Genomic DNA, 49,488 nt, shown 5'->3' with positions numbered 1-49,488 from the left:
CGTGAGTTACCCGGCCGCTCGCCAGAGCTTCACGGAACACAAAACCCCGCGTCCCTGCTTGGACGCTCCCGACGCCGACCCGATGTTCATCTCGGATGCGTTGATTTCCCCGGCGTAATGGCCCGCGCTCGCCAGCGGGCGTTTCCGCGTGCGCTAACTGCACGCACAACCCCGTCATCCCAGCGAAGGCTGGGACCGCTGGTCGTGTAAAGCCCAACCCTCAGCAGGGCCTCCTTACGATAATTGGCCGTAACAGGCCAGCGGTCCCAGCCTTCGCTGGGATGACGGGGTTGGGGATGACGGGCTTTGTTTGCAAATTCCTCCCCGAGCTTGTCCCGGGAAGGAATTTACGCGTCCTACTTCCCGCCGCGATTGCGGCAGGCATCGGTCACCGTCTTGCTGCAGACCGGATAGGTCTTGTCCATCGCGGTCGCAGGCGGCGGGGTCAGTGCGCCCTTGTACGGGCCGCCCTGATAGGTCTCATCCGCCGGCATCGCCGGGCGCGCGGCCTGGTTCGCGGCTTGAGGATCGGGGACGCCTTCGGTCGGCACGCCCGGTCCCGGAGGGTTGGCCTGCCCCGGAGGCGTCGCAGGCGTCTCGCCCTTGAGCTGCTGCAGCACCGAATTCCAGGCCATCTGCCGCTGTTCGGGTGTCATCTTGTAGATCTGGCCGCGCTGGTCGGCCGTCAGCGCCCAATAGCCCTTTTGCTGATCCATGCTCAGCGTCCAGTAGTAGACCTTGTAATCGTTCGGCCAGCTTTCGTAATCGGACTTCTGCGCCGGGGTCCAGCTGTCGTACGTGGCCTGCTGCTCGGGCGTGAGCGTCGGCGCAGACGCGCTGGAGGCGGCCGGAGGCTGCATGGCCGGAGCCGGAGCAGATGGCGGCGCGGCGGGCATTTCGGAAGTGGCGGGGGCGGCAGGGTCGCTCTGGGCATGGATGGCGGCGGGGACCACCAACAGGCTGAGGGCAGCAGAGCCGGCGAGCAGAACTTTACGCATTTCTCACTCTCCGTTTATGTCATCGTTGTGATCGAACGACGAAGCGCACCGGCAATTGTTCCTCCGCTGCGACGAAGCGGGCTTGCACCGGGCCATGCCGTTCCCTAGTTGTTCACGGTGAACAATCTGCAAGCTCCCTCCTCTGATCCGCTGATCGACGGCCTCAACGATCCCCAGCGCGAGGCCGTGCTGACGACCGAAGGCCCGGTGCTGATGCTGGCGGGCGCGGGCACCGGCAAGACGGCGGCGCTGACCCGCCGCCTCGCCCATCTCGTACACAGCCGCCTTGCATGGCCGAGCGAGATCCTGTGCGTCACCTTCACCAACAAGGCCGCGCGCGAGATGCGCGAGCGGGTCGGCCACCTGATCGGCCCGGCGGTGGAGGGCATGCCCTGGCTCGGCACCTTCCACGCCGTCGCCGCCAAGATGCTGCGCCGCCATGCCGAGCTGGTGGGCCTGCAGAGCAACTTCACGATCATCGACACCGACGATCAGCTGCGCCTGCTCAAGCAGCTGATCCAGGCCGAGGGGCTGGACGAAAAGCGCTGGCCCGCGCGCCAGCTGGCGGGCTGCATCGACCGCTGGAAGAACCGCGGCCTGAACCCGCAGGACCTCGACGCCGGAGAGAACGAAAGCTACGCCAACGGCAAGGGCCAGAAGTTCTACAAGCTCTATCAGGACCGGCTGAAGGCGGTGAACGCCTGCGATTTCGGCGACCTGCTGCTGCACATGCTCAACATCCTGCGCACCCACCGCGACGTGCTGGAGCAGTACCAGAACCGTTTCAAGTACGTCATGGTGGACGAATATCAGGACACCAACCAGGTCCAGTACTTGTGGCTGCGCCTGATCGCGCAGGGCCGCCAGAACATCTGCGTGGTGGGCGACGACGACCAGTCGATCTACTCCTGGCGCGGCGCCGAAGTGGCCAACATCCTGCGCTTCGAGAAGGACTTCCCCGGCGCCAAGGTCATCAAGCTGGAGCAGAACTACCGCTCCACGCCGCAGATCCTCGCCGCCGCATCGGGCCTGATCGACGAGAACACCCAGCGCCTAGGCAAAACCCTGTGGACCGAGCGCCACGCGGGCGACAAGGTGCAGGTCGTCGGCGTCTGGGACGGGCCGGAGGAAGCCCGCCGCGTCGGTGACGAGATCGAGCGGCTGGAGCGTCAGGGCGCCCCGCTCGACCAGATCGCCATCCTCGTGCGCGCGCAGTACCAGACGCGCGAATTCGAGGACCGATTCATCTCCATCGGCATGAAGTATCGCATCGTCGGCGGCTTCCGCTTCTACGAACGCGCGGAGATCCGCGACGCGCTGGCATACTTGCGCGTCATCGCCCAGCCCGCCGACGACCTCGCGTTCGAGCGCATCTACAACGCCCCCAAGCGCGGCCTCGGCGCCAAGGCACTGGAGGCGCTGCACCGGCTGGCGCGAAATCGCGGCATCCCGCTGTCGAACGCCGCGATCGAGATCGCCGACACCGACGAACTTCCCGCCCGCGCGCGCAACACCTTCCTCGCGCTGATGCGCGACTTCGCGCGCTGGCGCGACTTGTCCGCCACCGAAGGCCCCGCCGACCTCTTGCGCACCGTGCTCGACGAATGCGGCTACACCGACGCGCTGCAGGCGGAGAAGACCGCCGAGGCCAACGGGCGGCTTGAGAACCTCGTCGAACTGGCGCGCGCGATGGAGGAATACGACAGCCTCGGCGACTTCCTCGAACACGTCAGCCTCGTCATGGACAACGAGAACGCGGCCGAGGAGGAGAAGGTCACGATCATGACCATGCACGGCGCCAAGGGGCTGGAATTCGACAACGTGTTCCTGCCCGGCTGGGAGGAAGGCGTGTTCCCCTCGCAGCGCTCGCTCGACGAAGGCGGCCTCGCCAGCCTGGAAGAGGAGCGCCGCCTTGCCTATGTCGCGATCACGCGGGCGAAGAAGAAGTGCACGATCCTGCATGCGGCGAACCGGCGCATCTATGGCCAGTGGACCAGCTCGATCCCCTCGCGCTTCATCGCCGAACTGCCCGAGGAGCACGTCGATTCCGAGACGACGCTGTCGGGCGGCGCCTCGCTGTGGCGGGCGCAGTGGTCGGAGCACGCCGATCCCTTCGCCGACGTGGCGCGGATGCAACCCTCGCGGATCGTCACGCGCGGCCCCGGCTGGCAGCGCGCTGCCGCCAAGGAATACGACGCCAGCCCCAAGCGCGTGGTCGAAAGCACCCGCTCCGCCGCCAGCTTCGCCGCCAAGCCGCGCTCCGACATCGCCGTGGGCGCGCGCGTCTTCCATGAGAAGTTCGGCTATGGCGCAGTGGTTGCGCAGGAAGGCAACAAGCTGGAGATCGAGTTCGAGCAGGCAGGCAACAAGCGCGTGCTCGACAGCTTCGTGAAGCCGGCGTGACGGATGCGATAGCCAAACACGCCTCGTCATTGCGAGCGTAGCGAAGCAATCCAGGGCCGCGAAACCCGCTCTGGATTGCTTCGCTACGCTCGCAATGACGAAATGATGGGTTGAAATTTTTCCGGCCTCGCTCCCCTCATTCGGGCCCAATTACCGCGCCCGCGATTACCGTCGCGCGGGTGGTGATTGCCTCCCGCTCCTCACGCTATACACTGGTTCAATACGAACGAGAGTAACAGCGAGAGGTATTGGGAAGTGCTCAAATCAGCAGACGGCGGCCTGCGGCCGGTGCCGTTCCCGATCGACGATCCCGAACGCATCCCGGTCAAGCGCTACTACGACCCCGAATTCTACCAGGCCGAGCTGGACCACTTGTGGCCCAACGTCTGGCAGATGGCCTGCCGCGAGGAGCAGATTCCCGAGGTCGGCGACTGGATCGAGTACGAGAACGTCGGCAGATCGGTCATCGTCGTGCGTACGGCCGGCGGCGTGAAGGCCTTCAACAATGCGTGCCGCCACCGCGGCGTGCCCTTCGCGGGCGGATCGCCACTGGGCTCCTCGCACGCGACGGCGCATGGCAACTGCGCGAAATCGGGCTTCGTCTGTCCCTTCCACGGCTGGCGCTGGAACATGGATGGCGAGAACACCATGGTCTACGGCAAGCACCTGTTCTCCGAGCGCCAGCTGGACGAGGACGACATCAACCTCATCCCCTGCCGCGCCGAAGTCTTCGGCGGCTGCGTATGGATCAACCATGATGACGACGCGCCCTCCGTGCGCGAGAGCCTCGGCCCGGTGGCGGAGCGGCTGGAGGCGCACAACCTCCACAAGCTGCGCGCGGAGTGGTGCTACGGCACCGTGCTCCCGGCGAACTGGAAGATCGCGATGGAAGCCTTCATGGAAGGCTACCACGTCATGCAGACGCACCCGCAGTTGCAGCACGCGGTGCCGACCATGTACGATTCGATGTACGCGATGGCCGACAATCCCAGCCGCGCCCCGATGCTGGCCGACCCCGCGCTGACCATCGAAGAGAACATCGCCGCGCAGATCAAGAACATGGAACTGCTCAGCGAAGGCATGGCCGGCATGCTCCACGAGAAGGAAGTGGAGATCGCCAAATCGCTGCAGCACGCGACGCAAGGGCTGCCCGAGGACAAGAGCCAGGCCATGATGATGTGGCTGGGCATGGTCATGCACCAGGTCTCGGCCCAGTTGAAGGAACGCGGCGAACCGATTCCCGACCTCATCGCAGTGTCGCAGTCGGACCCGATCAACGCCGTCGAGTTCCTGTTCCCGAACTATTTCCTGCTGCCTTACTTCAGCTCGATGTCGGCCTACCGCATTCGCCCGCTGGGGCCGGAAAGCTGTTTCTTCGAACTGTGGTCGCTGACCTTCTTCCCCGAAGGACAGGAGCCCGAGCCGGTGATGGAGCCCATTGTGCTGCCTTACAACAGCCAGGACTTCCCGCCGATCCCCCGGCAGGACTACTCGAACATCCCGATCCAGCAGAAGGGCCTGCACGCTTCCGGCTTCGAGTTCATGCGCCTTTCCAGCAAAGTAGAGGGGCTGATCAGCAACTACCAGCGCATCATCGACGGCTACCTCGCGGGCGTGCCGGGCGAGAAGCTGGCGGCGGCGAACAACAAGCTGGGCGGCAACTTCGACGGGAAGATCGAGGACCTGGGGTTCTGATACCAGAGCTGAAAAGTAAGCGATCAGCCCCTTCTCCTCGTCATTGCGAGCACAGCGAAGCAATCCAGAGCGGCGTCAAACTGCCCTGGATTGCTTCGCTGCGCTCGCAATGACGAAATGGTGGGAACGCAAAAAGGCCCCGCAGGCGGAACCTGCGGGGCCTTTTTCATGTCACGATGCGCGAAAGATGGTGAGCCCGACAGGATTCGAACCTGTGACCCGCTGATTAAAAGTCAGCTGCTCTACCTACTGAGCTACGGGCCCCCACTGAAGCGTACCGTGACGGTCGGGGTCACCTAGGGGCCATGCGCGGCTTGGTCAAGCGGGCACGCAACTGTCCGATGCTGAAGCCCGTCAAGGGATCGCGCCAGCGACCTGCAATCTTCGCCGCCGGGTCGAGCACGAAGCGCCGCTCGCGAAAGGCCGGATGGGGAATCACGAGGTCGTCGGCGCCGTACGCACCGCCGTTCCACAGCACGATGTCGAGGTCGAGCACCCGCGCGCCCCAGGGCTTGCCCATGCGGCGGCGGCCGAACTTGTGCTCGATCTTCTGCAGCTTGTGGAGAAGTTCGTCCGGCTCGCGCTTGGAGCGCACCAGCGCCACGGCATTGGCATAGCGGCGGTGCGAGGGGCCGAGCGGCGCACTCTCGATCACCGGAGAGGCCGCGAGCAGTTCCAGCTTGCCATGGCCGAGCGCCTTCAGCGCGGCGCCCAGCACCTTGCGCGGGCACCCGTGGCGGTGGTGGCGCATGTTGGACCCCAGCGCCACAAGATAGCGATGCTTGCCCATTGACGCCCCCCTCTTCGATCAGATGTGCGGCGCTCAGATATCCTGGGCAACGCGCGTATAAAGCTGCGGCCGCCGATCGCGGAAGAAGCCCATGCCCGCACGATGCGTCGCCGCGCGGTCGAGGTCCAGCGTTGAAACGAGGACGCCGGTTTCCTCGCGCCCGAATTCGGCGATAAAGTCGCCCCATTCGTCGGTGATGAACGAATGGCCGTAGAACGTCTGCGCGCTGCCGCACTCGGTTTCCGCGCCGATGCGGTTGGCGGCGATCACCGGCATGCAGTTGGACACCGAATGCCCCACCATCGCCCGGCGCCACATGCGGCTGGTGTCGAGCGTGGCGTCGTAGGGCTCCGAACCGATCGCGGTGGGATAGAACAGCAGTTCCGCCCCCATCAGCGCCATGACGCGCGCGCATTCGGGATACCACTGGTCCCAGCACACGCCCACGCCGATGCGGGTTCCGAACACGTCCCAGACCTTGAAACCGTCGTTGCCAGGGCGGAAGTAGTACTTTTCCTCGTAGCCCGGACCGTCGGGAATGTGGCTCTTGCGGTACGTGCCCATGATCTCGCCATCGGCGTCGATCATGGCGAGGGTGTTGTAATAGTGATGCCCGTCACGCTCGAAGAAGCTGGTCGGGATCGCGACCTTCAGCTTCGCCGCCAGCGCCTTCATGGCGATGACCGAGGGATGCTCCAGCGTCGGGCGGGCGAGCGCGAACAGTGCCTCGTCCTCGGTCTTGCAGAAATAGGGGCCGGAGAACAGTTCAGGCGGCAGCACGACCTGCGCGCCCTTCCCGGCCGCTTCCTCCACCAATGCGGAGACGGCGGCGATGTTCTCGGCCTCGTCGGCGGAACCGAGGGCGAGTTGCAGGGCGGCGACAGTCAGCTGACGGGAGGGGATCTGGCGGGTCATGCGGCCCCAGTTATGGACTGGGCCGCATGAAGTCCAGAGTTGGCCGTATCAGTCACGCTTGCGAAACAGCAGGGTCATGCGGTCGCTCTCGCCGATGGCCTGGTACTTCGCCTTGTCCTGCTCCTTGAGCGCGTAAGTCGGCGGCAGCGTCCAGACGCCGTCGGGCCAGTTCGCGGTGTCCTTGGGGTTGGCGCTGATCTCCGACTTGCCGACGAGGTCGAAGCCATTCACTTCCATGAAGCGGATCACGTCCGCCTCGCGCAGGTAGCCCTTCGAACCGTCCGTGTAGGAATAAGGCGCGTCGGCCTTGGCGCGGTGCTGCTCGATGCCGACGAGACCGCCGGGCTTGAGCAACCCGCGCATCGCCTTGATCTCGCTGTCGGCGATGTTCCAGTTGAACAGGTTGTGCATCATGCGCGGGATGACGATGACGTCGAAGGTGCCCTTCTCGGCTTCCGGCACCGCGTCGAGAGTATAGGCGGCGAACTTGTCCGCCGACATGCCGGTGAACTTGGCGACATCGGCAGGGTACTGGGCGGCGGCCTTGCGAATGCCGTCCTGCCTGTCCGCCTTGAACGCGCCGCTGGTGGGGTCGAAGTAGAGGCCCACCAGATGCCCCTGCTGGCCGAGGTACAGGCCGAGGAAGCGCGAGTACCATTCCCCCCCTGGCGCATATTCGCCGACCTTCATCTGCGGGCCGACGCGGAAGAACGACAGCGTCTCGACCGGATGGCGCGCGGCGTCGCGGGCACGGTCGTCCTTGCGCAGCGGGCTGGCAGCGGCGAGTTCGAGCAACGCCTCGCAGCCCTTGCAGGCTTCGACCGGGGCTTTCTTCTCGGCAGCCTGGACGGAGAGCGGAGCGGCGACGAGGCCGAGAAGCGAGGACAGGGTCAGCAGGGCGCGGCGCATCGGGTTCTCTCCACGTGGATTTGAAGCGGCGCCGAGACTAGCCGACAACAGGCCAATGACAAGCGGACACCGCGTACCTATCTAGCGCCCAATCCTTTCGACTTGAGGACATGTGACGAAGATGGAAACGGCAATCGTAGCTGGCGGGTGCTTCTGGTGCACCGAAGCGGTATTCCGCGACGTTGTGGGCGTAAGCACCGTGGAAAGCGGCTATATCGGCGGCGCGGTGGAGAACCCCACCTACAAGGCAGTCTGCTCGGGCGAGACCGGGCATGCGGAGGCGATCAAGGTCACGTACGACCCTGCGGTGATCTCCTATGCCGAAATGCTCGACGTGTTCCTCGGCACGCACGATCCGACGCAGCTGAACCGCCAGGGCAACGACATCGGCACGCAGTACCGCTCGGCGATCTTCCCGCTGGACGATGCGCAGGCCGCAGAGGCTCCTGCCGCGATCGCCCGCTGGGACGCGGAGCATTCGGGCGAGAAGGCGGTCACCACGATCGAAGGCCCTGCCCCCTGGTATCCGGCCGAGGATTACCACCAGGAGTACTGGGATGGCGAAGGCCAGCGCAATCCGTACTGCCTCGCGGTGATCCCGCCCAAACTGATGAAGCTGCGCAAGAGCTTCCAGAACAAGGTGAAGGCTTGACGGCAGGCCCACCCCCGGCCCTTCCCGCAAGCGGGAGGGGAGAATGAAGCGCCGGCCTGCTCCCCTCCCGCTTGCGGGAGGGGTTGGGGGTGGGCCTCTGGCTAGGGGTGGACCTCACAAATAAACAACCAGACGCCAATTCTTCAAATTTGGTAAATTCGCGAGTAATCGCCCTCCCCTGTTCCACCGAGGGACAGTGCAAAACCCGCGCTTTCCAAAACCCCAAGTAAATATACTGGTCCCGGTCGTCACTCACGCCATTTCGGGACACACGCCGTGGCTTCCATCCGTACCGTTTCGCTTTCGCTGGCCGCCATGGCTGCCACCCTTTCAGCCACCCCGCTCCTCGCCGATTCCGGCATGATCGCGGGCATCGACGTCCTGAAGACCTGGAACCTCGTGGTGCTGGGCGATCTCACCTCGTCCTCGGAAGTCGAGGGGCGCACGTTCGTCGGCGGCGACCTCAACGGCAATTCGTCGAACTACCAGATCCAGGCCATTCCGGCGTCGAGCACCGGCACCCCCGGCCTCACGGTCGTGGGCGACGTCAATGGCGGCGCGAAGAACCTCAACAACGGTTCGGGCGCGGTCGTCGGCGGCAACGTCAACAGCGGCCTCAACCTCAACGGCGCGGCGCAGACGGTGCTGGTCGGCGGTTCGATCAGCAACACCAATGTCAATAACAACACCGTGACCTCGGGCCTCGCCTCGGGCGACCCGTCGTTCAGCCAGAACCTGACGCAGCAGGCGAGCCTCATCGAGACCTCGATGACCGGCCTCAGCCACGACATGAGCACCCAGACGGCGAACAGCCAGTTGTCGATCAGCGGCAATCGCGGGACTTTCGATGCGCAGCCCGGTGCGAACGGCGTCGCGGTGTTCAACATCTCGGCCGCCGACCTCGACAAGATCGGCGAGATCCAGTTCAACCTCAACGGCGCGGACACCGCCATCGTCAACGTCTCGGGCGGGTCGATCACGCTCAACGACAACTTCCTGGGCGGCACCCAGAACCTCGGCGAACACGTGGTCTGGAACTTCTACGAAGCCAAGGACCTGTCGCTGACCACGGCATGGGGCGGCTCGGTGCTGGCACCCGGAGCGGCCGCGACGACCGGAAACTACATCCAGGGTTCGGCGGTATTCGGCAGCCTCGTCCAGAACGGCGAGATGCACGTGGGCACCTACACCGGCAACTACACGCCAACCCCGACAGACCCCGGCACGCCGACCGAGGGATCGTCGTCTTCCTCGTCCTCGGGCGGCACCGAAGTGCCCGAGCCGGGCATGCTGGGCATGCTCGCCGCAGCGGTGGGCGGACTCATGTACTGGCGCCGCCGCCGCGCCAGCGCCGCCTGAGGCCACTACGGGACGCTACAGTTTTGATCTTGTCTGGATAAAACAATGGTCGTCATCCCCGCGAAGGCGGGGACCCATCTTATGCCGAATGAACAGGCACCGTCAGGAGATGGGTTCCCGCCTTCGCGGGAATGACGGCGATCAAACAAGCAGGACCAACATCCAAAAGAAAAAGGCAGGGTTTCCCCTGCCTTTTTCTTTGCCCGGAAGCCGCGCCTCAGTTCAGCGCGGAAACACCCAGGAAGTTCGGCACCGGACCGTTCCAGCTGCCATCGTCGTGCGTCTCGACGGGGTCGCGGCGACGGCTGCGGCGCGGTTCTTCCGCCTTCGGCTCGCGGCGCGGAGCGCGCTCGGCACGGGGCTCCGGGCGAGCTTCCCGCTTCGGCTTCTCCTCGCGCATGGGCTTGGCTTCGCGCGCAGGCCTTGCCTCGCGAGCGGGCCTTGCGGCGCGGGCGGGCTTCGCCTCAACGGCCTCGCTCTCGACTTCACCGTCCAGCTGGAAGAGCGGGATCGGACCGCCCGTCAGCTTCTCGACATTGCCGATCGCCTCGGCATCCTCGGGAGCGACGAACGTGAAGGCACGGCCGGTCGCGCCGCCACGACCGGTGCGGCCGATGCGGTGGACATAGTCGTCCGGGTGCCAGGGCGTGTCGAAGTTGAAGACGTGGCTCACGCCCTTCACGTCGAGACCGCGCGCGGCGACGTCCGACGCACACAGGATGCTGACCTCACCCGCCTTGAAACGCTCCAGCTCCGCGTTGCGCGCGGGCTGGTCCATATCGCCGTGAATCTCGCCGGCGGAGAAGCCGTGCTGCTTCAGGCTCTTGGCCAGTTCGCGCACGGTGGTCTTGCGGTTGGCGAAGACGATCGCGGACGTGACGTTGTCCGATCGCAGTATCTGGCGCAGGGCCTCGCGCTTCTTACGCGCGGGCACCATGACCTTGTGCTGGACGATGTTGAGGTTGGTCGAGGCCGGACGTGCCACTTCGACGTACTTGGGGTTCGTCAGGAAGCGGTCGGCCAGCTTCTTGATGACCGGCGGCATCGTCGCCGAGAACAGCAGCGTCTGGCGGTTGGCCGGCAGCTTCGAGCAGATGGTCTCGATGTCCGGGATGAAGCCCATGTCGAGCATGCGGTCGGCTTCGTCGATGACGAGCAGTTCGCAGCCCGTGAGCATGATCTTGCCGCGCTCGAACAGGTCCATCAGACGACCCGGCGTGGCGATCAGCACATCGACACCGGCGGACAGGGCCTTGAGCTGGTCGCCCATCTGCACGCCGCCGATCAGCAGCGCCATCTTCAGGTCGTGGTTCTTGCCGTACTTCTCGAAGTTCTCGGCCACCTGCGCGGCGAGTTCGCGCGTCGGTTCGAGGATCAGCGAGCGCGGCATCAGCGCGCGGCGGCGACCATGGCCGAGGATGTCGATCATCGGCAGCACGAAGGCAGCGGTCTTGCCGGTGCCGGTCTGGGCGATGCCGATCAGATCCTTCATCATCAGGACCGGGGGGATCGTCTGTGCCTGGATCGGAGTCGGCTCGGTATAGCCCGCAGCCTCCACCGCTTGCAGCAATTCGTCAGACAGGCCGAGATCGGCAAAGCTCATAGGCGTTTGGTTTTTCCGGAAAAATTTCAAGTAAAGCTGCGGAACGAAGCCGGGGCGGGCCAATGCGCCGCCCGCGACACATGCCGCGCGACAGCGGGCCATTTGCGGAAAAAGGCGGGAAAGTCAAGGAAATCCGCTAGGGAGCGCCAGTTCTCCCGATACGGACCGAATGCCCGTTAGCGATCCTGCTCCACCAGCTGCCTTATGCGGGTCAAGGTGCAGCTCATTCCGCTGCGCGACAGCAGCGTGTCGCGATCCACGCAGACCCGCCCATCCTCGTTACGCTCAATCAGGAAGCCGGAGTAGAAATCGCGTGCGCGGCAGGACCGGGCGAGTTCGGCGCTGACCACCCGGCGGTCGCGCATGAACAGCAGCAGCCGGTTGCCGCGATCGGGGCGCACGCTGACGATGCCGGAAGCGGGCAGGCAATTGCCCATCTTGCGCTCGGCGAACTCCACCCCGCCATCGGTCGGCATGCCGAAGAACATGTCTGGCATCGGCACCGACGCGCGCGGCGGCGAGATTCGGATCGTCATGCGCTGCTCGATGCGGACCTGCCAGGCATCCTGCGGCGCGACCTCGGGCAGCAGGCTGATCGCGAACGGCGCATCGGCGGCCAGCACGCCGGCTTCTATCGGGGGCCAGAGCGACACCTCGGCAGGCTCCACGCCCGCATCTTCCGGGCGCGGCACGCCGTCGCCGCCCCCTGCCGCCGGGAGCAGCAGGAGGAACGGATACAGCAGTGCGGAGGCAAAACTCATGTCGTCTTTCGTATCCCCGGAATCGACGCCGCATAGCGATGCCGACATGTCCGCCTTACGGCAAGAGCTTGAACCGACGCTTAACTTGTCCGCCACCGAGCGCCCGAACCGCCTTCGCAATTATCGCGCGTCGGTGATGAAACCCCATGCAGCATGTGCCATATCGCCAGGATGAACGACACCGCACCCGCCGGCTTTCTGAAGGAAGCCGCCGCCCTGCTCGGCCCGCGCGGCCTGACGACCGATCCTGAACTCGTGGCGCCCTGGCTTACCGACTGGCGCGGACGCTTTACCGGCCGGGCCTGCGCCCTCGCCTCTCCCGCCAATGTCGAGGAGGTGTCCGCTCTGGTACGCCTCTGCGCCGAACATGGCGTGCCGATCGTGCCCCAGGGCGGCAATTCCGGCATGTCCGGCGGCGCCACGCCCGACGAGAGTGGCACCGCGCTGCTCCTTTCGCTGCGCCGCATGAACGCGATTCGCGAGATCGACACCGAATCGGGCCGCGCGACATGCGAGGCGGGCCTAATTCTCCAGACGCTCCACGAAAGCGCCGAAGCGCAGGATCTGCGCTTTCCGTTGACGCTGGGCGGCAAGGGCTCGGCGACGGTGGGCGGGCTGATCTCCACCAACGCGGGCGGCTCGCAAGTGCTGCGCCACGGATCGATGCGCGCCCTGGTGCTGGGGCTGGAGGCGGTGCTCGCCGATGGACAGGTCTTCTCCCAGCTCACCCCGCTCAAGAAGGACAACCGGGGCTTCGACCTCAAGCAGTTGCTGATCGGATCGGAAGGCACGCTCGGCATCGTCACCGCCGCGACCCTGCGCCTGCTGCCCGCCGTTGCCGAGCGGGTGGTGATCTGGGCGGGGGTCTCCTCACTGCCCGCTGCCCGCACGCTGCTGCTTCACTGCGACGCGATGGAGGGCGAGGCGCTCGAAGGCTTCGAGGTCATGCCGCAGGCCAGCATCGACGCCGTCGTCGAACACCTCCCCACCGCCCGCCCCCCGCTGGAAGGGCGCCATGCGTGGCACGTGCTGATCGAGGTTGTCGCCGACCGGGCGCAGGCAGACACCCTGCGCGACCGCTGCGAGGCGATGATGGCCGAAGCCTTCGAGAAGGATCTTGTCGAAGACGCCGCCCTATCCGCCAGCGAATCGCAGGCCGAGGCGTTCTGGCTCATCCGCGAGACCGTCCCCCCCGCCGAGCGCGCACGCGGCCCGGCGGTCCAGCACGACATTTCGGTACCGGTGGAGGCGATGCCCGCCTTCGTGGAGGCGACCGCGCCGATGCTGGAAGCCGAGTTCCCCGGCACCGAGGCGATCGCCTTCGGCCACCTCGGCGACGGCAACGTGCACTACCACGTCATCGCGCCGGGAGCCGCCGACGCCCGCGCCTGGAATGCGACCGAGGGCAAGGCGATCAGCCGCAGGGTCCACGATCTCGTCACGCAATGGGGCGGCTCGATCTCGGCCGAGCACGGGATCGGCCAGCTCAAGCGCGACGAACTGGCCCGGCTGGGCGATCCGGTGGCGCTGTCGATGCTGCGCGCGGTCAAGCAGGCGCTCGACCCCCGGGGGCTGCTCAACCCCGGCAAGCTCGTCTGACCCGGCAACGAAACATCCTGCACCGAATCGCCGGATATGGGGAGGTCTCGCGCTTGCGCGGCCGCCCCGCAGCCTCTAAAGCCACGCCCTTCCAAAGACTGACCACCCCTCGCGGAGAGTACCCATGGCCAGCGTGCCTCAGAATCCTGCACTGCCCTTGTTCTACAAGGACCTGATCCCGCTCAACTCGCAGCAGCACGCCAACTGGAAGACTCGTTCGACCGACAAGGCGACCTGGCTGGCCGGCATCAACTCGGTGCCGCTGACGGTCGAGGAATTCCCGCAGGCCCAGCGCAACTTCCCGATCATCTTCACCGCCGGCGAGAACCCGATTCCGCTGGTGCTGATGGGCATGAACGAAGGCACCAACGTGTTCGTCGATGAAGACGGCACGGTGAACACCCCCGTCTACATCCCGGCCTACGTGCGCCGCTATCCCTTCATGCTGGCCAAGCTGCGCCCGGATTCGGATGAGCTTTCGCTCTGCGTCGATCCGTCCAGCGACCTCGTCGGCGAGATCGACGAAGGCGAGCAGCTGTTCAGCGACGACGGCCAGCCGACCGACACCACCACCAACATGCTCAAGTTCTGCGAGAACTTCGAGATCGCGGGCAACAAGACCGCGCAGTTCATGGCCGAACTCGAGAAGCACAAGCTGCTCATGGACGGCGAACTGAACATCGACGTGGGCGCGGCCCAGCCCTTCAACTACCGCGGCTTCCAGATGGTCGACGAGAACAAGCTGCGCGAAGTGCGCGGCGACGTCTTGCGCCAGTGGAACCAGAACGGCCTGCTCGGCCTGATCTACGCGCACCTGTTCTCGCTGGAACTCGTCCGCGACATTTTCGGCCGCCAGGCATCGCAGGGCAAGGTGCCGAACTTCACGCCGCCGGCAACCCCGGTTGCGGATGACGTGAACGCCTGATTCACCTTCGCGGGGCAGGCGTCATGACACTTTTGTCACACTCCTGCCCCTTTCGATAAGCGTAACGGATAGTTCGCTGGACATTTCTTATGGGTCCTGCTTCACGAATCGCTTGCATGTCGGATTGGGTCAGCCTATCTAGGTCTTGCCCGGCCGGCGCTACCCTCATGGCCCGTTCGGGTTTGGTGCACTTCGTGCACCTCCTCCCTGAACCTTGGCCACCTCGTGCATCGCACGAGGTGGTTTTTTAATGCCTTCAGAGAATTGCTCGGCAGAGCATCGCTCGCCGACGACCTACTCCGCCGCCAACGACCAATCCTGTGCCCCCGCGTCACGCCCCAGTTCCGCGACGACGCTGCCCAGACTGCGCACCAGCCCCGCCAGATCCTCGATCATTCCCGGCATCTGCTCGGACGGTTCGACCAGCGCCGAATCAAGATAGCGGCTGCGATCCACCTCGATCTGCAGTGCGTGAATACCGCCGCGCGGATCGCCATGCCGTTCCAGCACGTAGCCACCGGCGTAAGGACGATTGTGCGCCGCCTCGCGCCCGACCTGGGCGAAATGGGCGAAGGCGGATGCGACGACGCTGCCATGACTACTCGCTCCGAAGCGGTCGCCGATCACGATTTGCGCGCTGGCGACGCCGGGCCGCGACGGCAGCGGCGGCATCGAGTGCAGATCGATCAGCAAGGCCGCTCCCCACCGCTCGCGCAGCGTCGACAGCGCCTTGGCGATCGCTGCGTGGTAAGGTTCGTGCACTCCGGCGAGCCGCTCGGCAAGATCGGCCGCTCCCAGCCGCCGCCGCCACAGATCGCCCTGCACGGGGAGGCGCCGGGGAATGAGGCCCAGCCCACCCCGAACACGCCGACTTGCCGTGGGAACACCCTCTGATGGCCGCGCCTCGCGCTGGAACATCTCCCAGTCGATGTCGTCCGGCGCACGGTTGAGGTCGATCATCGCGCGCGGTGCGTTGGCCACAATCAGGCTCGCGCCCGTGGCCTCGGCAATGCCACGCGCCATGAGGTCGACATAGCGGTCCTCGAGCTTGAGCGCCGCCGTCGGACCATGGCGAAAATCGGCGAGAAGTGCCCGGGGATAATGACGCCCGCCATGCGGCGCCGCGATCAGGACCGGGATCGCGGAAGGGTTGACCTCGGCGAGAAAGAACGCCGGAACACCGGGAGCGCCGGGAATTCGGCCGCCGCCCGTACCCTGGCCCACACCTTGCCACCCGGCTTGCGAATCGTTCTCACCCAATGCCCCGCTCATCCCTTCAAGCTGTGCGTTTCATACCGTCCTGTCAAAGCGTCCCGATACCGGTCACCTCCGAATAGGGACAAGAAATATAAACGCTTACCCTGTATGCCTACGGACAGACGCACGGCGAAGCCGATGCCAGAACACAACGCACAAGACTGGACACCTGCGATGATCCGCATCCTCCTCGCCGAAGACGACGACGCAATGCGCACCTACCTGGCCCGCGCGCTGCAGAACGCGGGCTACAGCGTGGTCGCGGTCGATCGCGGGACCGAGGCGATCCCCCATCTGAAGAACGACGATTTCGACCTGTTGCTGTCGGATATCGTCATGCCCGAAATGGACGGGATCGAGCTTGCTCAAAGGTGCGCCGAGATTTCGCCCTCGACCAAGGTGATGTTCATCACCGGATTCGCCGCCGTGACCCTGCGTGCCAGCCGCGAGGCGCCCCAGGCCAAGGTGCTCTCGAAGCCCTTCCACCTGCGCGATATCGTGATGGAAGTGCAGCGCGTCTTCGGCCTTGCCGAGCACGCCACGCTCTGAGCGAAATTTTTTCTCACAAGGCCCTTGCCAGCCAAAAGAAGCGCAGCTAGAGGGCCAGTCCTCCGGCGGGGACACTCACCGGAGCGCTCGAATGGAGACCTACGGTTCGCCGCAGGAAACCATGAATGGAATGGGCGTATAGCTCAGTGGTAGAGCACTATGTTGACATCGTAGGGGTCGCAAGTTCAATCCTTGCTACGCCCACCATTCCAGAAACCCCGCCGGTCTTGCGACCAGGCGGGGTTTTTCTTTTCCGGGTCTTTTGAAAGACATTTCTCCCCACCCGTCGTCATTGCGAGCGCAGCGAAGCAATCCAGGGCGGCTTATGCGACTCTGGATTGCTTCGCTGCGCTCGCAATGACGACTGGGTTGTCGCTCAGGCCGTGGCGAGAGCGCCCTGCCCCTCGGGAGACGGTTCGCCTGGCCAGGCCGTCGTCGCCTCGAAGAAGCGCGACACGTCATGCAGCGCGCCGTCGATCACCATCAGTTCGGCGGGCGGCGCATGGCCGATGAAGTGGATGGGGCTCGCCGTCAGGCCGTAGGCGCCGCTGTTGTGGATGGCGATCACGTCGCCTTCGCTCAAGCTCGCCAGCGTGACGCCACCGCCCAGCCGGTCGATCGAGGTGCACAGCGGGCCGGTCACGTCATAAATGCCGGTATCGCTGTCGATAGCGCTCTGGCCGCCAACGCGGTGCATCTTGTAGTTGCGGCGGATCACCATGCCGAAGTGCCCCGATGCGGGCAGGTGATTGTTCATGCCACCGTCGCAGATCGCGATCGACACGCCGCGCGACTGCTTCAGCGAGATGACGCGCACAAGGAAATAGCCTGCCTCGGCCACGAGGTAGCGGCCAAGTTCCAGCTTCAACCTGGCCCCGGCGAAGCGTGGGTCTTCTCGGAAACGGGCGATGTCGGGCAGGATCGCCGAAGCCACGGCGTCGAGCGGGAGCGGCGTGTCGCCGTCGTGATATGGAACGCCGAGCCCCGAGCCGAGCACGAGGCTCTCCGGCGTGATGTCCACCGCCTCGCACAAGTCGGTGAAAATCGAGAGGAAGCCCCGGTAGTTCTCGACGATGGCGTCGGGCTTCAGGCACTGGGTGCCGGAATAGATGTGCAGCCCGGCAAGGCGCAGGCCTGGCATTGCGACGATCTGCTCCAGCGCCTCGCGGGCATCGGGCAGGTCAATGCCGAACGGGCTCGGGCGCCCGGCCATCTGGTCGCCGAACCCGCGCGGGACGGAATCGGGCGCGATCCGCAGCAGCACCGGCTGGACACGGCCTGCGGCGCGGGCAACCTCGTCCGCAATTCCAGCTTCGCGCAAGGATTCGAGCACCAGCAGGCCGACCCCGCCGAGGACTGCCTCGCGAATCTCGAATTCGCGCTTGCCGGGGCCGGTGAAGCTCACGAGTGCCGGGTCCCACCCGGCCTGCAGCGCCAGCCGGAATTCGCCGATGGACGAGACGTCCAGCAGGTCGACCCGCCCGACCATCCATTTCAGCAGTGCCGGGTTGGGGTTGCACTTGACCGCGAAGCTGAGCGCCAACTGGTCTTCGAAGGCATGGCGGAGCGCGGCGATCCTCTCGGCGATGGCCTCGGTGAAGTACACAAAGGACGGGGTGCCGAACTGCTCGGCCGCCGCCGCCAGCCAGGTGTCGCGATCCGCCGCGTTCATACCCGTTCGCCAGCGAAGCGGGTGATGCGCGCGGGCGTGTCGAAGTTCTCCAGCGTCACCTCGTCGGCGCGAATCTCGATCCCGGCCTCCTGCTCGACGAAGGCGATGAGGGAGATCATCGCGATCGAATCGAGCATGCCGGACGAGAACAGGCAGGTGTCGGGATCGACGACCCCGTCGTAGCCGGAGATCGCCTGAAGGTTCTGGATGATCCTATCGGTGGTGAGAGCCATGTGCATTACTCCTAGATCGAAAGTTGCGGTCGGTCGGCCGAGGGCGTGCTCAGGCGGACCACTTCGGGCCGGGCGAGCTTGCCGCTGGCGGTACGCGGCATCGGCGCGTTCCAGACATGGATCGCGCGCGGCACCATGTAGGCAGGCATGACCTTGCGGCAGTAGGCCAGCAGCCCCTCGCGCGTGGCGCCGGGGGCGAGCGTGGCGGCGACCTGGACGCTCTGGCCGAGCAGGTCGTCGGCGACACCGAAGACGACCACGTCGGCGGCCATGCCGCTGCGGTGGACGATGTCCTCGACCTCGTCGGGGCTGATGCGGAAGCCGCTGCTCTTGATCAGGGCATCGCGGCGCGAGACGAACCACAAGTCACCGTCCTCGTCCACGCGCACGATGTCGCCGCTGTAGACCACCGGCTCCTCGCCGATCAGCGCGGCGAGTTCGGGACAGGGCCTGATCTTCTCGGCCGTGGCGTCCGGTCGGTTCCAATAGCCCTGGCTGACGAAGGCGCCGCGGTGGACGAGTTCGCCCTGCTCGCCCGGCCCGGCGATGCCGATACCTTCACGGATGACGTAGACTTCGTTCTCCGGCACCGCGCGGCCGATCGCGCCCATCTTGGCGGCGAACTTCTCGGGAGGCAGGTAGGTGGAGCGGAACGCCTCCGTGAGACCGTACATGAGATAGATGCGCGTATCCGGCAGCAGCGCAGGCATCCGCTCGAGGATGTTCAGCGGGATCTTGCCGCCCGAATTGGTGACCAGCCGCAGCGAGGGCAGCGCTTCGCCCGAGGCGTCGAGAAGGCGAATGAACTGGATCCACAACGGCGGCACCGCCCCGAAGCCGGTCACCGCGTGCTCACGGATGGCCCGGACGATCTCGGTCGCCATCGTCACGGGCTGATGCACCACCGTGCCGCCGACGAGCATCATCGTGGTGAGCTGGTTGAACCCGTAGTCGAAGCTGTAGGGCAGCACGCTGAGCAGCCTGTCGTCACCGCGCAGTTCGAGATAGGCTGTGACCGAACGCGCGCCGCTGACGATGTTCGCGTGCGTGAGCATCACGCCCTTTGGTCGGCCGGTCGAACCCGAAGTGTAGATGATCGCCGCCAGGTCTCCGTCATCGCACGACACCGGCGACGGGAAAGATACCTCGGGCAGACCGTCCCAGCTCTGCAGCCCCGTGATGGACGGCCCGCTCGCGACAAGCACGACCAGCGCATGACCCTGCGGAAGTGCCGCCGCCGCTCCGCCTTCGAGGATCGCCCCGCGCGCGCCGCTGTCCTCGATGACGTAATGCAACTGTTCGCCGGTCCAGACGGTGTTGACGTTGACGAAGACGCCGCCGATACGGCTGACCGCCAGCATCGCCGCCACTTCGCGCATCCCCTTGCGAACCTGCACGACCACGCGGTCGCCGGGCTCGATGCCATCCGCCGCGAGGAAGGCCGCGACTCGATCGACTTCGGCGGCGACCTCGGCGTAAGTCCAACTCCGGCCTGGGTCTACGAGGAACGACTTCGCGGCACGCTCGGGCAGGTTATGCGCGAACAGGTCGGATACGGTGCGAACCGCAATGCTCACCGGCGCACTCACAGCAGTGGCCCCAGGCGCGGGTAGATCCTTGCCGGCGAACCGACGCAGACCGAATCGGAAGGTACGTCGGTCGACACGGCGGTGTTGGCGCCTATGCGGACCCTGTCGCCGATGCGGATCTTGCCCAGGACCGTCGAATTGGTGCCGATGAATACGTCGTCGCCGATCGTCGGTACGCCCCGGTTCATGTTGGTACCGATGGTGACGTTGTGCATCACACCCAGCCGGTCGCCGATCACGGCATCCGGGTGGATCGAGAGCGAACCTTCGTTATTGATGATGTGGAACGCATCGCCGATCGTGACCTGGGGCGGGATCCAGATCTTGGTGATGTTAGCAACGAACAGGTTCACGAAGCCGTAGGCCTTCGCGGCCAGCGTGCGCGCCAGTCTGTTGCGCCGCTGCAGAGCCCATCGACCGAAACGATAGACGCACAGCGAGATGAACGCCCCGTTCGTGACCGAACTGCCATGCCGCCGATAATCGTCGCGCATCGTCCGCCAGGCTGAAGGGCGCTGCACCCGCTGGCCATGTCCGGCAGCGTCAGACGAGATCGAGTGTTCGATCGATTTCGTCGATATCCGCGTGAAAAACATCGTCGCCTCCCGTAGCCACAACCATCGAATAGTCCTGCCCCTGCCGATCCGTGAGCAGCTTGAGCGCCACCACCGCTCGCGCCGGAGGCTGAATCACCAGCGCCCGGGCCTTTGCCGGCATCATCACCAGACCATGAACGAGATGACTGCCCTCGACCCCGGCGACCACTTCCGCGCCGGCACATGAGTCAAGGATCTCGTCGAGGCTCGCCCCTGAAGGATCGAGCACACGGAAGCCGTGCCGTGTCGCCAGATGCTCAGCGACCTGCCGCTCGTTGTCGAGCACGCGCCGCGCACCGGTCATGCCGCGAAGAAGGAAGACGCCGCGATGGCTGCAGGGTTCAGGGCCAACCAGTCGGCGGCGCAGATCGGTCGCGCGCTCACGCTTGTTGTCGTTGTTCGGCAGGTCGTCGAAGAGGATAAGTTCGTCGAACACCGTCGCCTGCGCGCGCGTGACCGCCATGCCCAGCCTTCGCTCGTAGTCGGGTTGGTGTCCTTTTGCTGGCGAGGTGGTCGTCGGTACGCCGGCACTTTCGGCCAGACGATACGTCAGGCAATCGTCGCTGAGCCAGTTGCCAAACCAGCGATTGCCGGTCCAGCTTTCGTAGAAAGCCGCGCGCCCGGTCGCGTGACCTACCATGCCCACGGGCCGCCGTCCCGCGCGGGGCCGCAAGTGCCGCGTTGCGGTTCCCGCGTAGAGCACGCCGTCCAGCAGCGATGCATCTCGAAAGGCATAGCCCATGGTCGGCCGCTGCGGAACATCGAAGCCGCCGTGAAAATCGCGCACCACTTCGGCCACGGTGGCGAATTCCGCTCCCCGGATGCGCTCGATCTGATTGGCCAGCATCAATGCCGGCCTCACGTGTACCGTACCGCCGGGCGCGATCTGCCACCGCTCGCTTGCGTGCGACACGACGTCGTCGGGCCTGTGCCCCAGAAGGCGCGACAACCCCTGAAGGGCTGGAAGGATGGAGGGGCGCATATCGACCGACCCTCCGCCGTCAACACGAACCTGCGCAAAGTACACGGCTCGCAATACTGAAACGACAGAAACAGATCACGGGCAAGTCCTGTGCGGTATTTGTGAAATTCACACAGAAATACTTCCACAGCACCGGCAACCTGCGTATCCGAACCCGGCGGAACAGAGTATCCCTTAGGCAAAGCCCCAAGTGGATTCGACCAGCCGCACCTGCGGAACGCGAATGCGCCTTCTACCGCCCCTTCCAGACCGGCGTGCGCTTCTCGGCAAAGGCCAGGGCGCCTTCTCTCGCGTCTTCCGACGTGAAGACATGCGCCACGTGCGCGTTCTGATATTCGTTGATCTGGTCGATCGGCCAGAGCCACGAGTCGCGCGTGATCCCCTTGGATGCCGCCACTGCCAGGGGTCCGTTGGCCGCGATCCGCTGAGCCAGTTCTCTCGCGGCGTCGATTGCAGGGCCATCGATAATGCGATTGATCAGGCCGAGTTCCAATGCCCTGTCAGCGTTGATCGGATCGCCGGTCAGCGCCAGTTCCATCGCCAGGGCGCGGGGCAACAGGCGAGGAAGTTGCACCAGGCCGCCTCCCGCCGCGACCAGCCCGCGCTTGACCTCAGGAATGCCGAAGCGTGCATTTTTGTTCGCGACGATGAGATCGCATGCAAGTGCGAGTTCGAAGCCGCCAGCCAGCGCCGGCCCATCGACCGCCGCGATGATCGGCTTGCCTGGCGTCCACGTGCAGATGCCGCCGAAGCCGCCGCGCTCGTCCACCGGCAGTTCGCCGTTCAGGAAACCCTTGAGGTCCATGCCTGCGCAGAAGCTGCCGCCCGCGCCCGTCAGGATCGCGCAGCGCAGGTGATCCGCCGATTCGAGCCGATCCATCGCCGCCGCGATTCCCGCCGCCGCCAACTTGGTCATCGCATTGCGCTGCTCGGGCCGGTTGATGGTGACCTCCAGCACGCCATCGCGTTCGGCCAGCAACACTTCCTCGCTCATCCTGCCCTCCTCTCCTGCACTTAGTGACAGGCACGGGGTCGAACCCCGGCCTGCAAAGCCGCTGTCGGTGCTGTCACACCCCAGTCTCGGCCTTGCCATGGGGCGCAGCCGTGCCTAGAGACTGCCGCAATTCTCACCCCAGGGGAGTCCCTTTAGAATGGCAAAGATCAAGGTTGTGAACCCCGTCGTCGAAATGGACGGCGATGAAATGACCCGCATCATCTGGCAGTGGATCCGCGAGCGTCTGATCCTCCCCTACCTCGACATCGACCTCAAGTACTACGACCTCTCGGTCGAGAAGCGCGACGAGACCGGTGACCAGATCACCATCGACGCCGCCAACGCGACCAAGGAATTCGGCGTCGCCGTCAAGTGCGCCACCATCACCCCCGACGAAGCCCGCGTCGAGGAATTCAGCCTCAAGAAGATGTGGAAGTCGCCCAACGGCACCATCCGCAACATCCTCGGCGGCGTCGTCTTCCGCGAGCCCATCGTGATCTCGAACGTGCCCCGCCTGGTTCCGGGCTGGACCGACCCGATCGTCGTCGGCCGTCACGCCTTCGGTGACCAGTACAAGGCCACCGACACCCTGATCCCCGGCGCCGGCAAGCTGCGCCTGGTGTGGGACGGCGAAAACGGCGACAAGATCGACCTCGACGTGTTCGACTTCCCGGCTCCGGGCGTCGCCATGGCGATGTACAACCTCGACGAATCGATCCGCGACTTCGCGCGCGCCTCGTTCAACTACGGCCTCAACCTCGGCTGGCCGGTGTACCTGTCGACCAAGAACACGATCCTCAAGGCCTATGACGGCCGCTTCAAGGATCTGTTCCAGGAAGTGTTCGACAAGGAAGGCTTCGCCGAGAAGTTCGCCGCCGCCGGCATCATCTACGAGCACCGCCTGATCGACGACATGGTCGCCTCGGCGCTCAAGTGGTCGGGCAAGTTCGTCTGGGCGTGCAAGAACTACGACGGCGACGTGCAGTCGGACACCGTCGCGCAGGGCTTCGGCTCGCTGGGCCTGATGACCTCGGTTCTGCTCTCGCCCGACGGCAAGACCGTCGAGGCCGAAGCGGCCCACGGCACCGTGACCCGTCACTACCGCCAGCACCAGCAGGGCAAGGCGACCTCGACCAACCCGATCGCGTCGATCTTCGCCTGGACCCGCGGCCTTGCCTATCGCGGCAAGTTCGACGGTACGCCGGACGTCGTGAAGTTCGCCGAGACCGTCGAGCGCATCTGCATCGAGACCGTCGAGAGCGGCAAGATGACCAAGGACCTCGCGCTGCTGATCGGTCCGGACCAGAGCTGGATGACCACGGAGCAGTTCTTCGAGGCTATCGTCGAGAACCTCGAGACCGAAATGGCCACCTGGGCCTGATCCTTCGGTCGGTTGAATGTAAAAGGCCCGCCCCTTCACAAGAGGGGGCGGGCCTTTTTCTATTCCTCCCCTTTTGGGGAGGGAGACCATACGAAGCATGGTGGAGGGGCACCCCCGTGCGAGGCGCTCCCCACCGATCTCGCGCAAACCGCCTGTGTCCCTCCACCACCCTTGCGGGTGGTCCCCCTCCCCGTACCGGGGAGGATTTTACTCCACCGCCCAGGGCTCCTCGCCCTCCAGCTTGGTGCGGTGCATCATGCGCCCGCAGTTCGGATCGTAGGCCTCGGCGCGGTGCATGGTGCCGGTGTTGTCCCAGATCACCAGGTCGCCCACCGACCATTCGTGACTATAAGTGAACTCCGACCCCGTCGCCCATTCGCGCAAACCGTGGATGATCCGCGCGCTCTCCAGGTGGTCGACGCCCTGCACGTGATGGCAGGTGCAACCTAGCACCAGCGACTTGCGCCCCGACGCGTGCTTCCACACCAGCGGCAGCACCTTCTCGCCGATCCCCTGCATGATCTTGAGCTTGGCGAGGCTCGGCTCCGGCTCGTAGTAGAACAGCGAGGCCCAGGGTCCATGGAGCACGCGCAAATCGTCGTAATATGCCTTGTCCTCGTCGGACAGCGCGTCATAGGCGGCATAGGTATTCGAGAACCCGGTGTTGCCCGTGCCCTTCGGGCTCGGCACCTTGCACGAGAGCAGCGAGGCCAGGATCGGCACTTCGTTGCGGGTCCCGTCGATGTGCCAGTAGAGCGAACCCTTGAGGTATTCCGCGCTGGCCGGGTTTTCCTTCACGTCGAGCGTAATCTTGCTCGGCCCGCCGTCCGGCCCCTCGGGCGCGTATTCGCCGAGCGTCTTGGTGAAGGCGATCTGCTCCGCGTCATCGAAATTGATCTTCGGAAAGACCAGGATGCCGCGCGCCTCAAGCTCTTCGCGCAGTTGCGCGGCGAGTTCGCCGGAAAGCAGTTCTTCCTTCGAATTGAGAATGCGGCTGCCGATCTTCGGCTTGATGTGCTCAGCCTTCAACTGAGCAGTGGTGGTGGCGACCGTCATGGCCTTGTCTCCCAGGAATGCCGTATGAGAACGCTGTTACCACGTTCTTCGCCCAGCATCCGAGAGAATCAAGCCGAGTTGCACACACCACCCCCTGCGGCACCCCAATCAGCGCCCGCGCGGTATGTGTCGGCATCGTGTCTCAGGCGGCCAGCTTGTCCAGCCAACCTTCTACGATACGGATCGCCTGGGCATGACCGGTCTTCACCCCCAGCCCCTGCTCCATCACCACCGCCCGTCCGATCCCGGCAAGAACGACGCTGAACCCCGCCGCATCGAAGCCATCGAGCCGGTCCAACCTGTCGCCGAGTAGGTGCTGCAGGATCGTGACCTGCCGCGCGCGCATTTCCTCGCTGTGCTGCGCCATGTAGTCACGCACCGCGGGACGATGGTTGGCGAGCGCCATGAACTCCAGCGCCATCGCCACCCGGCTGGTATCGATGAAGAATCCCCACAGCGCACGCAGCGGGTCGTCGGAAGCCAGCGCCTCCTCGATCATGCGGTCGCTCTGCGCCGCCCCTTGCCGCGAAACCTCCACCAGCAGGTCGTCGGTGGTAGGGAAATAGTAGTGCACCAGCGAGGGCTTGAGCCCTGCCCGGGCCGCCACGCGCCGCGTGCTGACGGCGGCATAGCCTTCGTCCCGGATCAACTGGTTGGTGGCCTCGACGATGACCGCCCGTGTCGCGGACGTCTCGGCTCCGACCCTGCGCGCTGCGCCTGCCATTAAATTCCCCTTTCACGCCCGCCTAAGGGTGCAGCGCAGCAAGATCAACCTGCGCTGGGACACGTAACGACAGATTGACTTTTGTTCCTATTTTGTTCACTCCACTACCATGGAAGCGATCAAGGGCAGAGGAGCGATTAGTGGCGCGGCGAGCGCGCGCTTCAACCTGCCTGCACGCGAAGCGGACGGTGACTGGCTCGACGTGGCAGAAACGGTCGACGGCCCTGTCCGCCACCCAGCGACCACCGTTACGGAGGAGCACCCGCGCTCGATCCTCTCTTTCAACAAGTCGCCCGATGTGCCGTTCGACCGTTCGATCAACGCTTACAGGGGGTGCGAGCATGGCTGCATCTACTGCTTCGCGCGGCCCACGCATGCTTATCACGATCTCTCGCCCGGCCTCGATTTCGAAACGAAACTGTTCGCTAAACCGACCGCTGCGAAGCTCCTGCGCGAAACGCTGGCAAAGCCCGGCTACAAGCCCGCGCCGATCGCGATGGGCACCAATACAGACCCCTACCAGCCGATCGAGACCCGCTATCACATCACGCGCGAGGTGCTGGAACTGTGCCTCGATGTGCGCCATCCAGTGACGATCACCACCAAGTCCGACCGCGTGCTGCGCGACCTCGACCTGCTGGAACGGCTTGCGGCGCACAATCTCGTGCATGTGGGAATATCGGTGACCAGCCTCGACCCGGTGCTGTCGCAGAAGCTTGAACCGCGTGCAGCCTCACCCGCCAAACGCATGGCAGCGCTCGGTCGACTGGTAGCGGCGGGCGTGCCGGCACATGTCTCGATCGCCCCGGTCATCCCGTCGATTAACGACAGTTTCATGGAAGCGATACTGGAGGATGCCGCCACGCGCGGTGTCCGGTCGGCCTCATGGATCGTGATCCGCCTGCCGCACGAAGTCGCTCCCTTGTTCCGTGAATGGCTCGACGCGCATTTTCCGCAGCGCGCCGGCAAGGTGATAGCGACGATCCGCTCGATCCGGGGCGGACGGGACAACGATCCGAATTTCGTTACCCGCATGAGGCCCGAGGGCGTCTGGGCCGACCTGTTCCGCCGCCGCTTCCGCGTGGCCGCCACGCGACTGGGCATCACAGGGCCGCATGTCGCACTGGATTGCACACGGTTCCGTCGCCCCTCTCTGGATGGGCAACTCTCGCTTTTGTAAGCAAGCACGATGGCGCTCTGGTGATTACGCAATCTCCGGCCCGGCCTGTCCTGCGCCATGGCCCATCCGATCCTTGTCGAACGCCGCGATGCGGGGGAGACGGTCGACAATGCCGATGGGCCTCAGGCTCACCAAATAAACGCCGAACCGCAATCTCGATGCCCGGTCACTGTCGGGTGTGGTGGGAGGCAAGATCGGCAGCAGGTCATGATGCTGATGCCCAAGGATTTCTCGGAAGGCGTCGCCGCTGTCGACGGGAAACGCCCACCGCAGTATCCCGACCGCTGAAGACGTCCCGACAACTTGTCGGGCAACCTCCCCAAAAATTACGCGTTCCTCCTGCCAGCAACCAAAAGGACAGGAGTCCACCATGGCAGAAGAAACCGTTACCACCGAACACCCGGCAAACGCGGCGCCGGGTCAGACCACCATCATACGCGAAACACGCTCGACGGGCGGCGGCACCGGGATCGTGATGGCCCTCGTGCTGCTCGTCGCGATCGTCGGCGGCATCTACCTGTTCAGCCAGAACAGCGAGACCGCCAAGGACAACGCCATCGCCGAAGCTGCCAACGACGTCGGCAATGCCGCCACCAAGGTCGGCGATGCTGCCCAGGACGCGGTCAAGACTGACAAGTAATCAGGCAGTATCCGGCGCGAAGGCAGCCCCGCGCCGGGGGCTGCCGCCACGCATCAGGCGGCCATGGCAACCCGCTCAGGTCCGCGCTTGGCCGTCAGCGAGACGTTCGTTATCCCCTGCACACTCTGAAGGTGCTCGGCGAATTCGCCGTCGAGCGCGAAGTCACGGCCGAGCCGCACTTTCTGCGTGCGCCCGTCTCCGAGGTGGAGCGTTGCGATCACCTCCCCCGCCCCGCGCGCACCGGGACGCATCAGCAGCGCCAGCTCCTGCACCGCCTCGACCCGATCGATGTCGAGCTTGAGCACCATGCGGGCGTCGGCCTTCACTTCGTTCAGAGGCCTACCGCCACGTACGGTGACGCGCGGGGGTTCGTCCGGACTGGGCGAATCAAGTTCGACATTGAGGAGGATGCAGGCACCTTCCTTGGCCCATTTCACGAAGTTCTCGACCAGGCTCTCCTCGAAACACGAAGCCGAGAAATTGCCTGACGAATCCGAGAAGTCGGCCATCACGAAGTCCTTGCCCTTGCGGGTCTTGCGCTTCTGGACGCCCTCCACCATCGCCGCCATCACCGCGCCGGTGCGGCCTCCTCCGCCGCCGGCCATGAGGCTGGAGTACGTCCGCGCACCGTTGGCAGAGGCGACCGCGCGATACTGCTCCACCGGATGTGCGGCGAAGTAGAAGCCGAACGTCTCGCGCTCCTTGGCCATGTGCTCGGCACGGTCCCACTTGTCTGCTTCGACAAGACGAAGGCCCTGCTCGACGTGATCGTCTCCGCCGAACAGCCCGTGCTGGCTGGAATTACGCTCGCGCGAGGAACGGTCTGCCTCGGCGAGCAGGGTATCGGCATTGGCGAGCACTTTGGCGCGGTTCGGCTCCAGCGCATCGAACGCACCCGCTGCCGCCAGGCTTTCCAGCTGGCGGCGGTTCATCGATCCGGCAGGCGCGCGGCGGAACACGTCGTCGAGATCGACGAACGGCCCGTTCGCCTCGCGCTCGGCGACGATGGCGTCCATCGCCTTTTCGCCGACGTTGCGGATACCCGCCAGCGCATAGCGCACTGCGTGGCTTTCGGCCGTCTCCTCGACGATGAATTCGGCCTCGGAGCGGTTGATGTCGGGCGCGGCGAGTTCGATGCCGTTGCGTCGCGCGTCGTCCACGAATATCGCGAGCTTTTCCGACTGGTGCATGTCGAAGCACATCGCGGCGGCATAGAATTCGTGCGGGTAATGGGCCTTGAACCACGCCGTATGATATGCCAGCAGCGCGTAGGCGGCTGCGTGCGACTTGTTGAAGCCGTAACCGGCGAATTTGTCGATCAAGTCGAACAGTTCGTTGGCCTTGGCGGCGTCGATGCCCGAGACTTCCTTGCAGCCATCGACGAAGCGCTGGCGCTGCTTGTCCATTTCCGCCTGGACCTTCTTGCCCATCGCGCGGCGCAGAAGGTCGGCGTCACCGAGCGAGTAGCCCGCCAGGATCTGCGCGGCCTGCATGACCTGTTCCTGGTAGACGAAAATGCCGTAAGTCTCGCCCAGGATGCCCGCCAGCTTGTCATGCGGATACTCGATGGGCGCGAGGCCGTTCTTGCGCTGGCCGAACAGCGGGATGTTGTCCATCGGACCGGGGCGATAGAGCGAGACGAGCGCGATGATGTCGCCGAAGTTGGTCGGCTTCACCGCCGCCAGCGTGCGGCGCATGCCTTCCGATTCGAGCTGGAACACGCCCACCGTATCGCCGCGCTTGAGCAACTCGTAGACGCCCGGATCATCCCACGCGAGCGTCGACAGGTTGATCGTGATGCCACGTCGTTCGAGAAGGTCGCACGCCTTGCGCAGCACCGACAGCGTCTTGAGGCCGAGGAAGTCGAACTTCACGAGTCCGGTATCCTCGACATATTTCATGTCGAACTGGGTCACCGGCATGTCGGAACGCGGGTCGCGGTAGAGTGGCACCAGCTGCGCCAGCGGGCGATCACCGATCACCACGCCCGCCGCGTGGGTGGACGAGTTGCGCGGCAGACCCTCAAGCTGGACCGCGAGATCTACCAGACGGCGCACTTCGCGGTCGTTGTCGTACTCGCGCTTGAACTCCGCGACCGGCGGGTCTTTGGTGACGCCGTGCGCCTTGCGCCCCTGGATCGTCTCGGTCAGCGTCCACGGATCGGTCGGATGGTTGGGCACCATCTTGCACAGCGAATCGACGCGGCCATAGCCCATCTGCAGGATGCGGCCACAGTCGCGCAGCACCGCGCGGGCCTTCATCTTGCCGAAGGTAATGATCTGCGCGACGTGATCGTGCCCGTACTTCTTTTGGACGTAGCGGATCACCTCGCCGCGCCGGGTTTCGCAGAAGTCGATGTCGAAGTCCGGCATCGAGACGCGCTCGGGGTTGAGGAAGCGTTCGAACAGCAGGCCGAGCTTGAGCGGATCAAGGCCGGTAATGGTCAACGCCCATGCCACCAGCGAGCCTGCACCCGAACCACGGCCGGGACCCACCGGGATGCCGTTCTCGTTTGACCATTTGATAAAGTCGGCAACGATCAGGAAGTAGCCAGGGAACCCCATCCCGACGATGATGCCGACCTCGAAATCGAGACGATCCGCGTATTCGAGAAAGTCTTCGGTGACGCCCTTTTCACGCAGGGCTTCATATGCGGCGCGGCGTTCGTCGCCCTTCAGCGCCATCGCCTCGTCGAGTTCCTGCTCGGTCACTTCTGGCCAGTATGGCGCGAGGCGCGCCGCAAGACCACGGCGCGAGTCGTCCGCCAGCATGCGTGCCTCGCCTTCGCGATCGCCGGCGAGGCTCGGCAGCAACGGCTTGCGCTTTGGCGGTACGTACGCGCAGCGCTGCGCGACGACGAGCGTGTTTGCCAGCGCCTCGGGCAGGTCGGAAAACAGCTCCGCCATCTCGCCGACCGGCTTCACCCAGCGCTCGGACGAGGAACGCGGACGGTCCGCCGCATCAACTTGCGTCGAGTTGGCGATGCACAGCATCGCGTCATGGGCCGCGTGGAAGGTCTTCTCGGCAAACTGCGCTGGGTTGGTGCCAACGAGCGGAATATCGCGCTGGTAGGCGAGCGCGATCAGGTCTTCCTCGCTCTCGTCCTCCTCAGGTTCGCCGGTCCGGGTGATCTCGATGTAGAGGCGGTCGCCGAACAGCGACTGGAGGGTGTCGCAGTAGCTTTCTGCTTGCTCGTGGCGGCCGGCCGCATAAAGCCGTGCAAGTGCGCCCTCGTTGCCGCCAGTGAGGCAGATCAGGCCGTCGGTATAGCCGCGCAGCGAGTCCAGCTCGACGTTGGGGTCCATCTCCAGCGGTCGGTCGAGGTGCGCGCGGCTGACGTGGTGGCACAGGTTAAGCCAGCCCGCCTCGTTCTGCGCGAAGAGTGCGATCCAGTCGATCGGGCGCTCCTGCCCCTGCGCCACAGCTCCGGGCCGGGCGATGGCGAGGAAAGTGCCGACGATAGGCTGTACGCCCATGCTCTTGGCAGCACCCGCGTAGATCGGGGCAGCATAAAGGCCGTTGCGATCGCACAATCCGGCAGCGGGAAACTTGCGCTCCTTGGCCAGCTTGGCGATCGCCTTCGGGTCGATCGCGCCATCCAGCATGGTGAAGCTGGAGAAGATGCGAAGCGGTACGAACGAAGCATGCGGCATCCGCTAAATCTATGCACTGCCCCCCGCCGCAATCAAGGCTGTGACATGACAAGGCAGGGGATACATGGAGGCATGGTTAACCAGAGGCGATCGATGGCGGCCCTTGCAACGATCGAAAGTCCGCGAGCACGTAATCTGCACCCTCAGGAAACTCCCGCTCAAGCAATGATTTGCGACGCGACGCTCTTGCCTCGCACAAACACTAAGCGTTAACGACACCCCTCTATGCGTCTACGTGCACATCCGGATGGGCCGGATGTGATTCGCATCCTCGAACGGACCTGCTGATGACCGATCTGCCGCATCCGTTTCGAAAGTGCTGCTGACCGGATGCCGGACATCACCACCATCGCCGCGTGCAGCACTGCGCTCGGTGCTATCATGTGCATCGCGATCCTGTTGTCCTGGTTCAAGGACGGTCGCCCGACACAGCGGCGCTGGCAGTTCGCCCCGTTCGGCATTGCGGTGCCAGCCGGTATCCTGCTGACGTATCCGGAAATCCTGCCGGGACCGCTGGGCCTGAGGCTCGGCTGGTTTGCGCTGACCGTCGTATACGGCTCTGCCTGGCTGGCCGCACGAGTGACGGGAGGGCGCCGCCCTCGCCCGCTGCTGATGCTGCTGCCGTGCGTGGCGGTGCTGCTGTTCTCGGCGACTATCGGCGCCGACGATGCGATCTCGGAACTGCGCATGTTGCCGCGCGTGCTGCTCTTTGCGTTGTTCGACGGGCTGGCCGCGCGCGAATTCATGCGGATGCGCCAGCCGCAGTTGCAGTCGGCCACGACGCTCTATTGGATCTTCGCGGTTTTCTGCGTGTTCGAACTGCTGCGCGCGCCATTCTCGCTCTCACTCCCCGCGCCTTTCGGGCCGAAGGAAACGCAAGTCTGGTCGATCGCGCTGTTCAACTTCCTGATCGTGCTGCAAGGGCTGCTGCTCGGCGTGTTCCTGACGGCGCTGGGGCGTGAGCAGCTAGCGGCGCAGCACTATCGTCTCGCCTCTATCGACCCGCTGACCGGGATCGGCAATCGCCGCGCGCTGGACGATCGCATGGAGGCGCTCGCCCGCACGCCTCGGGCAGAAGGAAGCACCGCAGTAGCAGTGCTCGATATCGACCACTTCAAGGCGATCAACGACGGGCTCGGCCACGGTTTCGGCGACATGGTGATCGTCGGCGCCGCCATGGTCGCGCGCGAGACCCTCGGCGCCGGAAACGTGTTCCGCGTCGGTGGGGAGGAGTTCGCCGCCATCATCCAGGCCCGCACGCCAGAGGCGATCATGGCCCGCGCCGAAGCGATGCGTATCGCCTTCGAGGCACGCAGTCACGTCAGCGGTGGCGAAACGCGCCGCTGCACCATCAGCGTCGGCGTAGCCATGCTCGAACCCGGCGACGATCATGCGGCGCGGTTCACCGATGCCGACGAAGCGCTCTATGCGGCCAAGCGCCTCGGCCGCAACCAGACGGTCATGGCCGAGCCGGGTGAACGCAAGGACACGGCGCCGATCGACTTTCGCGCTGCCGCCGGACGCCGCGCCTCCGCCTAGCGTACCGTCAGCGGATCGCGGCCCACGCGCGCCTCACCATCGACGGCGAAGTCCATGATCACGTCCCGGGCCGGATCATAGCGCGGCCAGTTCGGACGCTTGCCGCCGTTGGGATTTCCCGTCGTCGCAAAGGCGACTAGCGTATCGCTGATCGTGTTCCCGATGGCATCGTCGCGGGCGGTCGTGGCGTCGTCATACTTGATCGCCTGGGTGTCGAAGAAGAACGGTATGTCGCTCGCGTGCCCCGCCCCCGGCTTTCCAACCGAAGAGGCGACATAGGAGAAGCGATAGGCGTAGACCGGCACGCCCGACTGCGAGAGCGTGCGCGCGACATCACGGGCACCCTTGATCATGAAGCCGTCCGGGCCGCCCATGTCGGCGCTGGTGGCCCCGACCATCACCGGAACCTTGGCGAACTTGCCGGCAGCATAAGCCTTGGCCACGTCGACGGCGATGCGCCCGTCGACGAAAGGCGAGGAGAACGGCGGGCGCTTCGCCGCGAACAGCGCCTCGAGATTTAGGCCATCGACCACCTGCTCCGCCGGCAGCGCCCGCAGTTTCACGAGCGCCTGGGGATCATCCTCGGCGATGCCCTTGGTCGCGGCGAAGGCGGCCCCGGTCTTTTCGGCTTCGGCCAGACCTCCCGCACCGAGCGCCGTGCCGTCACCGCCGGACATGGCGACGGCCCGCGCGAACAGGCCCTGCGTCATCGGCGAGGTCATCAGCATGTGCACCGACATGCCGCCCGCACTTTCGCCGATGAGGGTCACGTTGTCAGGATCGCCACCGAAGGCCGCGATGTTGTCACGCACCCACTTGAGCGCCGCCACCTGATCGAGAGCGCCGTAATTGCCCAGCAATCCCCCGTCCGCATCCGCCTTGCTCAATTGCGCATGAGCGAAAGTGCCGAAGCGGCCGACCCGGTAATTGAAACTCACCACCATTACGCCTTTCCGCGCCAGTTCCGCGCCCGAGTACGTGGGGGGTGAGGAACCACCGTTCACGAAACCGCCGCCGTAGATCCAGAACACCACAGGCAGCTTCGCTTTGGCGCCTTCCGGCTTCCAGACGTTAAGGTAGAGGCAGTCCTCGGCCGGCGGGGTGCCGAGCGGCGCGGCGTCGCTGGGGAACGGCTTCTGCATGCAGTCATGGCCATAGGCGGTCGCCGGGCGCACGCCCGTCCACGCCGCGACCGGTTGCGGCGCGCGCCAGCGCAGATCGCCCACCGGCGGCGCGGCAAAGGGAATCCCCTTCCAGCTGACCACACCCTTGCTCACTTCTCCCCGGACCTCGCCGCTGCGCGTGACCGCCACAGGATCGGCGACGGCAACCGGCGAACAGGCGGTGGTGGCAAAGAGAATGGCCGAGAGAAAAATGGGCTCTTTCAAGAAGGTCTCCTGACGTCGTTGTCCCGGACTTGATCCGGGACCGCTGGCCGTGAACGTCCCCACCTTTCGGCAAGGCGCACGGCGCACGCTGCGGACTAAAGACCGCCAGCGGTCCCGGATCAAGTCCGGGACGACGACAGCAGCCTGGAGATGGCCTTCTCAAGCGCAGCGGGCTTGTCGGTCGGCGCATAGCGGCGCACTACCTTGCCTTCGCGGTCGATGAGGAACTTGGTGAAGTTCCACTTGATCGATTTCGAGCCCAGCAGTCCCGGCGCCTCGGCCTTGAGCCAGTCGTAAAGCGGCACAGTGTCTGGCCCATTGACCTCGACCTTGCCCATCAGCGGGAAGGAAAGGCCGAAGTTCACCTCGCAAAAGGCTGCTATCTCGTCGGCATCCCCCGGCTCCTGCCCGCCGAACTGGTTGCAGGGGAAAGCGATGATCTCGAACCCCTGCTCGCGGTACTTGCGCCAGAGTTCCTCCAGCCCCTTGTACTGCGGGGTGAAGCCGCACTTGCTGGCGGTGTTGACCACCAGCACCACCTTGCCCAGCCGGTCGGCGAGGCTGATCGTCTCGCCATTGGGCAATGTCGCGTTGAAATCCGCAATGGTGCGAGGGTCTGTACTCACCGATAGCGCTCAGGAAGCCGGGAAATCGGCGCGCCGCGAGAGGTGCCGAATCTCCCCGATGCGCATCGTGTGGTCGCCGTCCTTCTCGATCGCATAGTCGTCCTGCTTCGCCTCGGGCAGTCCCATCACGAAGGCGACCAGTTCCGCCACGGTGCCGCGGCGGATCGTCTTGAAGTTGTGGAACAGCCCGCCGCCGTCCTCGCACTTGTGCAGTTCGGCCGTGTCGTCCCAGCCGAAGCTCCGAGGCGGAGTGCTGCCGGCTGCGATAGTGGACGGGATGTCGCTCATTGGCGGGTTCCTTTCTTATCGCCTGGATTAAGCAATGTGGGAAAGGAAAACCGCGAGTTCAACGGCGGTTCCGGCGAAGAATCAGGAACCTGAGATTGCCCACCCCTGCCCCTCCCGTCAGCGGGAGGGGCATGAGAGAACTGCGCTTGCGCCGCTCAGGTCAGCACCCCGTCATGCAGTCGCACCACCCGGTCCATCGCCGCCGCCAGCCGCTCGTTGTGCGTGGCGACGAGCGCGGCGCTGCCCTCTCCGCGCACCAGCGCGAGGAACTGGGCGAAGACCTTGTCCGCCGTCGCCTCGTCGAGATTGCCGGTGGGCTCGTCCGCCAGCACCATGTGCGGACGGTTGGCCAGCGCGCGGGCCACGGCAACGCGCTGCTGCTCGCCGCCCGAGAGCTTGCTCGGGCGATGCTCCAGCCTTGCGCCGAGGCCGAGCGCCGTAAGCAGCTCGGTCGCCCGCGCATCGCACTCGGAGCGCGGCTTTCCGGTGATCAGCTGGGGCAGCACGACGTTCTCGATCGCGTTGAAGTCGGGCAGCAGGTGATGGAACTGATAGACGAAACCGATGTGATCGCGACGCACCGCCGCGCGCTGGTCCTTGCCCAGCTTGCTGGCGTTGATCCCGGCGATCTCGATCCTGCCGCCGAAGCCGCCTTCGAGCAGGCCGATCGCCTGCAGCATCGTCGACTTGCCCGATCCCGAGGGACCGAGCAACGCGACGATCTCTCCGGGGCGGACTTCGAGGTTCACGCCGCGCAGGACGTCGATCTTCACCCCGCCCTGCTCGAAGCTGCGGGTCACGTCGGTCAGGCGGACGACCGGGTCAACGATATCATTCATAGCGCAGCACCTGCACGGGATCGGTGCTCGCCGCCTTGTAGGCGGGGTAGAGCGTGGCAAGGAAGCTGAACACCAGCGCCATGATGCAGATCGTGGCGATCTCCACCGGGTCGGAGCGCGCAGGCAGCTCGGTCAGGAAGCGGATCGAGGGATCCCACAGGTTCTGGCCCGTCAGGATCTCCACCAGATGCACGATCGGCTGGCGGAAATAGAGGAAGATGAAGCCGATGATCACACCCGCCACGGTGCCCATCGCGCCGATGCAGAAGCCCGCCGTGACGAAGACCTTGAGCAGCGAGTGCCGCGTCGCCCCCATCGTGCGCAGGATCGCGATGTCGCGTGTCTTGGCGCGCACCAGCATGATCAGCGAGGAGAGGATGTTGAACACCGCCACCAGCACGATGATCGACAGGATCACGAACATCGCCACCCGCTCCACCGCCAGTGCCTCGAACAGCGAGGCGTTGATGGTCCGCCAGTCGGTGACCACGGCGCGGCCCGAGAGCTGGCGCGTCAGCGGCGCGAGTATCTCACCCACCCGGTCGGGGTTGTTGGTGGTGACCTCGATCATGCCGATCTGGTCGCCGGTCAGCAGCAGCGTCTGCGCGTCCTTCATCGGCATGACCACGAAGGCGTTGTCGTAGTCGTAGACGCCGATCTCGAAGATCGCCGCGATGCGGTAGGCGATCTGGCGCGGCACCGTGCCGAAGGGCGTCGAGCGGCCCGCCGGGTTGATGATGGTGATCACGTCGCCCACTTGCGCGCCTAGGTTCTGCGCCAGCTGCTTGCCGATCGCGACGTTGTCGGACCCGGTCTTCAGTTCGGGGAGATTGCCCGCCTTCACCTTGTCGGCAAGGCGGTTGATGTCCTCGCCGGTGTTGCCGCGCACCAGGATAGCCTCGACCCGGCCATTGAAGCTGGCCAGCAGCGGCTGCTCGATCAGCGGCGAGGCGCGGGTGACGCCGGGCGTCCCCCGCACGTCCTCAAGGACGCTCTGCCAGTTGTCGAGGCGGCCGCCGTAGGCCTGGATGATGGCATGGCCGTTGAGGTTGACGATCTTGTCGAACAGCTCGGCGCGAAAGCCGTTCATCACGCTCATGACGATGACCAGCGCGGCAACGCCGAGCATGACCGCGACGAGGCTGATGCCGGCGACGAGAGCGATGAAGCGCTCGCCTTTTCCGGGCAGCATGTAGCGCTTGGCGATCGTCCATTCGAAGGGGGATAGGATCAAGCGAGGGGGTCCGTCTTGAAAAGGTGAAGAGGCATTAGGATGCGCGGGCGGTGCTGGCAAGCTGCGGGCGGGCGGATGGTTCCCGAGGGGGTGGTACGAATGCGGGAGGTCTGCAGGGTTTACACTGTCTGATGGGTGAACCGTTGATGCCTTACCGCCGGTGAAGGGCGGATTTTCGTGGGTTTTAAGCGCAGCGCGAGCTGATCGGTGTGACCTTACGAATGCGATGTGTCACCTTGTGGGGCAAAGGTGTCACCTTGTGGTGTAAACTTGTGCGGTCTGCGGTGATCGGACTGGGTATGGGTGTAATGTACCGGACCCGGCCGCGTGTAGGAAAGCGGACCGTCGGCAAGCGCCCCATTGCGGACAATCCAACGCGGCGATAACTCAGCGTTGATGGATCATCTGAATACATGCTGTGTCATTGGCGGAAGGAAAGACCGTCTCAATTTCCGGAGACGCATTTGTGAAAGGAATGGTCTCATTGTTCTGCCATCAAAGAGGCGCGTCAAATTCGGCTTCGTGCATCTTAAGGTGGTAATACCAGAGAGCTATTCCGCATTGCGCGCTATTCGCGTTGCACGAGCGCTCAAGGCGCGACCAAAGGTTTATAAGTTAACGCACGTAGCCAAGGCACTTTGCGATTTCGCTAACCGCCCAATCGGCCCACGGCCTCCACGGTTGTGGTATGGCCCCGTCCCACGCAATTGAGTTTGCGTCCGCTTCCCACCCGTTTTCGCCATTCCGGGCGGCGAGCGCTGCGCTCTATAGCCGTCCGTCCGGTGCTCGCCGCGCGCGAAGAAATGCAGCCTGACCGGACACGCACCAAAACGGCCCTTCCTTGACAGATGGCTAGCTTACGATGCAGCCTTTCAGGCAATCGAGACGATATTCACTCACCTCTATCTGGTGCGTCTATGCTTGGCTTCATTATTTCGTTTATATTTAGCTTGGCATTCTTCATCATCGCCGCGTTCACAGGTCCGACTGCACAGTGGGACAGATATTGCCTTGGCCTGAAAGAAGAAAAGAAAGAGAAATTTCATTCTTCAGTCCTTTGGAAAAAATATAAATCCGAAATCTTTGACGCTACCTATATGAGCCTTTCGATTTTAGCTGCGGCAGCCATCGGATTGGCCAACAGATTAGATGGCATTCAGCCTATATCTCGACTGCTCGTAGCCACCCCCTTAGCGTTGGTTACGTTAGGCCTACTGTGTTGGCGAATTCACCGGATTTGGCGACGTGCAAATCCTCGCAAAGAAGCCGATAGCTGCTAAGCTAGAGCGACTTTCAGCCTGTCCGGAAACCACCCAAGTCAAGCCTCCCAACCCCGCTCAGGCTGAGCTTGTCGAAGCCCCTCGAGGCTGGGCGCTCCGGCTCCCCTGCTTGGACAAGCCCAGCATGAACGGGGAAAGTGATGCATGGCTCCCAAACCCGTCATCTTCCCGTCACCAAACGGGCGCAGGAACCACCGCCCTCAACGGCCCATCCCTTCCCCCTTGCTTTTCGACGCGATCGCAGCCAAATGCGCGTCGCGTTTGGACGCGCCAGTCGGGCTGGAAAAATACCATGAACATGACTCACCCCTTCCTTGATGTCGACGGGGACAAACTGCGCGAAGAGTGCGGTATTTTCGGTGTTATCGGGGCAAAGGAAGCCGCGGCCATCACCGCCGCCGGGCTCCATTCGCTCCAGCACCGCGGGCAGGAGGCGGTGGGCATCACCAGCTTCTCCGGCGCGGAGTTCCACTCGCACCGCGGCATCGGCCACGTGGCGCAGGTGTTCCGCCAGAAGGAAGTGGACACCCTCCCCGGCTCGATGGCCTCGGGTCACGTGCGCTACGCCACTACCGGCGGCTCGGGGCTTCGCAACGTCCAGCCGCTGTTCGCCGATCTTGCCGACGGCGGCTTCTCGATCGCCCACAACGGCAATATCTCCAACGCGATGACGCTCAAGCGCGATCTCGTGGCCAAGGGCTCGATCTTCCAGTCGACCTCCGACACCGAGGTGATCATCCACCTCGTCGCCACCAGCCGCTACCCCACGCTGCTCGACCGCTTCGTCGATGCCCTGCGCATGGTGGAAGGCGCCTACTCGCTGATCTGCATGAACAACGAGGGCATGATCGCCTGCCGCGATCCGCTGGGCATCCGCCCGCTGGTGATGGGCCGCATTGGCGACGCCATCGTCTTCGCTTCCGAAACCGTCGCGCTCGACATCGTCGGCGCCGACTTCGTGCGCACGATCGAGCCGGGCGAGATGGTGCAGGTCGATCACAAGGGCACGATCTCCAGCCACCGCCCGTTCGGCAATCCCTCGCCGCGCCCGTGCATCTTCGAGCACGTCTATTTCTCGCGCCCCGACTCGGTCATGGACGGCCTTTCGGTCTACCAGGTTCGCAAGCAGATCGGCGTCGAACTGGCCAAGGAATCCTTCGCCGACGCCGACGTGGTCATCCCCGTACCCGACAGCGGCGTTCCCGCCGCGATCGGCTATGCGCAGGAATCGGGCATCCCGTTCGAGCTGGGCATCATCCGCTCGCACTACGTGGGCCGCACCTTCATCCAGCCCGGTGACGCCGCCCGGCACGCCGACGTGAAGCGCAAGCACAACGCCAACCGCGCCGTCGTCGAAGGCAAGCGCATCATCCTCATCGACGATTCGATCGTGCGCGGCACGACCTCGAAGAAGATCGTCGAGATGATGCGCGATGCGGGTGCCGCCGAAGTGCACATGCGCATCGCCAGCCCGCCGACCGAGCACTCGTGCTTCTACGGCGTCGATACGCCCGAGCGCTCCAAGCTGCTGGCGGCGACGATGGACACCGAGGCGATGGCCGACTTCATCAAGGCCGACAGCCTCGCCTTCGTCTCGATCGACGGCCTCTACCGCGCCGTCGGCGAATCGGAGCGCAAGAAGAGCTGCCCGCAGTTCTGCGACGCCTGCTTCTCGGGCGAATACCCGACCAAGCTGACCGACTTCTCGGACCGCTTCCCGGAACTCGACGCAGCGTGACATTCAAGGATCAGGTCGCACTCGTCACCGGCGCCAGCCGGGGTATCGGTGAAGCCACTGCCGTTGCGCTGGCCGCTGAGGGCGCGCATGTCGTCCTGACCGGGCGCGATACCAAGGCGCTCGAACGCGTCGAGGAGCGCATCTACGAGGCAGGCGGATCGGCCACGATCGCCCCCGTCGACCTCGTCGAGCCCGACGGCATCGCCCGCCTTGCCAGTGCCGTGCAGGACCGCTGGGGCAGGCTGGACGTGCTGGTGATCAACGCGGCGATTCTGCCCGAACTCACCAGCGTCGCCGACATCGACCAGCGCGCCTTCAACAAGGCGCTGACCACCAACGTCCTCTCGACGCAGGCGCTAATCGCGAACTTCGATCCGCTGCTGAAGAAGAGCCCGAACGCGCGCGTGGTCGGCCTGACCACCACCGTCGCGCAGGCACCGCGCGCCTACTGGGGTGCCTACGGCGCCACCAAGGCCGCGTTCGAAGTGCTGCTGGACTGCTACGCGCAGGAAACCGCCAAGACCTCGAACATTCGCATCGCCATCGTCAACCCCGGCGCCACCCGCACCGCCATGCGCGCGCGGGCCTATCCGGGCGAGGCACCGGCCTCGGTCAAGCCGCCCGAAGTCGTGGCGGACCGCCTCACGGCGCTGCTCGGAGAGAGTTTCGCGACGGGCCACCGGGAAACCGTTAACCAGCCGCAATAACCGGATCGTAACCCCAAACTGGGACACATCGGGCAAATTGGCGTTGTAGACACGTCGTAATTTGCGCGAGGTCGCCCATGGATCACACCCAGCAGGAACGCTACGCCGCCGCCGCGCAGGAAGATCGCAGCGCGCATCGCAACCGCATTTCGATCCCTGCCACGCTGCGCCCCTCCGGGTCCAAGAGCTTCCAGACGGCGGTGCGCGACTTGTCGCTCTCCGGCTTTTCGGCGACCGCGATGAGCCACATCGCGCCGCGTACGATGTGCTGGCTGACGCTGCCCGGCAGGGAAGAGGCGCTGCCCGCGAAAGTGGTGTGGTGGGACAACGGGCTTGTCGGCTGCGCTTTCGAGCAGTTGCTGGAGCCGCACGAACTGGATGCGGTCATGACGCGCTGGAACCGCGATCGGCGCTAACCGTCATCCCAGCGAAGGCTGGGATCGCTCTCGGCATATTTGGAGATTTCGGCGAGGCTTCTCTAAAGTCAGCGGCGCCCTGCCGATGGGACGCATCATGGTCATAGCGGTCCCAGCCTTCGCTGGGATGACGGGCTTTTGATCTCGACGATCTCCTCTCAATCGAGCGTCTTCACCAGCGTCACTTGCGCCACATCGATCCCGCCGCCGAGAAATCCTCCCTCGCAGTACATCAGATAAAACCGCCAGAGCCGCACGAATCGCTCGTCGAAACCCGAGGGCAAACGCCCTTCCTCCACCGCGAGATCGAAATTCGCCCGCCATTCGCGTAAGGTGCGCGCATAGTCCGCCCCGAAACCGACGCGATCCTCCCAGACCAGCCCCCTCTCCTCGGCCAACGCGCGGAACTCGCTCTCGCGTATCAGCATGCCGCCGGGAAAGATGAAGGTCTGGATGAAGTCGGCGCTGCGGGCATAGCCCTCGAAGATCGCATCCGGCATCGAGATCAGTTGCAGCGCCGCCAGCCCGCCCGGCTTCAGATTGCGCGCGATGCAGTCGAGGAACTCCGGCCAATAAGCCTGCCCGACAGCCTCGACCATCTCCACCGACATGATCGCATCGTATTGGCCGGAAACGTCGCGATAGTCCTGCTTGCGAAAATCGACGCTGCCACGTCCGTCACTGCGCTCGAACGTCCAGCGTTCACGCGCATAGGCAAGCTGCTGGTCAGAGAGGCTGATTGCATCGACGTGCACCTCGGCATGGCTGGCGACGAAGGCCGCAAGCGTGCCCCAGCCACAGCCGATTTCCAGCACCCGATCGCCGGGTTCCAGCTCCAGCCGCTCGACGATCGCGCCCGCCTTGGCCGACTGCGCGACGTCCAGTTCGGTCACGAACTGGGCATAAGGGTTCGGCCCCGACACGACTTCGGAATAGAGCGCACTGGAATAGAGCATCGTTTCGCCCAGCCACTGCCCATAGAAGTCGTTGCCGAGGTCGTAGTGCGCGTGGATGTTCTTCAGCGAGCCCTTGCGCGTGTTGCGATGAAGCGCATGGAGCGCGCGGGTCAGCAGCCGCCACGGGCCATGCGCACGGCCGGTGTCTCCCAGCGCCATGGCATTGTCCATGAACAGCGCGAAGAGCGGCACCGGGTCCGGGCTGTCCCACTCGCCAAGGTCCCAAGCCTGATACCAGCCGACCGAGCCCGCCGTCGCCAGCCGCAGCAGCGCGCGCCAGCTGGTGATCTCCACCACGGCGTCGAAACCGGATTGACGACCGCCGAGCAGCCGGGTCTGACCGCCGGGCAGCGTCGCCATGATCGAACCGCGCTCCAGCCCGCGATCAATGCGGTCGAGAATCCGGTGCACCCCGCCCGACCACAGCCGCGCCAGCAACTGGGAGCCGACGCCGATCGCGCGCCCTCCCCCCACAAGTTCCCCACCTCTGCCCGGCGCCTGTGCGTTCATGGACGCGATGATGGACTCGATTTTGCGCCTGGGCAATTACTCAAGATGCGAAGCCGATTGCCCAAGAACATCGTCCTCGACTTGATCCGGGACCGGTGGCTGTCTTTAGGCGCGCGCCTCGTCTCTGGGGCTTCGACAAGCTCAGCCTGAGCGGAATTTAAAAATCTGCCTGGAATACCGCTCACGCTGAACTTGTCGAAGCCGCGTAGGCGCAAACCGCCACCGGTTCCGAATCAAGTCCGGCACGACGTCGCTTCAGCTACCCTTCGCCTGCTGCCACGCCGACAGCGCCCGCTCGCGCGCGTCGCGGTGCTCGATCAGCTTGTCGGGGTAGCCCTTCGGCCGCTTGCCCGAGGGCGGGTCATGGATGTCCGCGTCGGACAGGTCCGCCAGCTCCGGCACCCATTCGCGGATGTAGGCTGCGGCGTCGAACTTCTCCGACTGGGTGAGCGGGGCCATGATCCGCACGAACATGTTGGCGTCCACACCCGATCCGGCGGTCCACTGCCAGTTCACCGCATTGCTGCCATAGTCCGCATCGACCAGCGTGTCCCAGAACCACTGCTCGCCCGCGCGCCAGTCGATGAGGAGATGCTTCACGAGGAAACTCGCCGCGATCATCCGCACGCGGTTGTGCATCCAGCCGGTGTGCCACAACTGCCGCATCCCGGCATCGACGATGGGATAGCCGGTGCGCCCCTGCTGCCACGCTTCCAGATCGCGCGTGCTGGTGCGCCAGGGGAACGCGCCGAAGGGATCGCGCGCGTAGCGGCCGCCGTAGTCGGGATACTGCAGGATCACGTTCTGCGCATAGTCGCGCCAGCCGATCTCGCCGAGGAACGTCGCGACCGACCCACCCGCGTCCGCCACCGCATGCCAGACCTGCGCGGGCGAGACCTCCCCGAAGTGCAGGTGCGGCGAGAGCATGGAGGTGCCCTCCACTCCCGGCAGGTTACGCTGCCCCTCATAGGCAGAGGCTTCCTCGACGAAGGCATGCAGCCGCTTGCGGGCGCCCTCCTCTCCCGGTTCCCACATCGCGCGCATGCCGCCCGCCCAGTCGGGCGTGGTGGGGAGTAGTTTCCAGTCGGCCAGCGTATCCGACTCCGGCCACTTCGATGGCGCAGCAATCGTCTGCGGCCGCCGCTGCGGATCATGCGGCGGCATCCGCTCACGCAGGGCGCGCCAGAACGGCGTGTAGATCTTGTAGAGCCCGCCCGAGCCGGTCGTCACCGAGCCCGCCGGGGCGAGGTAGTTGCCGTGGTGCAGGCAAAGCGTCAGCACCTTGCCCACCGCCTTCTCGGCATTGCGCCACCACGGTTCGTAGTGATGCAGCGCGTGGACCTCCTGCGCACCGGTCTCTTGGGCGAGCTTGGCGAGAACCTCATCGCTTCTCCCCCGCCGCAGGATCAGCCGCGAGCCCTTCTCCCGCAAAGCCGCGTCGAGGCTTTCGAGCGAATGGTGCAGCCACCAGCGCGAGGCGCCGCCCATGGCGCGATGCCTGGGCGTCTCGTCGTCGAGGATGTAGACAGGTATCACCGGCCCCTTGCGCGCGACCTCGGCGATGGCAGGTTGATCGGACAGGCGCAGGTCGCGCCTCAGCCAGACGATGACAGGAGAACTCATGAGCGGGGCAACGTCCTTCGATAACCGGCGTTCCCTAGCGCGATGACGCTTTCGATGCACCACCGTCGGGCCTTGATCCTCGCCGCCGCCTTATGCTGGCTGGGTGTAGCCGTGATCGCATTGGCAGTGCACGGCGGCCATGCCGAAGCTCTCGACCGGACCGGCCTGCTGTTCTGGCGCGACGACACGCTCGAGCCGCTTGGCCCGGTCAAGCTGCTGGAGGCCGTGCGCGACGTGACGGCGCTTGGCGGGGTGCTGCTGCGCAACCTCTTCGCCATCGGCACGATCGTGGCGCTGCTTTTCCTGCGGCAGCGGCGGGAGGCCCTGCTCTTCGCGCTCACCGTCATGGCCGGCTGGCTGGTCAACAGCGCCCTCAAGGCGCTCGTAGGACGCCCACGTCCGGAGATCGTGCCTCATCTCACCGAAGCGGGCGGTAACAGCTTCCCGAGCGGGCATAGCTTCAATGCCGCGGTCATATATATCGCAATGGCGCTAGCCTTCGGGGCGATGAGCAACCGTCCCTCGGTGCGCCGCACGCTCATTGGTGCCGCACTTTTCGGCACCCTTGCAATCGCATGGAGCCGGGTCTGGCTCGGCGTCCACTGGCCGAGCGACGTGGTCGCCGGATGGCTGGGCGGCGCCGGGTGGGCTTTCCTCGCGAACGCCCTGTTTCAGCGCCCCGCGCAGCTTGCCGCCGAGGCGGTCAGCGCGCTGGACAGTCCGCCGGAACCCTCGCCGAAACATTGAAGTTGCGGCTGAGACGCGGCCCGGTGAACCGCGCGTCGCCAAAAGTCACCACGGCGCTGCACCCCTGCCGCTCGATCCGCGCCATCGGCAGTTGCGACCAGGCGAGGAACTTGACGACTTCCGGCGTGGCGACGGCAGCCTTGCGCACCAGTGGATCGGCCATGTTGTCGGTTATAGGATGCTCGGCGGAAACCAGCCCTGCAGGATCGTGGAGCGGATCATAGCGACCATAGAAAATGCGCCCCGCCTGCCGCCAGATCATGTCGCGCCGCCAGAACAGCAAAGGCTCGGGCGAGGCAAAGATACGGTCGGGGTTGAAGGCCGAGTCATTCTGGCGCGGTGCATCCCACGCCATCGCGGAAATCCCGATGTTGAGCGCGATGAAGCCGATCACGCCCGCCAGCGCCGCGACGGCAGGCTTTGCCGATTTCCACCGCCACGCTAGCCACAGCCCCAAACCCATGATCGCCAGCAGCCAGGGCGAGACGATGAACAACCCGTCGGTATGGAACCACCGCCCGCTCGTCGGCGAGAGAAGTTGCACTGCATACGTGTTCTGCAGGTCGAGCAGCGGATGCGTCAGCGCGCCGAGATAGCATAGCGCCAGCAGCCATCCGAACCGCATCGGCAACCCGCTGCGGAAAGTGGCGCCGCGCGATGCCTGCCAGCGATCGAACAGCCAGAGCAACCCCGCCAGCAGGGGCGGCATCAACAACACTCCCCCGACCAGCCCATGCGTGAAGCCTCGGTGCATGGCGAGCGGAGCCCAAGACGCCCAGCCGAAGAACACATCGATGTCCGGCATGTTCGCCGCCAGCACGCAAGCCGCGAGCCCCTTGCGTGTCCGGCGCTTGAGGCCCGTTTCAGCGAGCACCCAGCCGACCAGGCTGTGCGTCAGGTTATCCATGAGAGACAGATAGTTGCATCGCAGACTTTATCGGGTTTGCGATGCAGCATTGCAAGCCGTCAGTCCACGGTCCAAGTCTGTCCCTTGCCAAGCAGCTTCGAAAGGTCCGCACTCTTTCCCGCCGTCAGGCTTGCCCGCTCGGCGACGACGGCACTTTCGAAAGTCGGCGCCGGATCGTCGTAAATCACCCCCAGCGCCATCGGAAACTCACCGAAGGGCATCTCCACCAGCATATGCGCCAGCCCCCGGTTGCGCACATTGTGCACCGCGACTCCCGCCGCCCGCCAATCGCCGTCCACCACATCGACGACCTTCAGCGTCAGCGTATCAAGATCGAGAGACAACCCCTTGGTTTCCTTTGCAAACAACAAAGGATCGCCATCCCGGCAGACGATCTGCATGTCCGACGCGACGGCCTTGGCGGTGAAGTCGTCGAAGCGGTCCTTGTTGTAGACGATGCAGTTCTGGAAGATCTCCAGGAAAGCCGCGCCCCTATGCGCATACGCCGCCTTGAGCACGTCCGGCAGGTCCTTCGATACATCGTAGCCGCGCGCCACGAACCGCGCGCCTGCTCCAAGCGCGAAGGCACAGGGGCTGGCCGGGCGGTCCACCGAGCCGATAGGCGACGTCGGCGAAGGCGTCCCCACCCGGCTGGTCGGCGAATATTGTCCCTTGGTCAGCCCGTAGATCTCATTGTTGAACAGCAGTATCTGGCAGTCGAGATTACGCCGCAGGACATGCATCGTGTGATTGCCGCCGATCGACATGCCGTCCCCGTCACCGGTGACGATCCACACGTCGAGTTCGGGATTGGCCAGCTTGATCCCCGTCGCGACGGCCGGGGCGCGGCCGTGGATGGTGTGGAAGCCATAGCTCTCGACGTAATACGGGAAGCGGCTGGAGCAGCCGATGCCCGATACGAACACGGTGTTCTTCGGGTCCGCACCGACCATCGGCAGGGTGCGCTGCACCGCCTTGAGAATCGCATAGTCGCCGCAGCCGGGGCACCAGCGTACTTCCTGGTCGGTTTCCCAGTCCTTCAGCGTGGTCTGGATCGGGGTCATGTCGTTCATGATGAGATCTATCCTGACGAATTGGGCCTAAGCGCTCAGGGCTTTTCGATTTCCGGTGCCGGAAGCTGCGTCTCGTTGACCGAGACTTCGCCGCCCTCGTTGCCGGGGACCGCATCGAAGAAGGTCGCGATGGCGGCCTCGATCTCGGCGATGGCGAAGGGCTGGCCGCTGGTCTTGGAGAGCGGCACCGCATCGACCAGAAAGTGGTCGCGCAGGACCGTCTTGAACTGCCCGGTGTTCATTTCCGGCACCACGACCTGCTCGAACCCGGCCAGCATCTCGCCGAGGTTCCGGGGCAGCGGCCAGATGTGGCGGACATGAATGTGGCTGACGTCCAGCCCCTTGCGCCGCGCCCGGCGCACCGCCTGATGGATCGGCCCGAAGGTGGATCCCCAGCCGACCACCGCCAGCTTTCCCGACGCCGCCCCGAGCGCCACCTCCTGCGGCGGCACGGCGTCCGCGACGGCGTCCACCTTGGCCTTGCGCGCGTCGGTCTGGGCCTGATGGACGTCGGGAGCATAGTCGATATTGCCGGTATCCACGGCCTTCTCGATGCCGCCGATGCGGTGCATCAGCCCCGGCGTCCCCGGCCTGATCCACGGCCGCACTCCGCGCCGGTCGCGCCTGAAGGGCAGGGGCTTGCCTTCCGGGTTGTTGGTCTCGGTCAGGAATTCCACCGGGAACGGGGTGAAGCCGCCGGGATCAGGCACCTTCCATGGCTCCGAGGCATTGGCGATGTAGCCGTCGGTCAGCAGGATCACCGGCGTCATGAACTGCGTGGCGATGCGGCAGGCCTCGATCGCGCATTCGAAGGCATCGGCAGGCGAGCGCGCGGCGATCACCGGCAGCGGGGCATCGCCGTTGCGCCCGTAGACTGCCTGATAGAGATCCGATTGCTCGGTCTTGGTCGGCAGCCCGGTGGACGGCCCTCCCCGCTGCGAATTGACGATGACCAGCGGCAGTTCGGTCATGATCGCCAGCCCCATCGCCTCCCCCTTGAGCGCGATGCCCGGCCCCGATGAGGACGTGACGCCGAGCTGCCCGGCATAGGACGCCCCGATCGCCGCGCAGATCGCCGCGATCTCGTCCTCGGCCTGGAAGGTGGTGACGCCGAACTCCTTCATCTTCACCAGATGGTGCAGCACTGCCGAAGCGGGCGTGATCGGATAGCCGCCAAAGAACATCGGCAGTCCAGCCAGCTGCGCCCCCGCGACGAGGCCGAGCGACACCGCCTCCGCCCCGGTCACCGTGCGGTAGAGCCCCGGCTCGGTCGGCACCGGATCGATATGCAGCTTGCGCAGCGGGCCGGTGAGTTCCGCCGTCTCGCCGTAGGCATGCCCGGCGTTGAGCGCGGCGATGTTCGCCTCGGCCAGCACCGGCGCCTTCGCGAACTTGGCATGGAGCCAGTCGACCAGCGGCCGGCGGTCGCGGTCGAACATCCACAGCGCCAGGCCCAGCGTCCACATGTTCTTGCAGCGCAGCGCCTCCTTGTTGCCAAGCCCGAAAGGCTTCACCGCCTCCAGCGTCAGCGCCGAGATGTCGAAGGCCAGCACGTCCCACTTCGCGAGGCTGCCGTCCTCCAGCGGGTTTTCTGCGTACTTCGCCTTTTCGAGGTTACGCTTGTTAAACTCGCCGGTGTCGGCGATCACGAGGCCGCCGGGCTTGAGCGCGCCGACGTTCACCTTCAGCGCCGCCGGGTTCATCGCCACCAGAACGTCCGGCGCATCGCCCGCCGTGGTAATCTCCTGCGACCCGAAATTGATCTGGAAAGCGGAGACTCCGAACAGCGTGCCCTGCGGCGCGCGGATCTCGGCAGGAAAGTCCGGGAAGGTGGCCAGATCGTTGCCGGCAAGCGCCGTGGACAGCGTGAACTGGCCACCGGTCAACTGCATCCCGTCGCCCGAGTCGCCCGCGAAGCGAACGACGACCGCTTCTACGGGCGATGTCTCGACAGCGGACGCGTCGGTATCGTGCTCTCCGGCCAGTATCGCCATGGTCTATCCTCTGCTGCCGGTCCGCGCCGGTTTCTGCGTCGAGGCTGCGGACTCAGGTTCCCAATGACAAATTAGTTTTCTCTTGAGCGAACAAACTTCGCGTTTGCCGTCATGGGGAGGAGTGTGGACCTCAATGCGGGCTAGTCAAGCGCCGGTGGTTCCGCCATCCTGTGGCCATGAGGCAGACATGGGTGCAATTCCTGTCGAATCGCGTAGAGAGCCCCTCCCCTTCAATTCGGATTCGCCTATCTCGATGAACGATTTCTCGTCCCTGCCCTATCGCCCCTGCGTCGGGGTCATGCTCGTCAACGCCGACGGTAAGGTCTTCGTCGGCAAGCGCATCGACACGCGTGAAGGCGACTGGTGGCAGATGCCGCAAGGCGGCGTCGACGACGGCGAAGACCTCAAGGAAGCCGCCTTTCGCGAACTGCACGAGGAAACCGGCGTCACCAGGAAGCATGTCAAGCTGCTGTCGCAGACCCGCGAGGAACTGCTCTACGACCTGCCG

The 49,488-nt window shown here is 64.9% G+C and carries 43 protein-coding genes and 2 tRNA genes (1 of these 45 running past the window's edge); 18 read left to right on the top strand and 27 right to left on the bottom strand.

All coding sequences use genetic code 11. The features are described from left to right. Positions 1 to 356: 356 nt before the first annotated feature. Positions 357 to 998, bottom strand: coding sequence for a hypothetical protein (locus QRN25_RS16855; protein ID WP_285020370.1), 642 nt, complete (start codon positions 996 to 998; stop codon positions 357 to 359). 117 nt (positions 999 to 1,115) lie between these two features. Between QRN25_RS16855 and QRN25_RS16850 the strand changes: the two genes are divergently transcribed. Both QRN25_RS16850 and QRN25_RS16845 read left to right on the top strand, forming a co-directional pair. Continuing rightward, entirely contained in the window at positions 1,116 to 3,401 is a 2,286-nt protein-coding gene (locus QRN25_RS16850) for an ATP-dependent helicase (protein WP_271181128.1), read from the top strand. 255 nt (positions 3,402 to 3,656) lie between these two features. Continuing rightward, entirely contained in the window at positions 3,657 to 5,096 is a 1,440-nt protein-coding gene (locus QRN25_RS16845) for an aromatic ring-hydroxylating oxygenase subunit alpha (RefSeq protein ID WP_285020369.1), read from the top strand. Between the two features lie 188 nt (positions 5,097 to 5,284). Here QRN25_RS16845 and QRN25_RS16840 read toward each other — a convergent pair. The 4 genes from QRN25_RS16840 to QRN25_RS16825 form a co-directional block, all read right to left on the bottom strand. Beyond that, a tRNA-Lys gene (locus QRN25_RS16840) sits at positions 5,285 to 5,360 on the bottom strand. A 28-nt stretch (positions 5,361 to 5,388) separates the two neighbouring features. After that, a complete protein-coding gene (folK, locus tag QRN25_RS16835) occupies positions 5,389 to 5,886 on the bottom strand; it encodes a 2-amino-4-hydroxy-6-hydroxymethyldihydropteridine diphosphokinase (RefSeq protein WP_285020368.1) in 498 nt (165 codons plus the stop codon). A gap of 33 nt (positions 5,887 to 5,919) precedes the next feature. Beyond that, positions 5,920 to 6,801: an N-carbamoylputrescine amidase gene (gene aguB / locus QRN25_RS16830; protein WP_285020367.1), complete on the bottom strand. Its 882-nt coding sequence runs from the start codon at positions 6,799 to 6,801 to the stop codon at positions 5,920 to 5,922. A gap of 48 nt (positions 6,802 to 6,849) precedes the next feature. Further along, a complete protein-coding gene (locus tag QRN25_RS16825) occupies positions 6,850 to 7,710 on the bottom strand; it encodes a class I SAM-dependent methyltransferase (RefSeq protein ID WP_271181132.1) in 861 nt (286 codons plus the stop codon). A gap of 121 nt (positions 7,711 to 7,831) precedes the next feature. Between QRN25_RS16825 and msrA the strand changes: the two genes are divergently transcribed. Next, complete coding sequence (msrA, locus tag QRN25_RS16820; protein ID WP_069709184.1) at positions 7,832 to 8,362, top strand: peptide-methionine (S)-S-oxide reductase MsrA; 531 nt, start codon at positions 7,832 to 7,834, stop codon at positions 8,360 to 8,362. Between the two features lie 276 nt (positions 8,363 to 8,638). Next, positions 8,639 to 9,721, top strand: coding sequence for a choice-of-anchor A family protein (locus QRN25_RS16815; RefSeq protein ID WP_285020366.1), 1,083 nt, complete (start codon positions 8,639 to 8,641; stop codon positions 9,719 to 9,721). A gap of 217 nt (positions 9,722 to 9,938) precedes the next feature. Here the strand turns inward: QRN25_RS16815 and QRN25_RS16810 are convergent, their stop codons facing one another. Both QRN25_RS16810 and QRN25_RS16805 read right to left on the bottom strand, forming a co-directional pair. Then, positions 9,939 to 11,324: a DEAD/DEAH box helicase gene (locus QRN25_RS16810; protein ID WP_285020365.1), complete on the bottom strand. Its 1,386-nt coding sequence runs from the start codon at positions 11,322 to 11,324 to the stop codon at positions 9,939 to 9,941. Between the two features lie 176 nt (positions 11,325 to 11,500). Next, the gene (locus tag QRN25_RS16805; protein ID WP_036523835.1) at positions 11,501 to 12,085 is read right to left on the bottom strand and encodes a hypothetical protein; all 585 of its coding nucleotides are present in this window, start codon (positions 12,083 to 12,085) and stop codon (positions 11,501 to 11,503) included. A 153-nt stretch (positions 12,086 to 12,238) separates the two neighbouring features. Here QRN25_RS16805 and QRN25_RS16800 point away from each other — a divergent pair, with 153 nt between their 5' ends. After that, positions 12,239 to 13,684, top strand: coding sequence for an FAD-binding oxidoreductase (locus QRN25_RS16800; protein WP_285020364.1), 1,446 nt, complete (start codon positions 12,239 to 12,241; stop codon positions 13,682 to 13,684). A 124-nt stretch (positions 13,685 to 13,808) separates the two neighbouring features. Further along, on the top strand, positions 13,809 to 14,609 hold the full coding sequence (locus QRN25_RS16795; RefSeq protein ID WP_285020363.1) for a SapC family protein: 801 nt from the start codon (positions 13,809 to 13,811) through the stop codon (positions 14,607 to 14,609). A gap of 294 nt (positions 14,610 to 14,903) precedes the next feature. Here the strand turns inward: QRN25_RS16795 and QRN25_RS16790 are convergent, their stop codons facing one another. After that, positions 14,904 to 15,869 carry an N-formylglutamate amidohydrolase gene (locus QRN25_RS16790; RefSeq protein ID WP_285020362.1) on the bottom strand — a complete coding sequence of 322 codons (966 nt, stop codon included), beginning with the start codon at positions 15,867 to 15,869 and terminating at the stop codon, positions 14,904 to 14,906. A gap of 171 nt (positions 15,870 to 16,040) precedes the next feature. Between QRN25_RS16790 and cpdR the strand changes: the two genes are divergently transcribed. Continuing rightward, on the top strand, positions 16,041 to 16,415 hold the full coding sequence (cpdR, locus tag QRN25_RS16785; protein WP_008829749.1) for a cell cycle two-component system response regulator CpdR: 375 nt from the start codon (positions 16,041 to 16,043) through the stop codon (positions 16,413 to 16,415). Positions 16,416 to 16,547: 132 nt separating this feature from the next. Continuing rightward, positions 16,548 to 16,622, top strand: a tRNA-Val gene (locus QRN25_RS16780). Positions 16,623 to 16,791: 169 nt separating this feature from the next. Here QRN25_RS16780 and QRN25_RS16775 read toward each other — a convergent pair. The 6 genes from QRN25_RS16775 to QRN25_RS16750 all read right to left on the bottom strand — a co-directional run bounded on the left by QRN25_RS16775 (position 16,792) and on the right by QRN25_RS16750 (position 22,481). Next, positions 16,792 to 18,087, bottom strand: a complete 1,296-nt coding sequence (locus QRN25_RS16775; protein ID WP_285020361.1) for a type III PLP-dependent enzyme domain-containing protein — start codon at positions 18,085 to 18,087, stop codon at positions 16,792 to 16,794. Then, a complete protein-coding gene (locus tag QRN25_RS16770; RefSeq protein WP_008829747.1) occupies positions 18,084 to 18,320 on the bottom strand; it encodes an acyl carrier protein in 237 nt (78 codons plus the stop codon). Before QRN25_RS16770 ends, QRN25_RS16775 begins: the two co-directional genes overlap by 4 nt. Positions 18,321 to 18,331: 11 nt before the next feature. Next, on the bottom strand, positions 18,332 to 19,897 hold the full coding sequence (locus QRN25_RS16765) for an AMP-binding protein (RefSeq protein ID WP_285020360.1): 1,566 nt from the start codon (positions 19,895 to 19,897) through the stop codon (positions 18,332 to 18,334). A gap of 8 nt (positions 19,898 to 19,905) precedes the next feature. Beyond that, positions 19,906 to 20,403 (bottom strand): serine O-acetyltransferase, encoded by a 498-nt coding sequence (locus QRN25_RS16760; RefSeq protein ID WP_285020359.1) that lies wholly within the window; start codon positions 20,401 to 20,403, stop codon positions 19,906 to 19,908. Positions 20,404 to 20,452: 49 nt separating this feature from the next. Continuing rightward, a complete protein-coding gene (locus tag QRN25_RS16755; protein WP_285020357.1) occupies positions 20,453 to 21,352 on the bottom strand; it encodes a glycosyltransferase 61 family protein in 900 nt (299 codons plus the stop codon). Positions 21,353 to 21,719: 367 nt separating this feature from the next. After that, positions 21,720 to 22,481 carry a crotonase/enoyl-CoA hydratase family protein gene (locus tag QRN25_RS16750; RefSeq protein WP_271181143.1) on the bottom strand — a complete coding sequence of 254 codons (762 nt, stop codon included), beginning with the start codon at positions 22,479 to 22,481 and terminating at the stop codon, positions 21,720 to 21,722. Between the two features lie 157 nt (positions 22,482 to 22,638). Here QRN25_RS16750 and QRN25_RS16745 point away from each other — a divergent pair, with 157 nt between their 5' ends. Further along, a complete protein-coding gene (locus tag QRN25_RS16745; RefSeq protein WP_008829742.1) occupies positions 22,639 to 23,862 on the top strand; it encodes an NADP-dependent isocitrate dehydrogenase in 1,224 nt (407 codons plus the stop codon). A 207-nt stretch (positions 23,863 to 24,069) separates the two neighbouring features. Here QRN25_RS16745 and QRN25_RS16740 read toward each other — a convergent pair whose 3' ends face one another. Together QRN25_RS16740 and QRN25_RS16735 are read right to left on the bottom strand one after the other, a co-directional pair. Beyond that, on the bottom strand, positions 24,070 to 24,918 hold the full coding sequence (locus QRN25_RS16740) for a TauD/TfdA dioxygenase family protein (RefSeq protein ID WP_285020356.1): 849 nt from the start codon (positions 24,916 to 24,918) through the stop codon (positions 24,070 to 24,072). 142 nt (positions 24,919 to 25,060) lie between these two features. Continuing rightward, complete coding sequence (locus QRN25_RS16735) at positions 25,061 to 25,642, bottom strand: TetR/AcrR family transcriptional regulator (protein ID WP_271181145.1); 582 nt, start codon at positions 25,640 to 25,642, stop codon at positions 25,061 to 25,063. Between the two features lie 109 nt (positions 25,643 to 25,751). Here QRN25_RS16735 and QRN25_RS16730 point away from each other — a divergent pair, with 109 nt between their 5' ends. Then, entirely contained in the window at positions 25,752 to 26,822 is a 1,071-nt protein-coding gene (locus QRN25_RS16730) for a PA0069 family radical SAM protein (RefSeq protein WP_285020354.1), read from the top strand. Positions 26,823 to 27,192: 370 nt separating this feature from the next. Continuing rightward, on the top strand, positions 27,193 to 27,462 hold the full coding sequence (locus QRN25_RS16725; protein ID WP_271181148.1) for a hypothetical protein: 270 nt from the start codon (positions 27,193 to 27,195) through the stop codon (positions 27,460 to 27,462). A 53-nt stretch (positions 27,463 to 27,515) separates the two neighbouring features. Here QRN25_RS16725 and dnaE read toward each other — a convergent pair whose 3' ends face one another. Next, the gene (dnaE, locus tag QRN25_RS16720) at positions 27,516 to 31,115 is read right to left on the bottom strand and encodes a DNA polymerase III subunit alpha (RefSeq protein WP_285020352.1); all 3,600 of its coding nucleotides are present in this window, start codon (positions 31,113 to 31,115) and stop codon (positions 27,516 to 27,518) included. Positions 31,116 to 31,445: 330 nt separating this feature from the next. Between dnaE and QRN25_RS16715 the strand changes: the two genes are divergently transcribed. After that, positions 31,446 to 32,654: a GGDEF domain-containing protein gene (locus QRN25_RS16715; protein ID WP_271181150.1), complete on the top strand. Its 1,209-nt coding sequence runs from the start codon at positions 31,446 to 31,448 to the stop codon at positions 32,652 to 32,654. On the opposite strand, the gene QRN25_RS16710 is transcribed toward QRN25_RS16715, so the two are convergent. The 5 genes from QRN25_RS16710 to QRN25_RS16690 form a co-directional block, all read right to left on the bottom strand. Then, the gene (locus QRN25_RS16710; protein WP_285020350.1) at positions 32,651 to 34,042 is read right to left on the bottom strand and encodes a carboxylesterase/lipase family protein; all 1,392 of its coding nucleotides are present in this window, start codon (positions 34,040 to 34,042) and stop codon (positions 32,651 to 32,653) included. The genes QRN25_RS16715 and QRN25_RS16710 overlap by 4 nt on opposite strands. 119 nt (positions 34,043 to 34,161) lie before the next feature. Next, positions 34,162 to 34,668 carry a glutathione peroxidase gene (locus QRN25_RS16705; protein ID WP_285020349.1) on the bottom strand — a complete coding sequence of 169 codons (507 nt, stop codon included), beginning with the start codon at positions 34,666 to 34,668 and terminating at the stop codon, positions 34,162 to 34,164. A gap of 9 nt (positions 34,669 to 34,677) precedes the next feature. After that, positions 34,678 to 34,956, bottom strand: a complete 279-nt coding sequence (locus QRN25_RS16700; RefSeq protein ID WP_008829733.1) for a hypothetical protein — start codon at positions 34,954 to 34,956, stop codon at positions 34,678 to 34,680. Between the two features lie 155 nt (positions 34,957 to 35,111). Beyond that, on the bottom strand, positions 35,112 to 35,795 hold the full coding sequence (locus QRN25_RS16695; RefSeq protein ID WP_285020347.1) for an ABC transporter ATP-binding protein: 684 nt from the start codon (positions 35,793 to 35,795) through the stop codon (positions 35,112 to 35,114). Beyond that, positions 35,788 to 37,029 (bottom strand): lipoprotein-releasing ABC transporter permease subunit, encoded by a 1,242-nt coding sequence (locus QRN25_RS16690; protein ID WP_271181154.1) that lies wholly within the window; start codon positions 37,027 to 37,029, stop codon positions 35,788 to 35,790. Before QRN25_RS16690 ends, QRN25_RS16695 begins: the two co-directional genes overlap by 8 nt. A 917-nt stretch (positions 37,030 to 37,946) precedes the next feature. On the opposite strand from QRN25_RS16690, the gene QRN25_RS16685 reads away from it, so the two are divergent. The 4 genes from QRN25_RS16685 (at position 37,947) to QRN25_RS16670 (ending at position 41,170) form a co-directional block, all read left to right on the top strand. Continuing rightward, complete coding sequence (locus QRN25_RS16685) at positions 37,947 to 38,309, top strand: hypothetical protein (protein WP_285020346.1); 363 nt, start codon at positions 37,947 to 37,949, stop codon at positions 38,307 to 38,309. A 292-nt stretch (positions 38,310 to 38,601) separates the two neighbouring features. Further along, a complete protein-coding gene (gene purF / locus QRN25_RS16680) occupies positions 38,602 to 40,047 on the top strand; it encodes an amidophosphoribosyltransferase (protein ID WP_271181157.1) in 1,446 nt (481 codons plus the stop codon). Continuing rightward, a complete protein-coding gene (locus tag QRN25_RS16675) occupies positions 40,044 to 40,754 on the top strand; it encodes an SDR family NAD(P)-dependent oxidoreductase (RefSeq protein WP_285020345.1) in 711 nt (236 codons plus the stop codon). Before purF ends, QRN25_RS16675 begins: the two co-directional genes overlap by 4 nt. A 77-nt stretch (positions 40,755 to 40,831) precedes the next feature. Then, entirely contained in the window at positions 40,832 to 41,170 is a 339-nt protein-coding gene (locus QRN25_RS16670) for a PilZ domain-containing protein (RefSeq protein ID WP_008829728.1), read from the top strand. A gap of 158 nt (positions 41,171 to 41,328) precedes the next feature. Here the strand turns inward: QRN25_RS16670 and QRN25_RS16665 are convergent, their stop codons facing one another. Both QRN25_RS16665 and QRN25_RS16660 read right to left on the bottom strand, forming a co-directional pair. After that, on the bottom strand, positions 41,329 to 42,636 hold the full coding sequence (locus QRN25_RS16665; protein ID WP_285020344.1) for an SAM-dependent methyltransferase: 1,308 nt from the start codon (positions 42,634 to 42,636) through the stop codon (positions 41,329 to 41,331). Positions 42,637 to 42,891: 255 nt separating this feature from the next. Then, positions 42,892 to 44,259, bottom strand: coding sequence for a cryptochrome/photolyase family protein (locus tag QRN25_RS16660; protein ID WP_285020343.1), 1,368 nt, complete (start codon positions 44,257 to 44,259; stop codon positions 42,892 to 42,894). Between the two features lie 54 nt (positions 44,260 to 44,313). On the opposite strand from QRN25_RS16660, the gene QRN25_RS16655 reads away from it, so the two are divergent. Further along, positions 44,314 to 45,006 (top strand): phosphatase PAP2 family protein, encoded by a 693-nt coding sequence (locus QRN25_RS16655; protein WP_271181163.1) that lies wholly within the window; start codon positions 44,314 to 44,316, stop codon positions 45,004 to 45,006. Here QRN25_RS16655 and QRN25_RS16650 read toward each other — a convergent pair. The 3 genes from QRN25_RS16650 to QRN25_RS16640 are packed head-to-tail and all read right to left on the bottom strand — an operon-like array spanning position 44,963 to position 48,980. Further along, positions 44,963 to 45,913, bottom strand: a complete 951-nt coding sequence (locus tag QRN25_RS16650) for a metal-dependent hydrolase (protein WP_285020342.1) — start codon at positions 45,911 to 45,913, stop codon at positions 44,963 to 44,965. The two genes, QRN25_RS16655 and QRN25_RS16650, sit on opposite strands and share 44 nt — an antisense overlap. Before the next feature lie 59 nt (positions 45,914 to 45,972). After that, positions 45,973 to 46,986: a 2-oxoacid:ferredoxin oxidoreductase subunit beta gene (locus QRN25_RS16645; RefSeq protein ID WP_285020341.1), complete on the bottom strand. Its 1,014-nt coding sequence runs from the start codon at positions 46,984 to 46,986 to the stop codon at positions 45,973 to 45,975. Between the two features lie 35 nt (positions 46,987 to 47,021). Beyond that, positions 47,022 to 48,980 (bottom strand): 2-oxoacid:acceptor oxidoreductase subunit alpha, encoded by a 1,959-nt coding sequence (locus tag QRN25_RS16640; RefSeq protein ID WP_285020339.1) that lies wholly within the window; start codon positions 48,978 to 48,980, stop codon positions 47,022 to 47,024. Between the two features lie 253 nt (positions 48,981 to 49,233). Between QRN25_RS16640 and QRN25_RS16635 the strand changes: the two genes are divergently transcribed. Then, positions 49,234 to 49,488 carry the 5' portion of an RNA pyrophosphohydrolase gene (locus tag QRN25_RS16635; protein ID WP_008831310.1) on the top strand. 228 nt of this gene lie beyond the right edge of the window, so 255 of the gene's 483 nt are visible here — the first part of the coding sequence; its start codon is at positions 49,234 to 49,236; its stop codon lies beyond the right edge, outside the window.

It is taken from the genome of Novosphingobium sp. fls2-241-R2A-195 (assembly GCF_030209485.1).
In the GTDB taxonomy this organism is placed as follows: Bacteria; Pseudomonadota; Alphaproteobacteria; order Sphingomonadales; family Sphingomonadaceae; genus Novosphingobium; species Novosphingobium resinovorum.
Note: the sequence above shows the minus strand (reverse complement) of the source record. Positions and strands in the feature narration are given on the sequence as shown.

Bases quoted from the DNA above. Each gene is read 5' to 3' on its own strand.
- QRN25_RS16735 (WP_271181145.1), bottom strand. From the start codon at position 25,642: ATGGCAGGCGCAGCGCGCAGGGTCGGAGCCGAGACGTCCGCGACACGG.
- folK (WP_285020368.1), bottom strand. From the start codon at position 5,886: ATGGGCAAGCATCGCTATCTTGTGGCGCTGGGGTCCAACATGCGCCAC.
- QRN25_RS16800 (WP_285020364.1), top strand. From the start codon at position 12,239: ATGTGCCATATCGCCAGGATGAACGACACCGCACCCGCCGGCTTTCTG.
- QRN25_RS16795 (WP_285020363.1), top strand. From the start codon at position 13,809: ATGGCCAGCGTGCCTCAGAATCCTGCACTGCCCTTGTTCTACAAGGAC.
- aguB (WP_285020367.1), bottom strand. From the start codon at position 6,801: ATGACCCGCCAGATCCCCTCCCGTCAGCTGACTGTCGCCGCCCTGCAA.
- QRN25_RS16810 (WP_285020365.1), bottom strand. From the start codon at position 11,324: ATGAGCTTTGCCGATCTCGGCCTGTCTGACGAATTGCTGCAAGCGGTG.
- QRN25_RS16695 (WP_285020347.1), bottom strand. From the start codon at position 35,795: ATGAATGATATCGTTGACCCGGTCGTCCGCCTGACCGACGTGACCCGC.
- QRN25_RS16665 (WP_285020344.1), bottom strand. From the start codon at position 42,636: ATGAACGCACAGGCGCCGGGCAGAGGTGGGGAACTTGTGGGGGGAGGG.
- QRN25_RS16775 (WP_285020361.1), bottom strand. From the start codon at position 18,087: ATGAACGCGGCGGATCGCGACACCTGGCTGGCGGCGGCGGCCGAGCAG.
- QRN25_RS16640 (WP_285020339.1), bottom strand. From the start codon at position 48,980: ATGGCGATACTGGCCGGAGAGCACGATACCGACGCGTCCGCTGTCGAG.
- QRN25_RS16670 (WP_008829728.1), top strand. From the start codon at position 40,832: ATGGATCACACCCAGCAGGAACGCTACGCCGCCGCCGCGCAGGAAGAT.
- QRN25_RS16660 (WP_285020343.1), bottom strand. From the start codon at position 44,259: ATGAGTTCTCCTGTCATCGTCTGGCTGAGGCGCGACCTGCGCCTGTCC.
- QRN25_RS16700 (WP_008829733.1), bottom strand. From the start codon at position 34,956: ATGAGCGACATCCCGTCCACTATCGCAGCCGGCAGCACTCCGCCTCGG.
- QRN25_RS16655 (WP_271181163.1), top strand. From the start codon at position 44,314: ATGCACCACCGTCGGGCCTTGATCCTCGCCGCCGCCTTATGCTGGCTG.
- QRN25_RS16805 (WP_036523835.1), bottom strand. From the start codon at position 12,085: ATGAGTTTTGCCTCCGCACTGCTGTATCCGTTCCTCCTGCTGCTCCCG.
- dnaE (WP_285020352.1), bottom strand. From the start codon at position 31,115: ATGCCGCATGCTTCGTTCGTACCGCTTCGCATCTTCTCCAGCTTCACC.
- QRN25_RS16770 (WP_008829747.1), bottom strand. From the start codon at position 18,320: ATGGCTCTCACCACCGATAGGATCATCCAGAACCTTCAGGCGATCTCC.
- QRN25_RS16855 (WP_285020370.1), bottom strand. From the start codon at position 998: ATGCGTAAAGTTCTGCTCGCCGGCTCTGCTGCCCTCAGCCTGTTGGTG.
- QRN25_RS16825 (WP_271181132.1), bottom strand. From the start codon at position 7,710: ATGCGCCGCGCCCTGCTGACCCTGTCCTCGCTTCTCGGCCTCGTCGCC.
- QRN25_RS16725 (WP_271181148.1), top strand. From the start codon at position 27,193: ATGGCAGAAGAAACCGTTACCACCGAACACCCGGCAAACGCGGCGCCG.
- QRN25_RS16755 (WP_285020357.1), bottom strand. From the start codon at position 21,352: ATGCTGGCCAATCAGATCGAGCGCATCCGGGGAGCGGAATTCGCCACC.
- QRN25_RS16730 (WP_285020354.1), top strand. From the start codon at position 25,752: ATGGAAGCGATCAAGGGCAGAGGAGCGATTAGTGGCGCGGCGAGCGCG.
- QRN25_RS16715 (WP_271181150.1), top strand. From the start codon at position 31,446: ATGCCGGACATCACCACCATCGCCGCGTGCAGCACTGCGCTCGGTGCT.
- QRN25_RS16645 (WP_285020341.1), bottom strand. From the start codon at position 46,986: ATGAACGACATGACCCCGATCCAGACCACGCTGAAGGACTGGGAAACC.
- purF (WP_271181157.1), top strand. From the start codon at position 38,602: ATGAACATGACTCACCCCTTCCTTGATGTCGACGGGGACAAACTGCGC.
- QRN25_RS16685 (WP_285020346.1), top strand. From the start codon at position 37,947: ATGCTTGGCTTCATTATTTCGTTTATATTTAGCTTGGCATTCTTCATC.
- QRN25_RS16650 (WP_285020342.1), bottom strand. From the start codon at position 45,913: ATGGATAACCTGACGCACAGCCTGGTCGGCTGGGTGCTCGCTGAAACG.
- QRN25_RS16740 (WP_285020356.1), bottom strand. From the start codon at position 24,918: ATGACGGTCGCCACCACCACTGCTCAGTTGAAGGCTGAGCACATCAAG.
- msrA (WP_069709184.1), top strand. From the start codon at position 7,832: ATGGAAACGGCAATCGTAGCTGGCGGGTGCTTCTGGTGCACCGAAGCG.
- cpdR (WP_008829749.1), top strand. From the start codon at position 16,041: ATGATCCGCATCCTCCTCGCCGAAGACGACGACGCAATGCGCACCTAC.
- QRN25_RS16750 (WP_271181143.1), bottom strand. From the start codon at position 22,481: ATGAGCGAGGAAGTGTTGCTGGCCGAACGCGATGGCGTGCTGGAGGTC.
- QRN25_RS16745 (WP_008829742.1), top strand. From the start codon at position 22,639: ATGGCAAAGATCAAGGTTGTGAACCCCGTCGTCGAAATGGACGGCGAT.
- QRN25_RS16760 (WP_285020359.1), bottom strand. From the start codon at position 20,403: ATGCGCGACGATTATCGGCGGCATGGCAGTTCGGTCACGAACGGGGCG.